The following is a 57,671-nucleotide window of genomic DNA, read 5'->3' as shown; positions in this document are numbered from 1 at the left end:
CTGAGCGTGCTCGAGGAGCTCGACCGGCTCGACGTCGACCACCCCGACGCCGTCATGGTGCGCCGGGCGACCTCGCACATCTACCGTACGGTCAAGCAGCGCCGCCGCCAGGAGCGCCGCGCCGCCAAGACCGCCCACGACCGCGCGGTCACCGAGGCCACCGCCACCGGCTCCGCCGAGCGCATCGACGACGAGACCGAGGGCGTCCTGCCCTCCTCGAAGGTCGAGGAGGGCCGCATCGCCGGGATACTCCAGCGCCCGCGCTCCTGCTACACCTGCAAGCAGCGGTACGTCGAGGTCGACTACTTCTACCACCAGCTCTGCCCGGACTGCGCCGCCGAGAACCGCGCCCGGCGCGACGCCCGCACCGACCTCACCGGCAAGCGTGCCCTGCTCACCGGTGGCCGCGCCAAGATCGGCATGTACATCGCGCTCCGGCTGCTGCGCGACGGCGCCCACACGACCATCACGACCCGCTTCCCGAAGGACGCCATCCGCCGGTTCAAGGCGATGGAGGACTCGGCGGACTGGCTGCACCGGCTGGAGGTCGTCGGGATCGACCTGCGCGACCCTGCGCAGGCCGTGGCCCTGGCCGAGCAGGTCACCGAGGCGGGTCCGCTCGACATCCTGATCAACAACGCGACGCAGACCGTGCGCCGTCTGCCCTCCGCCTACGCGGCCCTGGTCGAGGGCGAGAGCGCGCCGCTGCCCGCCGGTGAACTCCCCGCCCACCACGTCATCGGCGCCTTCAACTCCGGCGCCGTCGACGGCATCGCCGCGCTGCCCCTCGGCACCAGCGGCCTGGACGCGCAGAAGGTCGCCGACCTCGCCCTCGTCGCGGGCAACGCCAGCATCGCCCGGCACCTCGACGGCACCGCCATCGACGCCGGCGGGCTCGTCCCGGACGTCGTCGACACCAACACCTGGGTGCAGACCATCGACCAGATCTCGCCGGTCGAGCTGCTCGAGACCCAGCTGTGCAACTACACGTCGCCGTTCATCCTGATCAGCGCGCTGCGCCCGGCCATGGCCGACGCCGCGAGGAAGGCGGCCGGCGGCCGCGCGTACGTCGTCAACGTCTCCGCGATGGAGGGCGTCTTCAACCGCGGCTACAAGGGCGCCGGGCACCCGAACACCAACGCCGCGAAGGCCGCCATGAACATGGTGACACGGACCAGCGCCCACGAGATGTTCGAGACGGACCGCATCCTCATGACCTCCGTGGACACCGGCTGGATCACCGACGAGCGGCCGCACTACGACAAGCTGCGCCTCGCCGAGGCCGGCTTCCACGCCCCCCTCGACCTGGTCGACGGCGCGGCCCGCGTGTACGACCCGATCGTGCGCGGCGAGGCGGGCGAGGACCTGTACGGCGTCTTCCTGAAGGACTACGCGCCGGGCAAGTGGTGACCGCGGGGCTCGGCTCCTGGCGATCCGTCAGGCAGGAGAGACGCTACCCAAGAGACTCGAAAACCCGTTCGGCCCGCTAGGCCGAGCGGGTGATTCGTTCGGCACGTGAGTGATGCGCTTTGCGGCAATCGGCCCCATATTGGGCGTTATTGAAGCGCGGCTGACCTCCGATAGTTACATCTTGTTTGCACTCCCTATCGAGCGGGTGTCCGCTCATTTGGTTAATCTGAGGGGGACGGACAGCAGTACGGGGTCCCACCCACACCCACCATCCGTCCCGGGCGGGCCGGTCCACATCGGCCTGCTCCGGCACGAAGCACCGGCGCCACCGCGTCCGAACTGGTTTTCCATCCAGACCCGAGCGGGTGACGAGTGCCGGACCGCAGGCTGTCCGGCAGGCCCGAGGGTGACCCGACACATAAGGAGTGCGCGGTGACACCGGAGAAGACGAAACGCGAACAGTGCCCCACGGAACGCACCGAGGGTGCGGGCCGCCGGCCCGGAGAACTCGGCAGCCTCGACGTGTGGGCGCGCTCCGCGCCGATCCGCCTGGCGGGTTACGAGGACGACCTCGCCGAGCCGCACATCCTGCCCAGCGTCGACTGACCGCTACCCGGCCGCCTCCTCGGCCAGGGGCGCGGTACGGCGCCACGGGCGCAGCCCCTCCAGTTCCTCCGCCAGCGCCAGCAGGTCCGCCTCCGTGCCCGGGCGCCCCACGAGCTGCACGGCGCAGGGGGCGCCGGACGGCAGGGTGCCGAAGGGGACGGCCATCGCGGGCCACCCGGCCAGGTTCCACGGCGGGGTGAAGGGCGAGTAGGCGGTGTTGGCCAGGACGTTGCGCAGCCAGCCGCGCTCGTGCCACGCGTCGGCCCTGGGGGAACGGCGCGCGAGGGCCGGCGTGAGCAGGACGTCGTGCTCGGTGAAGAACGGCGTCAGCCGGGCGCGCAGGCGCTCGCGCCGGTCGCCGGTGCGCACGGAGCGCACGAAGCGGCGGCCCACGGCCGCGTGCACCCGGGTCCGGCGGGCCAGCAGGGCCGGGTCGAGGCCCTCCGCGTCCACCGCCGTACCGGCCGTCCAGTGCTGCAGCGAGGTCACGCCCAGGGAGAGCGGGTAGGGCGGTTCGGCCCGCCGGACCCGGTGGCCGGCCCCGGCCAGCAGCCCGGCCGCGTCCCGGACCGCGCTCGCGTACGGCGCGCTCACGCGCACCCCGGCGAGCGGGCTGCGCAGGGCGACGGCGATCCGCCGCGGCGCCCGCTCCTCCCGCCGCGCGAACTCCGTGTCCGCCAGGACCGAGAGCATCAGCCGCAGGTCCTCCACCGTGGTGGCCAGCGGGCCGTTCTCCGCCATGCCGAACCAGTCGCCGTTGCCGATCCCCGCCGGAACCACCCCGTTACCCGGCTTCAGCGTGACCAGCCCGCAGTTGGCCGCCGGGATGCGCAGCGAGCCCATGCCGTCGTTGCCGAGCGCCAGCGGCACCAGGCCCGCGGCCACCGCCGCCGCGCTCCCGCCGGAGGAGCCGCCGGCCGATCGGGAGGTGTCCCACGGGTTGCGGGCGGTGCCGTACACGCCCTCCGTGGTGCCGAAGACGCACAGTTCGGGCACGTTCGTCAGACCGACCACCACCGCGCCGGCCGCCCGCAGCCGTGCCACGGTGGCGTGGTCCTCGGCGGCCGGCGTGTCCGGCGTGGCGGCCGAGCCGTCCCGATGCGCCTCGCCGCGCACCGCCAGGTTGTCCTTCACCGCCACCGGCACACCCGCGAGCTGCAGTCGGCCGAGGTCCGGACGCGCGCCCAGCTCCTCCGCCTCGGCGCGTGCGGCCTCGGCCCGCACCGCGCGGAAGGCACCCACCCGGCCGGCGAGCCGCTCGATCCGGGCGAGGTGCTCCGCCACCACCTCCCGGGGCGTGACCTCCTTCGCTCGGACGGCGGCGGCGATGTCGGCGGCGGTCCGGCCGGCCCAGCTGCTCACGGGCACTCCTCGGCTACTCGTCGGTACGGGGCGCGTAGGGAGAACTGTGCACGGTCGGACGGCGCACGTCGAGAGCCCGGCGCCCGCCCGCCGGCCGGTCCGCGCGGCGCACGCCGGGCGACCCGGCTCCGGTGAGCCGGCCACCGCCGCCGAACTGCTCCTGCGTGTCCGGCGGTTGCATGATTCGGACCGCGGGCCGTGGGGGAGCTGCACAACGCCCCGACTTCCCTCACCCTCACCCGCCCCTGGCCATCACCCGCGACCCCGCAGGGAGCAGCCCCGCATGCATGACGACCGCGACCTGGTCGAAGCCCGCCTCAGGCGCGTCCTCGACGAACGCATCCGCCCCGCCGTGTACCCCGAGTCCGTGCCGCTGCGGGTCGCCGTCTGGCACGCGCCGGGCGAACCGGTGCCGGTCGCGCAGGGGCTGGCGGCCGAGCCCGCGCCGATCGAGGTGGGCGCCCGCTGGGGCGCCCCCTGGGGCACCAGCTGGTTCCGGGTGACCGGAACCGTGCCCGAGCGGTGGGCGGGCCGTACCGTCGAGGCGCTGCTCGACCTGGGCTTCGACGAGAACCTGCCCGGCTTCCAGTGCGAGGGACTGGTCTACCGGCCCGACGGCACCCCCGTGAAGGGCCTCCACCCCCTGCACCAGTGGGTCCGCGTCGGCGCGCCCGTCCAGGGCGGCGAGGAGGTCCGCCTGCACGTCGAGGCCGCCTCCAACCCGGTCGTCCTCGAGCACCACCCCTTCCGGTTCCGGCCCACGCCGCTCGGCGACAAGGACACCGCCGGGAGCGAGCCGCAGTACACCCTCACCCGCATGGACCTCGCCGTCTTCGACGAGACCGTGTGGCAGCTCGTGCTGGACCTGGAGGTGCTCGGTGAGCTGATGGCCGAGCTGCCGGTGGACTCCGCGCGCCGCTGGGAGATCCTGCGCGCGGTGGAGCGGGCGCTCGACGCCGTCGACTTGCAGGACGTGAAGGCAAGGAGCACCGGCCCGAGGTGTGGGCGCGGGTGAGGAAGGCCGTGGCCGAGGGGCGGTTCGTGCCGACGGGTGGCATGTGGGTGGAGTCCGACACCACCATGCCGGGCTCGGAGGCGATGGCCCGTCAGTTCGTGCACGGAAAGCGGTTCTTCCTCGACGACGGCGTCCTCCGTGTGGAGATCGACTCCCGCGGCCTCGTCGTCTCCGCGTACGACGTCGGGGCCGACCGCGAGACGATCGCGCCCGGTGGCGCCGCGAACCTCCTGCAGCTGCACCCCGACCTGCCGAACAGGTGGGACGCCTGGGACGTGGACCGGTTCTACCGGAACACGGTCACCGACCTCACGGACGCCGACGCGGTGACACCGGGCGAGGACGGCGCCTCGGTGCGGATCGTGCGGTCCTTCGGCGCCTCCCGGGTCACCCAGGTGCTGTCCCTGCCGCCGGGGGAGCGCCGGCTGGTCATCGACACCGAGGTCGACTGGCACGAGACGGAGAAGTTCCTGAAACTGGCGTTCCCGCTCGACCTGCACGCGGAACGGTACGCGTCCGAGACCCAGTTCGGGCACGTCTTCCGGCCCACGCACACCAACACCTCCTGGGAGGCGGCCCGGTTCGAGGCGTGCAACCACCGCTTCGTCCACCTGGAGGAGCCCGGCTGGGGCGTGGCGGTCGTCAACGACTCGACGTACGGCCACGACGTGACCCGCACGGTCCGCACCCGCGGCACGACCACCACCGTGCGCGTCTCCCTGCTGCGCGCCCCCGCTTCCCCGACCCCGAGACCGACCAGGGCGTCCACCGCTTCCGGCACGCCCTGATCCCGGGCGCCGGCATCGCCGACGCGGTCCGCGAGGGGTGGCGGATCAACCTGCCGGAGCGGCGTACGACCGGAGCAGGTGACGTCCCGCCGCTGGTCGCCGTGGACGGCGACGCGGTCGTCGTGACCGTCGTGAAACTGGCCGACGACGGCAGCGGCGACGTGGTGGTCCGCTTCCACGAGGCCCACGGCGGCCGGGCCCGGGCGGCCCTGACGGCCGGGTTCCGCGTCGCGGACGTCACCGTCACGGACCTGCTGGAACGGCCGCTGGACGGGCGCGAGCCGCCGGTGCGGGACGGTGACCGTCTCACCGTGCGGCTGCGCCCGTTCGAGCTGACGACCCTGCGGCTGCGCAGGTGCTGAGCTAACCGGTCTCGGTGGAGCCCTCCGGCCTGACCACGCACAGGGCCCAGATGATGAAGCCGGACAGCGCGATCATCACGACCGACCACACCGGGTAGTACGGCAGGGACAGGAAGTTGGCGATGATGACGAGCCCGGCGATGGCCACCCCGGCGACGCGCGCCCACGTCGACGGGGCGAACAGGCCGAAGCTGACGGCGATGGCGACGATGCCGAGGGCCAGGTGGATCCAGCCCCAGCCGGTGAGGTCGAACTTGAAGACGTAGTTCGGTGTCGTGACGAAGACGTCGTCCTGGGCGATGCCCATGATGCCGCGGAACAGGCTGAGCAGTCCGGCGATCAGGAGCATCACGCCGGCGAACCCGGTCAGGCCGGCGGCCCACTGCTGCTTGGCGGAGCGCGGATAGACGTGTGTCGGGTGCGGGTGCGACGCGGTCATACGGGTGCCTCGATTCGGTGTCGTAGGCGGGGTTCGGCGTTCGGGCGGTTCAGCGTTCGGGCGTGGTCGGCATGGAGCCGGTCTGCCGTGCGGACGGCCGCGTGGCACCGGTCCCGCTCAGGACGAGGTCCTTCGCCCGGCGGAACTCGTCGTCGTCGATGTCGCCGCGGGCCCGCATCGCGGACAGCTTGGCGAGTTCGTCGGCGCTGCTGGCCGGGGCACCGGCCTTCGCGGTCTCCCGGACGTAGGAGTCGAAGGCCTCCTGCTGGGCGCGTGCCTGGGCGACCTCCCGTTCCCCCATGCCCTTGCCGCGGGCGATCAGGTAGACGAGGACGCCGAGGAAGGGCAGCACGATCACGAAGAGCGTCCAGCCGGCCTTGGCCCATCCGTTCATCCCGTCGTCGCGGAAGATGTCGACGACGACCTTGAACAGCAGGACGAACCACATGATCCACAGGAAGAACACCAGCATGGTCCAGAAGGCGCTCAGCAGGGGGTAGTCGTAGGCGAGGTAGGTCTGCGCGCTCATGTCTCTCCTCCGTCCGGGAGCGCCGGCCGGTCGGACCGGTCGCTGCGGTTCTCAGCGTGCACACGGCGAGGCGGGGCCGGCCTCACCCGGCGCGGGTGAGCGTGGTGCTCAGTACGCCGGGCCGGTGGTGCTCGCCTGCCGGTCCGCCCTGCGCGTCGCGGCCCGCCACGCGAACGCGACCCCCAGTTCGACCAGGCCCAGCAGCACCAGCCACAGGCCCAGCAGCCGGGTCAGGGCCCGCGCCGACTCGGTGGGCAGCGCCAGCACCAGGATCCCGGCGACGATGCCGAGCAGCGCGGCCCCGAGGACCAGGCCCCGGTGGGGCAGGTTCTCGGCCGCCAGCGCCGTGTACAGGGTGAGGATCCCGGACACCAGCCAGACCAGCCCCACGATGATCGACAGGGCGGTGACGGTCTGCAGCGGGTTGCGCAGGCAGAGCACACCGGCCACGACGAACACCACGGCGAGCAGCAGTCCGACGACCCGCTCCCCGGCGCCGCCCCGGGCGAAGGCCGTGACGAACCGCAGAGCCCCGGTCAGCAGCAGGTACAGGCCGATCGCGACGGCCAGGACGTGCAGCGTCTCGTCCGGCCAGACGAGGATGAGCACGCCCGGCACGAGGGTGACGAGCGCCGACAGCAGGAACCAGATCCACGAGCCGGCGATCGCCGCCATGGGATCCGCGGGGCCGGCGGCCGCCCCGCCGGGCATGTGTCTCGGACCGGCACCGGGTGCCGGACCGCGCGACTCGGTCATGGGTCCTCCCAGGGGAGTCACTCGGGCAGCTGCCGCATCTCGACGACCCGCAGCCCGAGCGACTGGCAGCGGTTCAGCAGCCCGTAGAGGTGCGCCTCGTCGACGACCTGGCCGAACAGGACCGTCTGCCCGGACATCACCACGTGGTCCAGCTCGGGGAACGCCTTGGTCAGCGTCTCCGACATGTGTCCTTCGACGCGGATCTCGTAGCGCATGTGCCGTCTCCCGCCGCGGGTCTGCTGCGGTCTCGGCTGCGATCCTGCCGGGCCCGGCGGCGCGCCGCCTCACCCGGCGCAGGTGAACCGGCCGATCCGGCGGACGACCGATGGCGCGTCACCCGGCCGCAGGTCACAGCAGTCCGCGCGCACGGGCCTGCCGCACCGCCTCGCCGCGCCGGCTCACGCCGAGTTTCCGGTAGGCGCTCTTGAGATGGGTCTTCACCGTGTTGACCGAGACGTACAGGTCCGCGGCGATCTCCTCCGTGGTCATCAGCTGCCCCAGGCACCGCACCACCTCGCGTTCGCGTCCGCTCAGCTCCTCGACGACCAGAGGGCCGGGCTCGGCGGCGCCACCGTCACGCGGGCGGGGACCGCCCGGGGTGAGCCAGCCCGCGGCCAGGCTCTGCAACGGCGGGGTGTCCACCAGGCGGCGGATGCCCGGGCCGGCGTCGAGGAAGGGGCGCCGCAGCCGCTCCCGGCGGCCCTCCAGCAGGGCCCGGGCGAGCAGCTTGCGGGCGGTGGCGACGTCCCCGGCCTCCTCGGCGACGCGGGCCCGCACGAGCGCGGCGCGCACGCTCACCCCCGTCCCGGTGAGGCCCGGCGGCCCCAGGCGGTCGACCAGGCCGATCGCCGCGTCGCGGTCGCCGGCGGCGAGCCGCGCCCAGGCGAGGCCGGCCGTGCACTCCGGCTCGCCGCCGTGGGGCACGTGCTCCAGGACCTTCAGCGCGGTGTCGGGCCGGCCCTCGGCCAGATGGGCGGCGGAGGCGACCAGCGCGGAGCCGAGCTCGGCCCAGGGCGAGGCGACGTGCACCGTGACGGCGGGCGCGGCGGCCTCCAGGGCGGCCTGCGGGTCGCCCCGCGCCAGCAGCAGCCGCGCCGTCGCGAGGGACCGGCCGGCCGCCGTCACCGGGTCGGGCGCGGCCGGGCCGCACGCGGCGGCCTCCGCGAGGAGGGCCTCGGCCTGGTCGAGTTCGTCGCGCTCGACGGCCACGGCGGCCAGCACCAGCCGCCCGAGCGCCGCCCCGGCGGGCCGGCCGAGACCAAAGCGTTCCGTCTCGGCCTTCGCCGCCAGCGCCTCGCGCTCCGCGCTCTCGAGCCGGCCCTCCAGGTAGTCGATCAGCGCGAGGTGAGCGAGGCAGTCCTGGCGGGGCAGCGCCGTCGCCGGGCCGCCGGGGTGCCCGACGACCTCGGACAGGGCGGCGCGCGCCGCGTCGAAGCTGCCCGCCCACACCCGTGCCGAGCCCAGGTGGGTGAGCAGCAGCGCGAGGAGCTCGGGATGCTCCTCCAGCAGCCGGGCCGGCACCTCGTGGCGCAGTTCCGAGGCCGCGGCCACGGCCCGCTCGGCGCGGCAGGGCGAACCGGTCAGCCGGGCCGCCAGGGTCTCCAGCAGCACACAGCTCAGCCTCTCCGCGGCGCCGGGCGCCCGCTGCGCGGCCAGCCGGCCCTCCGCCCGGCGCAGATGGCTCAGCCCGCGCTCGACGTCGTTCCGGGACAGCTCGTGGGCGGCCCGCACCAGTTCCGCCGCCGTACCCGCGGCCTCGGGCGCCATCCGGCCGAAGAGCCCGGCGAGGTCGTCGGCGCGCAGGCCGGTGAAGAGCTGCCCGATCGCCAGGTCGCCGACGAGGGCCCCGGCGGCGAACTCCCAGTCCTGCGCGGCGGCGCTGTGCGCCAGTGCCCGCGGCAGCGCGCCGGAGTCGCGCAGCCACCGCGCGGCACGCCGGTGCAGCTCGGGCTCCAGGTGCGGTGCGCGCTCCCGCAGATGGGCCCGCAGGATCTCCGCGAACAGCGGGTGCAGCCGGTACCAGGAGTGCCCGAGGTCCTCGACGAACGCGTTCTGCCGGTGCAGCCCCGCCGGCACCGGCTCGAGACCGTCGCGGCCCGTCAGCGCCCGCACCAGCCCCGGGCAGAAGCGGTCCACGACACTGACGCGCAGCAGCAGGTCCTGGGTCCCGGCGGGCTGCCGTTTCAGCACCTCGGCGAGCAGGAAGTCGGCGATCGTGCTCCGGCCGGCCTCGAACTCCCGCAGGTACGCCTCCGGGTCGCCGCTCTCCCGGGCGGCCAGGGCGCACAGGCGCAGCCCGGCCGCCCAGCCCCGGGTGCGCTCCACCAGGGCGCGTACCGCGTCGTCCGGCAGCCGCAGCTCGTGCCGGTCCAGCAGGGCGGCCGCCTCGCCGGGGGTGAAGGCCAGCTCGGCGTCCCGGATCTCGGTGATGGCGCCCGCCGCCCGGTAGCGGTGCAGGGGCAGCAACGGTTCCGTACGGGTGACGAGGACCAGCCGCAGGCCCGGCGCCGCGTGGTGCAGGACGAACTCCAGGTCCTCCGCGACCTGCCGGGCGGGCTGGCGGTCGAACTCGTCGAGCACGAGCAGTACGGGCCGTTCCAGTTCGCTCAGTTCGGCGGCGAGGCGGGCCAGCAGCCCGTGGTCGACGCGGCCGGCGTCCGCCGGGCAGCCGACCCGCGCGGACAGCGGTACCCCGGCGAGCCGCAGGGCGTGCAGGACGTACGCCCAGAAGGTGCCCGCGCCCTGGTCCCCGGCCTCGTCGGTGAACCAGGCGACCGGCTGCCCGAGCCGCGCGGCCCAGTCCGCGACCAGCAGGGTCTTTCCCGCCCCGGCCGAGCCGTTGACCATCGTCAGGGGCGTGTCCAGAGCCTGGTCGAGGTGCGCGGCGAGCCGAGGGCGGCGCAGGAAGGTGGCCGGCCTGGCGGGCGGGACGAACCGTGTGTGCAGAAACGGCTCGCCCAGCGGATCGACGTACGGGGAGGTCGGTCCTCGCGGGTTCTCGGCGCCTGCGCTGGTGGAGGGCTCACCCGGCGCTCCGGCAGGCTGCGAAAGACGCTCCACTCGATCAGCATCGCAGCCTTCGCGCCACCCCGCAGTTCCGGTGGTGCGCCGCCCGGTCAGCTCTGACCGGGCGGCGCGTCAGGCGGCTTGCGCGCCGTTTTCAGCTGGACGCGGCCGCCGGCCGCCAGCAGGGCGAGCACCGCCAGGACGGCGAGCAGCACGAGGACCAGCAGCAGGACGGTGAGCACCGTCGGATGGTTCCAGAGCGCGAAGACGAGCGCGATGACGAGCAGCACGGCGATGGTGACCGCCCGGCGGTAGGCCAGCGCCCACGCGCCCGCCCGCCCGGCGCTGACGTGGTGCCCTGCCGCCCAGCGCGCAGCCGAGTCCGCCGTACGGTCGGACGCGCCGCGCAGGGCCACGGGCAGCCGGCCCGGCCCGATCAGGTAGACGCCCAGCGCGATGACCACGCCCAGCACGATGGCCGTCCGCAGGCTGACCCGCAGGAAGCGGACCAGGGCGTCGAAGACGGCGGCGGCGGCGGACTTGGACTGCACCTGGGCGGGCAGGTGGTCGAGGTAGTAGCCGCGGGCCACGATCAGCGCGACGGCCACCACGAGGCAGGCGAAGGCCGCCCCCAGGGCGGTGCGGGCCAGCGCCCGGCGCCGCCGGTGGGCCAGGAGGACCCCGGCGGTGCCGAGCACGGCGACCAGCACCGGCAGCCAGTTCCCGACGATGTCGAGCAGGTGGGCGGCCTTGCGGTACTTGGCGAGCTGGTCGGAGTGGAACAGCACGAACTGCTTGTTCACCTGCGGGATGTTGGCCGCGGGTTTCAGGCCGGCGTCGACCAGTTCCTTCTTGACCCGCTCGACGGCCGTGCCGATGTCCAGGGTGACCGTGCCGTCGGTGACCTGGACCGCCCCGCGTCCCTGGCCGGTCAGGGCGTGCACGACGGCGTTGTGGGCGGCGCGGTTGGCGTCCCGCCACACGGTCGTGAAGGCGTCGCTGGTCACGACGCGGGTGGCGACCTTGGTCACCGCCTGGTCCACGGCCGCGTCGATCTGCGGTCCCAGGCGTCTGACCGCGTCGGCGGCCAGGGGCGGCAGGCCCTGGGACTGCAGCCAGGAGGCCATCTCGTCGGCGGCCTTGGGGCCGTCCACGCGGGCGCCCACGGCCTCGGTGATCCGGTGCACCGCCGCGTCCTGCACGGCGGGGTCGCCGGACAGGGGCGCCACGGTGGCGACGTACCGGTCGGTGTCGAGCACGATGTCGTGCACCCAGGTGGCGAGCAGGGCGACCGGTACGAGGACGCAGGTCAGCACGATGAGCACCGCGGAGGCGGTGTTGCGTGCGATGCGGCTGCCGGTCGCGGCACCACCGGCCCTGCCGCCGGAAGCCGTGCCACCCCCGTCCGGGGCCGCCGGGGATCGGGGCTCCGGGTCAGGGGGGCGCGGGTCCGGTCCGCCGGAGTCGGGGTCCGGCGGGCGCTGGTCGGGCGGCTCGGTCACGGGGGCTCCGGCACGGTCGGTCGCTTCCTGGACATCCCCATTCCGCCGCCTCTCCCGGCCCTCCGCCCGCCGGGGTGGGCCGGACGGACCACACCGGGTACTCCTCGCCGGGCGTCACGGGGTCCGCTCGCAACCGTGCCGCACCTTGCGGCCGGGCGCTGCGGCGTGGTGCGGCCGCGGACGCGGCCACGACTGCTCGCCTCCTCGGCTGCTCGTCTGCTCGCCTGCTCGTCACAGGGTCCGCCTGGCCCGGTGCCGCGGCTCGGGCGGTCCCCTGGGGCACTGCGAGGCGGCGGGGAACGAACCTGTGTGGCGGCCCCCCGTCGCGGGGTTCGCCGGTCCTGGCGGTCGAGCCGCTGCCCGAGGCCGCCGCCCGCGGGGTGCCGGTCGTCGTCGACGAACTGCGCGGCGTATGCGTGGGCCTCGGCGGTCCGGCGGGCACCGGCCAGGACGCCTCGCCACGGCCGGGTGCGCGGCGCGGCAGGCGGGGGCGGGGACGCTCAAGGGCCTGCGGGACTGGCCGGACGGCCGCCGCCTTCGGGCGCGGCCCGCCCCTCCGGCAGCTCCGTCGGCGCGCGCAGTACGGGCGCCGGGCGGACGGCACCGCGCGGTGCCCGAGGGCCGGCGCCGTGCGACGGCCGACGCGAGCAGGCACCGTACGGCCCTGCCGGTGCGTCGCCTCCGGCGCCGCATCGGCAGGCGGGACCGAGCCGAAGGCGCCGCCCAGGTGACCGGTCTGCCCCCTCCCGCCGACGCCGGCCGCGGCTCGGCTACGACCTCTGCGCCACGCCCGCCAGCCGCGTCGGCGGCAGGTACTCCCGGACGTACGTCCGCTCCCAGCAGGCTCCCGTCTCCCGCAGCCGCCGCCAGGTGGTGTAGCGGTAGCGGAAGAGCCGGGCGCGGACGTACCGGGGCGGGGTGTCCGGCGGGAAGGGCGAGCGGCGCAGCAGGCGCAGGGTGTCGCGGTCGTTCTCCAGCAGCCGCTCCACCAGGGCCCCGAACCAGTCGCCGGCATAGCCGGGGGACAGCGCGGCGAACCACATCAGCCAGTCCAGGCGCAGGTGGTAGGGGGCGAACTGGCGCGGCCAGCGCCGGGGGTCGCCGGGTTTGCCCCGGAACTCGTACTCCCGCCAGTCGGAGTCCTCCCGCGGTACGCCGTCCAGCGTGCCCTCGACGACCACCTCGTAGCGGAGCCGGCTGACGCTGCCGAACGCGCCGTAGGTGTTCACCAGGTGCAGCGGGTCGAAGGAGCGGTTCATGACCTGGCGGCGGGAGACCATGTTCAGCACGGGGTGGTAGCTGAGGAGGACCAGCAGCGCGGCGACCGCGAGCACCAGGACCTCGTACCACAGCGGTGCCGGGGGCACGGACGGCGCCGTGCCCGGCAGCCCCAGCGCGGACAGGGCGAGCACGATGGTGATCCAGTTCAGCCACGAGAAGTTCCCCGACAGCACCAGCCACAGCTGGGTGACGATCATCAGCGCTGCCGCCGCCGAGGCGATCGGCTGAGGGGCGAACAGCAACACCGGCACGACCAGTTGCGTGACGTGGTTGGCGGCCACCTCCACCCGGTGCAGGGGCCGGGGCAGATGGTGGAAGAACCAGCTCAGCGGGCCCGGCATCGGCTGGGTCTCGTGGTGGTAGTCCAGGCAGGTGAGCTTGCGCCAGCACGCGTCCCCGCGCATCTTGATCAGCCCGGCGCCGAACTCCACCCGGAACAGGATCCAGCGCAGCAGGAACAGCACGACGACCGGCGGCGCCACCTCGCCGTTGCCGAGGAAGGCGGCGAGGAAACCGGTCTCCAGCAGCAGCGACTCCCACCCGAACGCGTACCAGGTCTGGCCCACGTTGACGATGGACAGGTACAGCGCCCACGGCACCAGCCACAGCAGGATGCCCGCCCACAGCGGCAGCAGCGAGTCCGCGCCGGCGAGCAGGGCCGCCGAGACCGCGCAGCCCGCCCAGGCGCATCCGGCGAAGAAGCGGTCCGAGTAGTGCAGGTGGAACAGGCTCGGGGCGCGCCGGAACGGCATCCGCGCCGTGAAGCGGGGGACCGGCAGCATCCCGCGCTCGCCCAGCAGAGCCCGGAACTGCAGGGCGGCCCCGAGGAACGCGACCAGGTACACACCGGCCAGCGCCCGCTGCAGGACCAGCCGGCTCAGCCAGTAGCCGGGTGCGGTGAACCAGTCCACGGCCGTCGCTCCTGACTTCCGTTAGGGCCGCCGTGGCACGCGTGCCCCCGGCGGCCGGGAAAGGGGCCCGTCACTGCGTGTACCGCGTCCTTCCGCGCCCGTAACCCGGCCGGGCCGCACCGTGTGCCGTCGGGACGGGTGTGCACTCGAAGAATCGGGCAAATCCTGGCAAGGTGGGCGCATGGCTGATCGGCCAGCGAGCGCCCTGTCCCTCCCGGAGGAGTGGCCGGCCCACCCGGAACCGATCCTGGCCCTCAACCGCATGGGCAGCTTCGACTGGGACCTGGACGCCGGTCTGTTCCACATGGACGCCCAGGCCCACGAGGTGTTCGACCTGCTCCCCGAGGAGTACGACGGGCACCCGGAGGCCCTGTCCGTGCGGGTGCCGCCCCCGGAGGCCGCCCGGCTGGACGCGGTGGTCGCCCGGGCCATCAAGGACGGCAGCGAGAACTACGGCACGTACTTCCGCATCCGCTGCCGCGACGGCACCACCCGCTGGACCCACACCCAGGGCTACATCCGGCGGGACCGGACCGGCCGGCCCCGCCGGGTCGTCGGCATCGTCCGCGACGCCACCCAGGAACTCGCCGACAGCGAGGCCCGCAGTCTGCGGGCCGCCCAGGACGAGGCCTTCCGGCAGCAGACCAACGTCGTCCAGGTCATCTCCGCCGCCCTCGCCCACGCCCGCAGCGTCCGGGACGTCATCGACGCCCTCCAGCACACCCACGGCATCCGCCACCTCGGCGCGGCGAGCCTCGTCATGGGGCTGGTGGAGGCCGGCCGGATCCGCCTCGTCGCCGAGGGCCCCGCGGGGGCGTCGATCCCCGGCACCCGGATCACCCGGATCGACGAGCCCTACCCGATGAGCGAGGTCGTGCGCACGCTCACCCCGCGGTTCATCGAGTCCCCGGAGGAGTTCGCCGGGAACTACCCCATCCTCTGGCCCGGCCTGACCGGCCTGCACATCACCTCCGCCGCCTACCTGCCGCTGATCGCCCAGGCCCGCCCGATCGGCGCCATGGGCCTGCTCTACAGCGACCGGCGCGGCTTCTCCGAGGAGGAGCGGGCCGTCCTCGTCGCCCTCGGCAGCAGCATCGCGCAGAGCCTGCAGCGGGCCATGCTCTACGAACAGGAGAAGGACCTCGCCCAGGGCCTGCAGCAGGCCATGCTGCCGCGCACCATCCCCAGCGTCCGCGGCGCCGACGTCGCCGTCCGCTACCGCGCGGCCACCACCGGGGGCGGCCTCGGCCGGGACATCGGCGGCGACTGGTACGACCTGATCCCGCTGCCCGGCGGCCGGGTGGGCGCGGTCATCGGCGACGTCCAGGGCCACGACACGCACGCGGCGGCCGTGATGGGCCAGCTCCGCATCGTCCTGCGCGCCTATGCCGCCGAGGGCCACCCCCCGGCCACCGTGATGGCGCGGGCCTCCGTCTTCCTGCACGAACTCGACACCGACCGCTTCGCCACCTGCCTGTACGCCGAGGCCGACCTGTCCACCGGAGTGGTCCAGGTGGTCCGCGCCGGGCACATCGACCCGCTGATCCGGGACGCCGACGGCACGTGCCGCCGGATCACCGTCGAGGGCGGGCTGCCGCTCGGCCTGTCCGCCGAGTTCGGCCGGCTGGAGTATCCCGTCTCCACCCTCGAACTCGACGCCGGCCACACCCTGCTGCTGTGCACCGACGGGCTCGTCGAGCAGCCCGGAGCCGACCTGGACGACGGGATGCGCACCCTGGCGAACCTCATCGCCAGGGCGCCGGACGAGGTGCGCGACCTCGCCGACCGGCTGATCCGGATGGCCGAGGAGCGCGGCGGCGACGACGACGTGGCCCTGCTCCTGCTGCGCCGGCGGGTCCCGGAGACGCCGCGGCCCGGCGGCCGGCTCCAGCAGCACGTCGCGCCCGGCGACCCGGAGGCCCTCACCGAGGCCCGGCACATGATCCGCGCCGCGGTGCGCGCCTGGGGCGCCCGGGACCGGGCCGACGAGGTCGAACTGGTCGCCGACGAACTGATCACCAACGCCCTGATGCACACCGAGGGCTCCGCCGTCGTCACCCTCAGGGTGCTCGACGGCGGCAGCGGCCGCCGGCTGCGCGTCGAGGTCGAGGACTCCTCCAGCGCCCTGCCGCGCCGCCGGGAAGCCGGGGAGGACGGCGTCTCCGGCCGCGGGCTGCTCCTCGTCGACCTGCTCGCCGACGCCTGGGGCGTGGAGGCGCGCGGCGGCGGCAAGGCCGTGTGGTGCGAGTTCCCGGTGCGGTCCGCCGCCTGCGGCTGAGCGCCGCTGCCGGGCGTCGCCCGTGCGGGGTGGCAGTCTGGACGTATGCCCGAACTGCCCGAGGTGGAAGCGCTGAAGGACTTCCTCGCCGAGCACCTGGCCGGCCGCCGGGTCGCGCGGGTGCTGCCGGTCGCCGTCAGCGTCCTGAAGACCTACGACCCGCCGGTCACCGCCGTCGAGGGCAGCGAGATCACCGCCGTGCGCCGGTACGGCAAGTTCCTCGCCCTGGAGACGAGCGGCGGCCTGCACCTGGTGACCCACCTGGCCCGGGCCGGCTGGCTGCAGTGGCGGGACCGGCTGCCCGACGGGCCGCCCCGCCCCGGCAAGGGCCCGCTGGCGCTGCGCGTGGCCCTGGACACCGGCGAGGGCTTCGACCTCACCGAGGCCGGCACCCAGAAACGCCTCGCCGTGTATCTCGTCCGCGATCCGCTGGAGGTTCCGGGCGTCGCCCGGCTCGGCCCCGACCCGCTCGCCGCGGACTTCGGCGAGGAGCGCCTCGCGGCCCTGCTGGAGGGGGAGAGGCGGCAGCTCAAGGGCGCCCTGCGGGACCAGTCCCTGATCGCGGGGGTGGGCAACGCCTACAGCGACGAGATCCTGCACGCCGCGAGGATGTCCCCGTTCAAGCTCGCAGCCTCCCTCACACCGGAGGAGGTCCGGCGGCTCCACGAGGCGCTGCGCACCACCCTCACCGAGGCGGTCGAGCGGTCCCGGGGCCTTGCCGCGGGGCGGCTGAAGGCGGAGAAGAAGAGCGGGCTGCGGGTCCACGGCCGCACCGGTGAGCCCTGCCCGGTCTGCGGCGACACCGTCCGAGAGGTGTCCTTCGCCGACTCCTCGCTCCAGTACTGCCCCACGTGCCAGACGGGCGGCAAACCCCTCGCCGACCGCAGGCTGTCACGGCTGCTGAAGTGAGCCCGCGCCCCCTTCGGGAAGCCACTGGTGCCGCTCAGCGGGGGCTGAGCGACACCAGTGGCTTCCCGTCCGCGGTGCGTACGTCGTAGCGGGCGATCTGGTCGGGATGCATGGTCGAGGCGGCCGCCGTCATGGTCGTCGCGGCGTCGTGGCCGCTCACGGTCCAGCCGCTGACGACCTGCTCCGACCCGTCACGGCCCACGATCACGAACCGGCAGGAGTGGGGACCGGAGGCGTCCTTGACCTCCAGGCGCATCCGGCTGCCCGAGTCGCCGTCCTCGGTGGTCACCCGCGCCCACACCCCGGTGCCGGGGTCGGTCGCCGCGGTGACCCGCCCGGCCGGCGCCGGCCCCGCGGCGTGGAGCACCAGTCCGGGTCCGGCCACGGCCAGCACCACCGAGGCGGCCAGGCCGTACAGCACCCGGCGGCGCCGCGCCCGGTGCCGCAGGGTGATCTCGCCGAGCAGCCGGTCCAGCAGCCGGGGACCGGGCTTGGCCATGGGGTGCACGAAGCGCGGCGTGGCCCGGCGGTACAGCATCAGCTGCCGCGCGGTGGGACCGAACTCGGTCACCTGTGCCGCGCACCGGGGGCACTCCATGAGGTGGTCCTCGAAGCGGAAGGCCTCCGCCTCGTCCAGCACGCCGAGCGCGTACGCGCCGACGTCGCGATGCCTTTCCAGGGACCTCATGCCGAATCCTCGTGCCGATGGGTGCGGGTGGGGTTACTCCTTGCTCCCACCCGTACGCAGCCGACCACCGAATCACTCAAGGCGCACACCGAATCGTGACCTAGGGATTCGGAGCGGTCCGGCCCGCGGATTGGTCCGATTTCCAGAAAATCTCAGAGCGGCTGAACACGCCGCACGAGCGGCGCGTTAAAGGACCTCAGAACAGGTGGATGGCCAGGTGCCCCAAGGGCAGCCCGAGCCGCCACGCGGGCGTCCACACCTTCGGCCCGTCGTCCTCGCCGAGCACCGCCCCGCCGCCCGGCACCGCGTCCAGGTCGGGCGCGAGCAGCTCGGTCTCCTCCAGCCACCGCCAGGCCTCGGCGGCCAGCGCCAGGTCCGGCGAGGGCGCCGCGGCGGCGGCCTCCTCGGCGGCCAGCTCCGCCATCCGCTCGCCCACCCAGTCCTGCCACGGCTGGTCGTACGCCGTCAGCGACAGCCAGTGCTCCAGCTGCGAGACCACCCGGATGCCGGACAGCTCCCCGTCGGTGTCCGACAGGAAGACGGTCAGCGCCAGGGCGTCCCGGCCGGCCCGGAACTCGAAGGAGGTCGGCGGCATCAGGTCGCCGGTGCGCAGCAGCTCGTCGGCGATGTACTCGGCGTAGAACCAGGCCATGGGAACGGCCCGTTCGCCGCCGCCGATGCCCTCCGTGCCCTCGTGCCCTCTGTACTGCATCCCTTCCTGCCTTCCTCCGGTGCGTGCGCGTCGCCCGAACCCCCGGGACCCGGTCCCGTCCGGAACGCGGATGAGGACAGCTGATTGCCCCGACGGGGGTCACAGCAAGGCGCTTTGCGAAGGCTTTGCCCGGTCGTGGGTTTCACCGCAGGTCGGCCGCGTATCCGGGGAGGACCCGGCGCAGGGCACGCAGCGCGTAGTACGCGCGGGACTTCACGGTACCGGGCGGGATCCCGAGGGCTTCCGCGGCCTCCGCCACACTGGCCCCGCGGAAGTACACCAGCACCAGGACGTCACGGTGCTCCGGCGTGAGCCTCTTCACAGCCTCCCGTACGTCGAGCACGGCGGCGGCCCGCTCGGCGTGGTCGGCGGTCACCCGCGCGTTCTCGGGCACCTCGGCGCCGATCTCCGGCGGACGCGCCTGCCGGGCCCGCCGGGCGTCGATCGCGAGTCGCCGGCCGACGGTCAGCAGCCAGGGCCGTACGGAGTCGAAGTCGTCCGCGTGCAGGGCCTCCGGGTGCTGCCAGGCGCGCACCAGGGTCTCCTGCACCAGATCCTCGGCGCGCTGCCGGTCCCCGTCGCTCAGCCGGAGCAGCAGCGCGAAGAGGGGACCGCCGTGCTCGCGCTGGAGGGCGGCCAGCTCGTGCTCGGCGGTCGTCGTCGTCCCGGGGGGAAATGAGGTTCCGGCCGTCATGGCCGTATGGCAGCGCAGGCCGCGGCCCGGGGACAGGGCACGCGCACGGCTCTGCGGCGGACGGTCCGATCGGGGCGGCGAACGGTCGCACGACCCGGCCGCGGCCGCCCGCCGACGGCGCCGGACGGGCTAATTCGGGTGCCCGGGCCGTTTGCGCGGGGGGCAGGTTTCATACCCATATGCCCATCGAGGTTCTGTCGGTAAATACGACGTCCGTACGTACGACGATCCTGGGGTGAGCAGATGATCGCACGCAGACACCAGGTGGCGCTGGCCCTGACGGCGATCCTGGCGGCCGCGGCCGCCTGCCACAACCAGGAGCGCCAGGAGGCCGCCGGCCCGGGCCGCCCGGCGCCGCCCGTCGTCCGCGACTTCACCCTCGTCGCCACCGGCGACGTCGTGCCGAACGGCTCCGTCGCCGACCGGGCGGCCTTCGACGCCCGCGGCGGCGGCCACGACTTCCGCCCGATGCTCTCCGGCGTCGCGGGGACCGTCCGCCGCGCCGACGTGGCGCTGTGCCACATGGAGAGCGTCTACGCCGGCCCCGGAGCGCCCGCCGGCCGCAGCGGCGCCCTGTCCCCGCCGCAGATCGCCGACGGCCTCGCCGCGGCCGGTTACGACAGCTGCTCCACCGCCTCCGAACACGCCCTGGACGACGGCCCCGCCGGCGTCCGGCGCACCCTCGACGCCATGGACCGGGCCGGCCTGCGGCACGCCGGAACCGCCCGCACCGAGGCCGAGGCCCACGCGGTCACGCTCCTCCAGGCGGGCCCGGCCAGGGTCGCGCACCTGTCGTACGCCTTCGGCACCGGCGGCCACCCGCTGCCCACGGGACAGCCCTGGGCCGTCAACCTGCTGGACGCCGGCCGGATCGTCTCCGACGCCCGCGCCGCCCGGCTCGCCGGAGCCGACGTGGTCGTGGTCTCGGTGCACTGGGGGACCGCGTGGCAGGACGCCCCCGACCAGCTGCAGACCACCCTCGCCCGGCGCCTGACCGCCTCGCGGACCAACGGCCGCCCCGACATCGACCTGATCCTGGGCTCCCACGCCCACGTTCCGCAGCCCTACGAGAAGGTCAACGGCACCTGGGTGGTCTACGGACTCGGCGACCAGATCGCCGGCGAGATGTACGACGACCGGGGCGTGCAGGACCCGCGCGGCAACGAGTCCACCATCGCCCGCTTCACGTTCACCCGGCCCACCCGCCCCGGCGGCCGCTGGGAGGTACGCCGGGCCGAGTTCGTCCCGCAGATGTACGACCTCGACGCCGGCCGCGTCCTCGACCTGAACCGGGCGATCGCCCAGGGCGCGGACCTGCAGGGGGTGCGCGACCGCATCGGCGGCGTCGTCCTCGGCCGGGGCGCCGCGACGGACGGGCTGGTCATGGGGGACTGACCCGCCCGCCGCCGCTCACTCCACGGGCCGCCGCTCCGCCAGGGCGGAGTGCCGGTAGGAGTACCCGGCGTAGATCACGCTGCCGATCACGAACCACACCGCGAACCGCACCCAGGTCTGCCACTGCAGGAAGGTGATCAGCCAGACCGAGAAGACCACCCCCAGCGCGGGCACGAACGGCATCCACGGGGTGCGGAAGGTGCGCGGCAGGTCCGGTTGCCGGTAGCGCAGCACGATCACCGCCGTGCACACCACCACGAACGCCAGCAGGATGCCGATGTTGGTCAGCTCCGCCGCCTCCGCGATCGGGATGAACCCGGCGATGACGGCCGAGGTCGCGCCGACGATCCAGGTCACCCGGGTCGGCACGTGCCGGGTCGGGTGCGTGCGGGCGAACCAGGACGGCAGCAGCCCGTCCCGGGACATCGAGAACCACACCCGGGTCACCCCCAGCATGAACGTGAACATCACCGTGAGGATGCCGATGATCGCGCCCACCGCGATCACGTCCGCCAGCCCGCTCAGGCCCACCGACTTGAACGCCGTCGAGAAGCCGCTCTCGGGGTCGATGTGCCGGTAGTTCTGCATGCCGGTCAGCACCAGGCAGGCCGCCACGTACAGCACCATCGAGATGGCCAGCGAGTAGATGATCGCCTTCGGCATGTGCCGCTGGGCGTCCTTCGACTCCTCGGCCGCCGTGGACATGGCGTCGTAGCCGAACACCGCGAAGAACACCGTGGCCGCGCCCGTGAACGCCCCGCTGATGCCGAACGGGAAGAACGGGTGGTAGTTGCCGGTGTCGATGTGGAGCACCCCCACGCCGATCACCAGCAGCACCACCAGCACCTTCAGCGCGACCACGAACGTCTCGAAGCGGGCCGCGCTGCGGATGCCGAGGTTGAGCAGCCAGGCGATCAGCAGGCACAGGACCACGGCGAACAGGTCGACCCGGTGCCCGGGCCCGGTGCCGGGCGCGCCCAGCATCCAGGCGGGCAGCTTGGCGCCCATCTCCTCCACCAGGAAGCCGAAGTAGCCCGAGATGCCGATGGCCACCACGGCGACGATCGCCGTGTACTCCAGCAGCAGGTCCCAGCCGATGAACCAGCCCGCGAACTCGCCCAGCACCGCGTAGCCGTACGTGTAGGCCGACCCCGCCTTCGGGATCAGCCCGGCGAACTCGGCGTACGACAGCGCGGCGCAGGCGCTCGCGAGACCGGCGATCAGGAAGGACACCAGCACCGCGGGCCCGGCCGTGCCGTTGGCCACCGTGCCGGCCAGGGTGAAGATGCCCGCGCCGATGATCCCGCCCACGCCGATCGCGGTGAGCTGCCACATGCCGAGCGACCGCTCGAGCCGAGCGCCTCCGCCCCCGCCGACCTCCGTCTCCTCGATGTGCTCGATGGGTTTGCGGCGGAGAATCCCTTCACCCGCGCGGAGCTTGGCCATGTGCCTCACCTCTTCGCCTACGGCAAACGGCTGATGGCGGATCATGATGTCCCAGGCCCACCACGGACGGAAGACGCCACGCACGGCTCGGGGCGGTGTCCGGGCAGGGGCGGGGGCCGGGTGCGCCGGGTGCGCGGTGGCCGCCTCACGGACCGTGCGGAGGGGGACGGACGGAGCGGGGCCGGTCAGCGGGATCCGCCGCAGGCCGTCCCCGGCGGAGCCGGCGGCCGGCCTCCGGAACGGCCGCGCATCCGCCACCGCGGCGAAGGTGCGCAGGTCCCTTCGGATCCACGCCGCCATCGTAGTCCGCCCGCTCGCAACCCTTGGTTGCGGCTCATCCGCCTCCGGCCTCGGCGCACCGGTGATCCCGGGCCCACCGGCCGGCCGAGCCCTAGGGCACGACCGTCACCGGCCACCGTCCCGCCTTCACCAGCCGTACCGCCACCGAGCCGATGATGCGGTGCCCGGCCTGCTCCGAGGCGCCCACGACCACCGCGTCCGCCTTCAGTTCGTCGGCCGCCTTCACCAGGCCGTTGTAGGGGTCGCCGCGGAAGGTGTGGAACTCCCAGCGGACCTCGAATATCCCCTTGAGCCGCTCGGCGGACTCCCGGATGTACGTGATCAGGTCCTCCGCGATCTCGTCGGTCGTCTCCGCCACCGGCGCCCCCAGCGCCGCCCCGGCCGCCAGCACCGGCTGCACGTACACCACGGCCAGCAGGGCGCGCTGCCGGCGCGCCAGTCCGGCCGCGTACGCGGCGGCCCGCAGCGAGGAGTCGGACCCGTCGACCCCGACCACGACGACCTTCGGCCCGTCCGTGCCCCGCTCGAACCGGTGTGCGTGCTGCTCGTGCTGTTCCGTCACGTCCCGAGGCTATCGGAACGGCCAACTCCGGCCGGGGTGCGGGTGAGGGCCCACGGGACGGTGCCCGGCCGGCCGCTCGACGGGCGGGCCGCCCCCGCGCTTCCTAGAGTCGGAACCATGACTGCCACCGCCGAGGCCGCCCGCGGGGACGCCGCGGGCGGGATACGCCCGGGCGCCGGTGGACGCCTCGGCTGGGTGCCCGAGGCCTTCGCGACCCTGTTCGCCGCGCTCGGCCTGCTGTGCGCCCTGCTCGACCTCGTCGCCCCGCTGCGCGTCCTGCTCCGCCCGGTGGTCCGCGCCGTCGACCTGCTGCTGGTCCCCGTCAGCGCCAACCTCGCCTACGCCGTCTTCCTGTTCCTGCTGGCCGGCGCCACCGCCGCCCGCAAGAGGATCGCCTGGTGGCTGGTCGTCGTCTACCTCTCCCTGGTCGTGCTGGACGACGTCCTCGGCGTCCTGCTCGGCCTGTACGCGCAGTCGCTGCCCTCGATGGTGCTGTGCGCGCTGCTGCTGGCCCTGCTGGTCGTCGCCCGGGGCGAGTTCTACGCCGCCTCCCGCCGCGGCGCGGTGTGGCGGGCGCTGGCCGTGCTGGTCGCCGGGCTCGTCGTGGCCGTCCTGCTCGGCTGGGGCCTGGTCATGATGTTCCCGGGCACCCTGCCCGAGGGGCAGCACCTGGCCTGGGCCGCCGACCGGGTGTGCGGAGGACTCGTCTCCAACAGTTCCTTCGACGGCCGCCCGCCCCGCCCGGTCACCTTCCTGCTCGGCCTCTTCGGCGCGCTCGCCCTGCTGAACGCCGCCGCCGCGCTGTTCCGTTCACAGCGCCTGGAGGCCGCCCTGCACGACGACGAGGAGGCCCACGTCCGCGCCCTGCTGCGCGGGTACGGCGACCGGGACTCGCTCGGCTACTTCGCCACCCGCCGCGACAAGGCCGTCGTCTTCTCCCCGAGCGGCAAGGCCGCCGTCGCCTACCGCGTCGAGGCCGGCGTCTGCCTGGCCGGCGGCGACCCCGTCGGCGACCCCGAGGCCTGGCCGCACGCCATCGCCGCATGGCTGGACGCGGCCCGCCGCCACGCCTGGGCGCCCGCGGTGATGGGCGCCTCCGAGGACGGCGCCCGCGCCTACGCCCGCGCCGGACTCGGCGCCCTCCAGCTCGGCGACGAGGCGATCCTGCACGTCCCCGGCTTCGACCTGGACGGCCGGGACATGCGCGTCACCCGCCAGGCCGTGCACCGCGTCCGCCGCACCGGCGCCACCTGCCGCATCCGCCGCCACGCCACGCTCTCCGAGCACGAGATGGAGGAGATCGTCCGCAAGGCCGACGCCTGGCGCGACACCGAGACCGAGCGCGGCTTCTCCATGGCCCTGGACCGGCTCGGCGACCCCGCCGACGGCGACTGCCTGCTCGTGGAGGCGCTCGGCGACGGCGGCCGGCTCCTCGCGCTGCTCTCCTTCGTGCCCTGGGGAGGCGACGGCATCTCCCTGGACCTGATGCGCCGTGACCGCACCGCCCCCAACGGGGTCATGGAGTTCATGGTCGCCGAACTGTGCGCGGCCGCGCCCAAACTGGGCGTGCACCGGATCTCGCTGAACTTCGCCGTCTTCCGCTCGGCCTTCGAGGAGGGCGCCCGCATCGGCGCCGGCCCCGTGCTCCGGCTCTGGCGCCGCCTGCTGCTGTTCCTCTCCCGCTGGTGGCAGCTGGAGGCCCTGTACCGCTCCAACGCCAAGTACCACCCGGAGTGGTACCCGCGCTTCCTTTGCTACGCCGACGCCGCCTCCCTGGCTCGCATCGGCCTCGCCTCCGGCATCGCCGAGGGATTCGTCGCCGTACCTTCCCTGCGCAAACTCCGCGGAAAGGGGCACCCGAGAACCGGGCAGCGGCCTGTCACCACGCAGGGTCTGCCGGCCCCGGCGGCGCTCGGCCTCGACGGAGGGGACCAGACCGGGCCCGCCGCCCCGGACGCGGACCTGCCGGACCAGGTCCGCGTCCGGCACCGCACCCTCGGCCGGCTGCGCGCCACCGGCACCGACCCCTACCCGGTCGGCGTCCCCGCCCCCACCCACGCCCTCGCCGCCGTCCCCCGGGGACAGGACGTCACCGTGGCCGGCCGCGTCATGCTGGTCCGCGACTTCGGCGGCCTCGTCTTCGCCGTGCTGCGCGACTGGTCCGGCGACCACCAGCTCGCCCTCACCCGTGACACCTGCCCGGCCGCGCTCGCCCGCTTCCGCGCCGACACCGACATCGGCGACCAGATCACGGCCACCGGCCGCGCCGGCCTCAGCGACCGGGGCGAGCCCACCGTGTTCGTCACCTCCTGGCAGCTGACCGGCAAGTGCCTGCGCCCGCTGCCCGACAAGCGCCGCGGCCTCACCGACCCCGAGGCCCGGGTCCGCCACCGCCACCTCGACCTGGTCACCAGGCCCGACGCCCGCCAGGTCGTACGCGCCCGGTCGGCCGCCGTGCAGGCTCTGCGCCAGGGCCTGCTGGACCGCGGGTACCTGGAGGTCGAGACCCCGGTGCTCCAGCAGATCCACGGCGGCGCCAACGCCCGCCCCTTCACCACCCACAGCAACGCCTACGACCTCGACCTGCACCTGCGCATCGCCCCCGAGCTGTACCTCAAACGGCTCTGCGTCGGCGGCCTGGAGAAGGTCTTCGAGCTGGGCCGCACCTTCCGCAACGAGGGCGTCTCCTACAAGCACAACCCCGAGTTCACCATGCTGGAGGCCTACCAGGCCTACGCCGACTACGAGGTGATGCTCGACCTCGCCCGCGAGCTGATCCAGGCCGCCGCGACCGCCGCGTTCGGCGCCCCCGTCGCCCGCAAGGACGGCCGGGAGTACGACATCTCCGGGACCTGGCCGGTCAAGACGGTCCACGGCGCGCTCTCCGAGGTGCTGGAGGAGGAGATCGGCCCCGGCACCGAACTGCTGCGGCTCCACCGGCTGTGCGACCGCACGGGCGTGCCGTACACCGCCGACGACGGCCCCGGGGACGTCGTCCTGGAGATGTACGAGCGGCTGGTGGAGGTGCGCACCGGGGTACCCACCTTCTACAAGGACTTCCCGACCGGCGTCTCGCCGCTCACCCGGCAGCACCGCGCCGACCCCCGGCTCGCCGAACGCTGGGACCTCGTCGCCTTCGGCACCGAGCTCGGCACCGCCTACTCCGAGCTGACCGACCCCGTCGAACAGCGCCGCCGCCTCACCGCGCAGTCCCTGCTGGCCGCGGGCGGCGACCCGGAGGCCATGGAACTCGACGAGGACTTCCTCGACGCCCTCGAGTACGCGATGCCCCCGACCGGCGGCCTGGGCCTCGGCGTCGACCGCCTCGTCATGTTCCTCACCGGCCTGACCATCCGCGAGACCCTGCCGTTCCCCCTGGTTCGCCGGCGCTAGAGTCCGCGTGCCCCTGGGCGTTACGCCGATCGGGTGTATTCCCGCCGCCGCACCGGTGCCGTTGTGGTGCGCCGGAGGTCTGCCGGGCGACTGATGAGTCATGCAGAAGGATCAGTTGTTCACACGGCGCCGGATGCTGCTGGCCGGTGCCGCCCTGGGGGCCGCGGGGACCGCGGGAGCCGTACTGGCGGTCGGCGGTGACGAGCCGGCCCGCACCGCCGCCCCGGTCGCCGGACCGCAGGCCCGGCAGGCGCTGAAGTCCTCGGCCTTCCGGCTCCAGCCACTCACCGGTTACGGCCCCCCGCGGGCCGCGCCCCGCAAGCTGAAGACCCGTCACGAACCCATCATGAGCATCTCCGGGCGCGGCCGGCACATGATGCTGACGTTCGACGACGGCCCGAACCCGGAGTACACCCCGCACATCCTGGACACCCTGGCCCGGTACGACGTGCGCGCGATGTTCTTCGTGTGCGGCGAGTGCGTCGTCGAGAACCGGGAGCTGCTGGCCCGGATGGCCGACGACGGCCATGTCGTCGGCAACCACACCTGGACGCATCCGCTGCTGACGACTCTCGACCGCAAGGAGATCCGCTCGGAGATGGAGCGGACCAGCGACGCCATCGAGGACTCCTACGGGGAGCGCCCGCAGTGGTTCCGCGCCCCCTACGGCGCCTGGAACCGGGCCGCGTTCCAGCTCGGCGCCGAGATGGGCATGGAGCCGATGGCCTGGACCGTCGACAGCCGCGACTGGACCACCCCGGGCGAGGGCGTCATCGTCGACCGCATCGAGAACGGCGCCGCCCCCGGCGTCGTGGTGCTCTCCCACGACGCCGGGGGCGACCGTTCGCAGACCGTCCGCGCGATCCGCGAATGGCTGCCCCACCTGCTCGACTCCGGCTACCACTTCACCGTGCCGCGCCGCCGTCCGTCCTGACGGATTCCGCGGCACCCTGTTCATCGGCTTCGGGTCCGCCCGGTGACGGCGTCTCAGGCCACCGTCGCCAGGCGGGCGAAGACGACCACGTTCCCGTCGTAGCCGTTCTGCTTCGAGAAGCCCCCGCCGCAGGTGATCACGCGCAGCTCCGGGGTGCCCTTCGAGCGGTAGACCCGGTCGCCGGGGAAGTCGGCCTTCGCGAAGAGCTCGACGCCGTAGATCTCGAACACCGCGGTCCGCCCGTCCTTGCGCAGGACCTCGACGCGGTTTCCCTTCTTCAGCGCCCCGAGCCCGTAGAACACGGCCGGCCCCTGCTTGTTGTCGACGTGCCCGACGACGACCGCGGTGCCCTTCTCGCCGGGCGAGACCGCGCCGGTGAACCAGCCCGCCAGATTGGCGTCGTCCGGCGGCGGGGCACCGACCCAGCCGTTCGTGTCCAGCCCCACGGGGACGACGGGCGCGTCCACCTGGATCGCGGGAATCCGGACCCGGTCCGGCTGGGAGAACGGCAGCGGGGCGGCCGCGGTCGGGCCGGTGGTGGCGCGGCTGTCCGGCGCGGCGGCCGACGCCGGCCGCGGCGGACCGACGTCGAACTCCCCCGAGCCGTTGCGCAGGAGAGCGAGACCGGTCAGCAGGAGCAGCGCTATCACCCCCCACGGCGCGCGCTTCCTCCGCAGCTCCTCCTCTTCGGCCCACTCGGCCGACTCGAACGCGTACATTCGCCTTCCCCTCTCGACGCCGCCTCACCTCGTCCCTCGCCCTGGGAAAACGCTAAGTCCCGCGCGGGTGGCGGGCGACGCAGGCGGCGGGCGAACGGGTGGCCCGGCGGCCCTCGGGTGCGCCATCCGAGTTGCAGCATGAAGGGAATTTCTGACGGTCCGTGACCTGCAGCAATATCTGATTGTGTGCTTTTCTCGCGGCGTGTCCGCTCACCAGGACGGACCATTCTCGACATGCGGGCGTGTTCCGCGCGCCGGAGTGTCGTGTCAGGAGGTGCTTCCTCGCCGATCGACCCGGGTACGGGACCCGGGGTGCCTCCCGCGGAGGATCACATGCGAAACCAACGTGCCCTGGCGGTCGCGTGCACCGCGTTCGCGGTGCTCGGGCTCGCCGCCGTCCCCGTGGCCGTCGCCGACGGCCTGGGTGCCGGGGGCGGCCCGTCGGACACCACCGGCAACGGGGGAGTGGCGGCCGTGCCCGGCACCGGCGCCGTCAACGGCGGCCTTCCGGGGATCGGGGCCCTGCCCGGAGGCGGCAACTTCCCCGGCAACGGGAACTTCTTCGGGAACGGTCCCGGGAACGGCAACTTCCCCGGCAACTGGAACTTCCCGGGGAACGGGAACGCCCGCTTCAACGGCAACATGAACGGCAATTTCAACGGTTTCTTCAACGGCCACATCCAGGGAAACATCGGCGGCGGCCGGGGCGACTTCGACAACGGTCCGTTCAACAACGGCCCCGGGAACAACGGGCTCGGCAACGGGCGAGGCAACCTCGGAAACGGAAACGGAAACGGAAACGGAAACGGACACGGAAACGGAGACGGAAACAACGGCCTCGGCAACGAGCACGGCAACATCGGCCGCAACAGCGGCGGAGGGGACCACGGCAACGCCCGGCAGTGGCCCTCCGGCGGCGTCCAGGGAGGCCTCGGCGGCAGCATCACCGACGGGGCCTCGCCCACCGACATGGCCATCGGCGGCACACTCGTGGCCGCCGCGATCGGCAGCGGTGTGTTCTGGCTGCGCCGGCGCAACGAGAAGCGGATCTGACCGGGTTGGCCCCCCTGCCGCCCGGCGGGCGCCGAACGCGTGGCAGGCCGTCGCCCCCGCCCCTCCAGGGCACGGGGGCGACGGCCCGTGAGCACGGCGGGGTCCGGCGCTACCCCTTGACCCCCGGGAACAGGGCGAGGAACGGCTCGGCGCTCGCCGCGATGCCCCGGCTGTAGGGGGCGTCGAAGTCCCAGATCAGGAAGAGCATGAAGGCGATGGTCGCGGAGAACAGCCCGGCCAGGACCAGTTCCCGCCGGGTGCGCCGGATCTGCAGCGCGAAGACCATGCCGATGGTGATCAGCGCCCCGAAGAGCAGTCCGAACCACACCACGGCCGGCATGGTCGCGCCCGTGGAGTCGGCGCGCGCGGTGCGCGCCTGGTCGGCGGCGGCGACCTGGTCGAGCAGCGGCTGGTAGGCCTGCGCCTCGAAGTCGTTCGCCGGCTGGTAGTCCGTGATGTCGTGGCGGACCCGCGCCAGCATGTCGCCGCCCCGCTCGGTCACCCGCCCGTGGCGGGTCATCGCCTGCCACTCGGTGGTCACGACCTGGCCGACATAGGCGTCGACGTCCTCCCGGATGCGGTCCCGGACGGCCGGGGGATAGACCCGGACCCGCTCGGAGATCTCGTGCAGCGCCTGGGCCTCGGCCTGCACATGGTCCTGGGCGGCGCTGCGCGCCTCCCACACGCCCGCGATGGCCAGGCCCAGGACGATGGCGTACACGACGCCGATCCACATGGTCATGTACTCGATGACGTCCGGGGTCTCGCTGGGGTCCTCGTCCTCGGGGGCCCGCTTGTGCCGGACGAGGGTGATGACCACCACCACGGCACAGGCCCCCAGCATCGCGAGGACGAGAACAAGCCAATCCGACAACAGGTGCCTCCTGAGGTGAGCGGCGGGTGCGTCAGCGCGGGCGCAGTGCCGCGACGGCGACGATCGCGGGAACGGTGATGAGCAGGACGTAGGTGACCGGTGTGGTGGGGGCGGACGGGGCGTGGCGGACCGCCCGCGGGTGGTACGCGGGGTAGCTCACCGGGGTCGCGGAGGGCCGCGGGGCGGGCTCGGTCGGCCTCGGCTTCGGCTCGGGCTTCGGGACCGGCCGGGGCGGTGGAGGAGCGGGCGGCGGAACCGGGGCGGGCCGGGCCGCCGGTGCCGGTCGCGGCGGGGCCTTCGGGACCGGCGCCGGACGAGGCGTGGGCTTCGGCTTCGGCTTCGGTGGAGGCGGAGGCGGAGGCGGAGGCGGTGGTGGTGGCGGCGTCGGTGCAGGCGGGGGAGTGGGCGGCGGGGTGGGCTCCGAGCAGGGCGGGAAGGGCGGCCAGGCCGCGGAGTCCCCCGCCACGGCCACCGCCACCACGCCGTCCGGGCCCGTCGAGGCGTAGGCGCAGGCGTCGGCCGACGCGGTCCCGACCGGGCAGCCCGCCAGGGTCCAGGTCAGCGCCAGCACGGCCAGCACCCGTGCGGCGGGCGCGCGTCGAGTCACTTCGGGTCCATGCACGACGGAGATCATGTGGTCCGCGGAACGGTCCTACGCCGGAGTGTCCCGGGATTGGCCCGAAGGGGGGACATGGCGCCATCCGGGGTTTGGCGGGCGGAAGTGACCCGAAATGGCCGAAAGGTGCCGCCGCAGGTTTCCCCCCCGCGGGCGACGCGTCACAGGGTCCGGAAAGAAATTCGCCCCCGGATTGAACACCCCCACCCCCGGCTTGCGTACCCATGGCCGTGCGGCGGCGCAGCGAGGCGCTGCAGGCGCTGCAATATTCAGGCGAATTTGGGGAGTTGACGATGAAGACCTCCTGGCGGACCGCCTCACTGGTGGCCACAGCCGCTTCGGTGCTGGCGCTGACGACGGCGTGCGGTCAGGACAACACCACCCCTCCGGCCTCGGCGGCCCAGAACGTCGGCGCCACGGCCGCGGCGGTCCCGGGCACGGGCACCGGGACCAGCACCGGCACCGGTGCGGGCAACGGCTACGGTGCCGACGGCAACCAGAACTCCAGCTCCCCGAGCCCCGCCGCCCCGGCGGGCAAGCTGACCGTGGCCAGCAACCCGGACCTGGGCAAGGTGGTGACGGACGGCTCCGGCCTGACCCTGTACCGGTTCGACAAGGACACCGCCAACCCGCCCAAGTCGAACTGTGCCGGTGACTGCGCCACCACCTGGCCCCCGGTCCCGGCCGACGACGCCGCCGCCGGCGCCGGCATCGACAAGGCGCTGCTCGGCGAGGTCACCCGGGCCGACGGCAGCAAGCAGCTGACCATCGCCGGCTGGCCCGCGTACCGCTACGCCAAGGACGTCAACTCCGGTGACGTCAACGGCCAGGGCGTGGGCGGCAAGTGGTTCGCGCTCGCCCCCGACGGCAAGAAGGCCTCCCTGACCTCCCTGCCCGGCCTGTCCGTCCGCAAGGACGCCAAGCTCGGCGACATCGTCGTGGACCGCAACGGCATGACGGTCTACCGCTTCCTGAAGGACAAGGCATGGCCGAAGTCCGTCTCCAACTGCACCGGTGCCTGCCTGGAGAAGTGGCCCGCGGTCGCCCCCGTGCCGGCCGCCGACACCAAGGGCGTGCAGAAGAAGGGCCTGATGGGCTTCACCCGGCCCGACGGCACCAAGCAGATGACCGTCGACTGCTGGCCGATCTACACCTTCTCCGGCGACAAGGCCGCCGGTGACACCAACGGTCAGGGCGTGGGCGGCACCTGGTACGCCGTGCGCCCCGACGGCAAGCCGGTCGGCGTGCCGGGCAAGTAAGGATCACCTCCCCAGGGTCGATCGCCCCGCCCCCGGCGCCTGACCGAAGGTCCGCCCCCTCCGACCGCACGGAGGGGGCGGACCGCTGTGCGCGGGGCGGTCACCGAACGGGACAGGACGGGCACTTGCCGCAGGCAGTGACCGGGAACGGATGGTCAATTTCCGTTTCAGGTCGCTCCATTGGCGGGCGATCAGTAGCCTCAGCTCGAACACCGGATCGCCTGCTGTCGTCGTCCACCCCTTGGAGAGATACATGGAGCGTCCCGCCTGGGCACCCCGGAGCATCGACATCTCGGTGCCGAGCGTTTCGCGTATCTACGACTTCTACCTGGGCGGTTCGCACAACTTCGAGGTCGACCGGGAAGCGGCCCGCAAGGCCATGGAGTTCATGCCGGGCCTGCCGAAGATCATGCAGGCCAACCGGGCGTTCATGCGCCGGGCCGTGCGCTTCGCCGCCGCCGAGGGCATCACCCAGTTCCTCGACATCGGCTCGGGCATCCCGACGTACGGCAACGTCCACGAGGTGGCCCAGGCGGCCGCACCGGGAGCCCGCGTCGTCTACGTCGACCACGACCCGGTGGCGGTGGCGCACAGCCAGGCGGTGCTGGCGGGCAACGAGAGCGCCGACGTGATCGCGGCCGACCTGCGCAAGCCCCAGGAGATCCTCGCGAGCGCCCCGCTGCGGCGGCTCATCGACCTGAATCGGCCAGTCGCCCTGCTCCTCGTTGCCATACTGCACTTCGTGGAAGACGCGGACGACCCTTACGCTGCGGTGGCCGAACTGCGCGCGGCACTCGCGCCCGGCAGCCTGCTGATCCTGACCCACGCCTCGTACGAGGGGATCCCGGTCCCGGCGGAGCGGGCCGAGGGCACGGTCGACGTGTACAAGGACATCCGCAATCCGCTGATCATGCGTTCGCGCGACGACATCGCGCGGTTCTTCGAGGGGTACGACATGGTGGAACCCGGACTGGTGCCGATGCCGCTCTGGCGGGCGGAGTCGGCGCCGGAGGAGGAGGATCCGTACGCCTTCTCCGGATTCGCCGGCGTGGGGCGTACGGCGTGACCGCGGAGCCGGACGGACCGGAGGACAGACTCCGCCGGTTCGCGACGATATGGAGCCGGGCGGTCTTCCCCGTCGCCTCCACGTCGCTGACCCGCGCCGAGTTCGAGGCGGAACTCCTGCCGCTCGCCCGCCGGTTGAGCGAGCTGCTGCGGGCCCGCGGCTTCGCCGCCGAGGACGCCCGGGCGGTCGGCGCCGCGCTGGTCGGCGCGCACTGCACCGACCCCGAGGCACTCGCCCGCACCCTGGACTGCGTCGACGCCTACCTCGTCCTGTACTGCGGCGGGGACGGCCCCCAGGACGAACTGCGCATGCGCTCCTCGCGGTTGCAGCACGCGATGGCCGCCGGCTACGCGCAGTCCCTGCGGACCCGCACCCTGGCCGAGCAGGAGGCCATCGCGCAGGCCGCGTTGCAGGCGCAGGGCGTGGTGGCCCAGGCGCTGCACATCAGCGAGGCACGCTTCCGCGCCGTCTTCGAGGGCGCTGCCATAGGGATCGGCATCGCCGACCTCGACGGCAACGTCCTGCAGGTCAACAAGGCGCTGCTGCGCATGTTCGGCCTCTCCGAGCAGTCGCTGCGCGGCCGCCGGGTGCTGGACTGGGTGCACCCCGAGGACGCGCCGCAGACCTGGAAGCTCTACGAGGAGCTCGTCCGCGGCGACCGCGAGCACTACCACGTCGAGAAGGCGTTCAACCGCCCCGACGGCACGGCGCTGTGGACCAACCTGACGGTCTCCCTGCTGCGCGACGCCGACGGCGCACCGCAGTACCAGCTCGCCCTCATGGAGGACACCACCGAGCGCCGCCTGCTCAACCTCCGGCTGCGCTACGAGGCCACGCACGACGCCCTCACGGGCCTGCCCAACCGCACGCTGTTCTTCGAGCGCCTGGAGAAGGCCCTGGCCGCCGGCGACGGCCAGCGCTTCGGGCTCTGCTACCTCGACCTGGACGGCTTCAAGACCATCAACGACAGCCTCGGCCACGCCGCCGGCGACCGGCTGCTGGTGGAGGTCGCCGACCGGCTGCAGTCCTGCGCGACCGCGCCCGGCGAGATGGTCGCGCGGCTCGGCGGCGACGAGTTCGTGGCCCTGACCACCGGTACGGACACCGAGCGCGAGGTCGACGAACTGGCCGAGCGCATCATGAACGCGCTGGTCACCCCGATCAGCATCGACGGCCGCGACCTGATGGTCCGCGGCAGCCTCGGCATCGTCGAGGGCCCGGCGGGCGAGCGCACCGCGGCGGAGGTGCTGCGCAGCGCGGACATCACCATGTACCGGGCCAAGTCGGCGGGCGGCAACCGCTCGGAGCTGGCCGACCCCGAGGCCGACGCCCGGGCCATCACCCGCCACGGCCTGACCACCGCCCTGCCGACGGCCCTGGAGCGCGGCGAGTTCTTCATCGAGTACCAGCCGCTGGTCCACCTCGGCGACGGCAGCGTCCGCGGCGCCGAGGCCCTGGTCCGCTGGCTGCACCCGCAGCACGGCGTCCTCGGGCCCGACCGCTTCATCCCGCTCGCCGAGCACACGGGCCTGATCGTGCCGCTCGGCCGCTGGGTGCTGGAGGAGTCCATCCGCCAGGCCCGCGCCTGGCGGGAACGGTTCGGCGACGGTACGGCGGCGGGCCCGCTCCGCATCAACGTCAACCTCTCGCCCTGCCAGCTGACCCACCCCGGGCTGGTCCAGGACACGATCGACATCCTCGAACGCGCCGGGGTCACGCCGGACGCCCTGTGCCTGGAGGTCACCGAGTCCGCGCTGATCGGCGCCGACGACGACCGTCTCAAACCGCTGCGCCGGCTGGCCGAGATGGGCGTCGACATCGCCCTGGACGACTTCGGCACCGGCTACTCGAACCTGGCGAACCTGCGCCGCCTGCCGGTGAGCGTCCTCAAACTGGACCGCTCCTTCACCCAGGGCATGCAGCAGTTCCCCGCCGACCCCGTCGACCTCAAGATCGTCGAGGGGATCGTGTCCCTGGCCCACAGCCTCGACCTGGCGGTCACCGTGGAGGGCGTGGAGACGGGCGCCCAGGCCGAGCAGCTCCGCATACTGGGCTGCGACACGGCCCAGGGCTGGTACTACGCCCGCCCGGGCCCGCCGGAGAGGCTGCACGACCTGGCCCTGGCGGACGCCTCGGGGTGAGGGGCCCGGCTGCCCAGGGCCTCTCGTTCGGATCATGCCGGGCTCGCGGGGTCCGGCCTGATCCGAACGAAAGACCCTAGCCCGCCCGCGCGGCCCCGGCCTCCTCGGCCACGGCCGTGGCGGTGCGGACCAGGGCGGCCGTGGCCGTCGACCGCGACTGCTGCGGCCAGGCGATGGCGAGGGTGACGGGCGGGGCGTCGCGGACCGGCCGGTAGACGACGCCGGGACGCGGATACCGGTCGGCCACGGAGGCGGGCAGCAGGGGGACGGCGTCGCCCAGGCCGACGAGCGTGAGCAACTGGGCGAGGTCCTTGCCCCCGGCGGCCGATCCCGGCCAGGTGGCGCTCCAGGTCGTCGGGGCGCAGCCCGAGGTCGGCCAGGAGCAGGTGGCCGCGGCCGGCGAGCGGGTGGGCGGCGGACAGGGCCGCGACCCGGTCCTCGCTGACCAGGGGCTCGTGGTCCAGTCCGGTGCGGTCGAACGGTTCGTGGACGAGGGCCGCGTCGGCCTCGCCCTGGCGCAGCAGCCGGGGCTGCTCGCGCCAGCCGCACAACCGGACCGTGACCGGGACGGCTGCCGGCTCGGCCGCGTATCGCCGCAGGACGGGCTCCAGCAGTCCGGCGTCGCCGTCGGCCTTGACGGCGAGCACCAGCGTCCGCTCGGGCCGCGCGGCGCGCTGGGCCCGGCGCCCGGCCGCCTGGAGGGCGTCCAGGGCGATCCGGGCCTCCGCGAGCAGCACCTCGCCGGCCGGGGTGAGGGTCACGCTGTGGGTGGTCCGCTCGAACAGGACGACGCCCAGGTCGGACTCCAGCCGGCGGATCGCACGGGACAGGGGCGGCGGCGAGATGCCCAGCCGCCCCGCCGCGCGGGCGAAGTTCAGCTCTTCGGCGACGGCCACGAAATAGCGCAGCGGACGGGACTCCACGACTTCCCCGGGGTTCTGCGATCGGTATTGCCTCGAGGGTAACAACCGGGAGCGGATCGGTCCTTCAGTCGCGGGGGCTCCGGACGGACGATCGACCAGCGGAACGACCGCTCCCGCCTCTTAACGCACACTGGAGTCTTCCTGTGATCGTCCTGACCACGCCCACCGGGCAGATCGGCCGGCGCCTGCTCGACCGCCTCCTCGACACCCCGGCCGACGTCACCGGCCCGCTGCGGGTGATCGTCCGCGATCCCGCCCGCCTGGCCCCGCGGGCCCGGGAGCACGCGGAGGTCTTCCAGGGCTCGCACGCCGACCCCCGCGTCCTCGCCGCGGCCTGCGCGGGCGCCGACCAGGTGTTCTGGCTGGTGCCCCCGACCCCCGGCGCCCCGAGCGTCGAAGACCACTTCCGCGCCTTCACCGAGCCGTTGTGTGAGGTGATCCGGGACCAGGGCGTGCGCAGGGTGGTCACCGTGTCCACGCTGGGCCGGGCGGTGGCGAAGAACGCCGGGCCGATCTCGGCGTCGCTCACCATGGACGAACGGATCCGCGCGACCGGGGCGCACCACCGCGCGCTGTGCCCGCCCTTCCTGATGGAGAACCTGCTCGGCCAGGCCCAGGCCATCCGGGACCAGGGCGAGTTCCGGCTGACCATGACCGAGGACCGCGTCCTGCGCACCTGCGCCACCCGCGACATCGCCGCCACCGCGGCCCGGCTCCTGCTGGACGGCTCCTGGACCGGGCAGGAGGACGTGCCCCTGGTCGGCCCCGACGCGCTCACCACCGAGGGCATGGCCCGGGTCGTCTCCGAGGTGCTGGGGCGGCCCGTGCGGGTACGCCTGACCGGCGTGGCGCAGTACCGGGCGGCGCTCCTGGAGCGCGGCGCCTCCGAGGCGTGGGCGCAGGGTCTGGCCGACATGGCGCAGGCCCTGGAGGAGCAGGGCTTCTACGGCGCCGAGGCGCCCGCCACCCCCGGTACCGCGCCCACCGGCTTCCGCACCTGGTGCGAGGAGGAACTCAGGCCCGCCGTCCTGGCCTGAGCCCCCGGCGCCGCCCGGCTCACCGCTCCAGCAGCATCCGCTGCAGTTCCCGGGCGGCGCGGGGCGGAGCCACGTCGCTGCGGTGGGCCAGGGCGATCGTACGGTGCAGGCCCGGGCGCGCCAGCGGGGTGACCCGCAGGCCGCGGCCCGAACGGGTGGCGACCATGCGCGGTACGACGGCCACCCCGAGGCCCGCCCGCACGAAGCCCAGCACGGCGTCCATCTCGCCACCCTCGACCGCGAGATCCGGTTCGAAGCCCTCGGCGCGGCATGCGGCGACCGTCAGCTCGCGCAGGTCGTAACCGTGGCGGAACATCACGAGACGCTCGCCCTCCAGGTCCGCGATGCGCACGTGGCGCCCTCCCGGGCCACCGGGCGCGGGCGCCTCCGGTGAGGACACCACCACCAGGTCCTCCCGCAGCAGCTCCACCGTGGTCAGCGCGGGCGAGGGCGTGGGCAGCGGAAGCACGACCAGGGCGAGGTCGAGGGCGCCCCGGGCCAGTTCCCGCACCAGGTCGTGCGAACCGCCCTCCTCGATCAGCAGCCGGATGCCCGGATACCGGTCGTGGAAGGCGCGCAGCACGTCGGGCAGCAGGCCCGTGCACAGGCTCGGGGTCGCGCCCAGCCTGACCCGGCCCCGGCGCAGCTGCACCAGCTCCTGCACCTCGTGCCGCGCGGTGTCGGCGTCGGCGAGGATCCGGCGGGCCAGCGGCAGCAGCGCCTCGCCGGCGTCGGTGAGCGTGATGTTGCCGCGGGCCCGCAGGAACAGGTCCGCGCCCAGCTCCCGCTCCAGCGCCTTGATCTGCTGCGACAGCGAGGGCTGCGCGACGTGCACGAGATCGGCGGCCCGGGTGAAGTGCCGGGTCTCCGCGACCGCCACGAAGTACTGGAGCTGCTGGAACTGCACGCAGCCAGCATAGTCCTTCCCTATCGAAACCAGCCGCACCATGTCTTGGACCGATGGGGACCTTCGGCCCTAGCGTCTGTTTCCATGGCACTGGCAACGCGGACGGACCGACGGCCGTCCATGGCACGCACCGTGTGGGACTCCACCGTCGGCAAGAAGGCCGTGATGGCGGTCAGCGGGCTGATCATGCTCCTGTACCTGGTCGCGCACATGATCGGGAACCTGAAGATCTACTTCGGGGCGGGCGAGTTCAACCACTACGCCCACTGGCTGCGCACCGTCGGCGAGCCCTTCATGCACTACGAGTGGACGCTCTGGCTGATCCGGATCGTCCTGGTCGCCGCCGTGGTCGCCCACGCCACCTCCGCCTACCAGCTCAGCCGCCGGGACATCCGGGCGCGGCCCGGCAAGTACGTGCACTCCCGGCCCCGGGCGAGCTACGCCACCCGCACCATGCGCTGGGGCGGGATCATCCTCGGCCTGTTCATCGTCTGGCACATCCTGGACCTGACCACCGGAACGGTGCACTCCGGCGGCTTCCAGCCGGGCCACCCGTACCAGAACGTGGTGGACACCTTCTCCACCTGGTACGGCAACGTCGTCTACATCGTCGCGATGCTCGCGCTCGGCCTGCACATCCGGCACGGCTTCTGGAGCGCCGCCCAGACACTCGGCGTCGGCAGCCGGGCCCGCGACCGCGCCCTGAAGACCGTCGCCGACGTCCTCGCGCTGCTGCTCACGGCCGGCTTCGTCGCCGTACCCGTGGGCGTCATGACCGGAGTGGTGAGCTGACATGACAACCTACGCCGACTACCGCACGGGCGAGCCCGTCGCCGACACCAAGGCGCCGTCCGGCCCCGTCCACGAGCGCTGGGACAAGCGCCGCTTCGAGGCCAAGCTGGTCAACCCCGCCAACCGGCGCAAGCACACGGTCATCGTCGTCGGCACCGGCCTCGCGGGCGGCTCCGCGGGCGCCACGCTCGCCGAACAGGGCTACCACGTCGTCCAGTTCTGCTACCAGGACTCCCCGCGCCGCGCCCACTCCATCGCCGCGCAGGGCGGCATCAACGCGGCGAAGAACTACCGCAACGACGGCGACTCCGTCCACCGCCTGTTCTACGACACCGTCAAGGGCGGCGACTTCCGCGCCCGCGAGTCCAACGTGCACCGCCTCGCCCAGATCTCGGTGGAGATCATCGACCAGTGCGTGGCCCAGGGCGTGCCCTTCGCCCGCGAGTACGGCGGCCTGCTCGACACCCGCTCCTTCGGCGGCGTCCAGGTCTCCCGCACCTTCTACGCCCGCGGCCAGACGGGCCAGCAGCTGCTGCTCGGCGCCTACCAGGCACTGTCGCGGCAGATCGCCGCCGGAAACGTCGAGATGCACCCGCGCACCGAGATGCTCGACCTGATCGTGATCGACGGCCGCGCCCGCGGCATCGTCGCCCGCGACCTGGTCACCGGGAAGATCGACACCTACTTCGCGGACGCCGTGGTCCTCGCCTCCGGCGGCTACGGCAACGTCTTCTACCTGTCGACCAACGCCATGAACTCCAACGCGACCGCCGTCTGGCGGGCGCACCGGCGCGGCGCGTACTTCGCCAACCCCTGCTTCACGCAGATCCACCCGACCTGCATCCCGCGCACCGGCGACCACCAGTCCAAGCTCACCCTGATGAGCGAGTCGCTGCGCAACGACGGCCGCATCTGGGTGCCCAGGGCGAAGGGCGACGACCGCCCGCCGAACGAGATCCCCGAGGACGAGCGCGACTACTACCTGGAGCGCATCTACCCCTCCTTCGGCAACCTCGTGCCCCGCGACATCGCCTCCCGCGCCGCCAAGAACGTCTGCGACGAGGGCCGCGGCGTCGGCCCCGGCGGGCAGGGCGTCTACCTCGACTTCGCCGACGCGATCCGGCGCATGGGACGGGCGGCCGTCGAGGCCAAGTACGGCAACCTGTTCGACATGTACCAGCGGATCACCGACGAGGACCCGTACCAGGTGCCGATGCGGATCTACCCGGCGGTGCACTACACGATGGGCGGCCTGTGGGTCGACTACGACCTGCAGACCACCGTCCCGGGCCTGTTCGCCATCGGCGAGGCGAACTTCTCCGACCACGGCGCCAACCGCCTCGGCGCCTCCGCGCTGATGCAGGGCCTCGCCGACGGCTACTTCGTGCTGCCGGCCACCATCAACGACTACCTGGCCCGCAACCCGCACCAGGAGCCCGTCACCGACGGGCACCCTGCGGTGCGCGAGGTGCTGGCCGAGACCGAGGACCGGCTCAACCTGCTGCTGGCCGTCGACGGCGACCGCACCCCGGACTCCTTCCACCGCGAACTCGGCGAGCTGATGTGGGAGTTCTGCGGCATGGCCCGCACCGACACGGGGCTGCGCAAGGCCCTGGAACGCATCCCGCAGATCCGCGAGGAGTTCTGGCGCCGCATCAAGGTCCCCGGCACCGGCGAGGAGTTCAACCAGTCGCTGGAGAAGGCCAACCGCATCGTCGACTACCTGGAGCTCGCCGAGCTGATGTGCCTCGACGCGCTGCACCGCGCCGAGTCCTGCGGCGGCCACTTCCGCGAGGAGTCCCAGACCCCGGACGGCGAAGCCGCCCGCCGGGACGACGAGTTCGGCTACGCCGCCGCCTGGGAGTTCACGGGTACGGGCGCCGCCCCCACCCTGCACAAGGAAGACCTGGTCTTCGAGTACGTCCACCCCACCCAGCGGAGCTACGCATGAAGCTCACCCTGCGCGTCTGGCGGCAGAAGAACGCCGACGCCGACGGAGCGATGTCCACGTACGAGGTGGACGGCATCTCGTCCGACATGTCCTTCCTGGAGATGCTGGACGTCCTCAACGAACAGCTCATCCTCTCCGGCGAGGAGCCGGTCGCCTTCGACCACGACTGCCGCGAGGGCATCTGCGGCGCCTGCTCGCTCGTCATCAACGGCGAGGCCCACGGCCCCGAGCGCACCACCACCTGCCAGCTGCACATGCGGTCCTTCCAGGACGGCGACACGATCGACATCGAGCCGTGGCGGGCGTCCGCCTTCCCGGTGATCAAGGACCTGGTCGTGGACCGGTCGGCGTTCGACCGGATCATCCAGGCCGGCGGTTACATCACCGCCCCGACCGGGTCCGCGCCGGAGGCGCACGCGACTCCGGTGCCGAAGCCGGACGCCGACTTCGCCTTCGAGCACGCGGAGTGCATCGGGTGCGGGGCGTGCGTGGCAGCCTGCCCCAACGGCGCGGCGATGCTCTTCACCTCCGCCAAGGTCAACCACCTGAACGTGCTGCCGCAGGGCGCTCCCGAGCGGGAGACGCGCGTGCTGGACATGGTGACCCAGATGGACGCCGAGGGCTTCGGCGGCTGCACGCTGGCCGGGGAATGCGCGACCGCCTGCCCCAAGGGCATCCCGCTGGTGTCCATCACCCGCATGAACAAGGAGTGGCTGAGGGCCACCCGCAAGGCGGGCAAGCGCTGACGCCCCAGCAGACGTTCGCCTCGACACGGCAGGCGAGCGGGCGGGGCCGGGGAGGTGCTCACCCGGCCCCGTCTGGTTCTGCCGGCCCCGACCCCGGCGTTCAGCAATCCCACATCCGCTCTCCCGGCACAGGTCACGCGCACGCCAACCGGCATCGGAAGAACAGGAGCGGCGGGTCGTACGCATCCGGCCCGCCGCACCTTCGCCGCCGAACCGGCCCGTGACCAGGAGAGAGCCATGACCGGCGTGTCCACCCTCGACCGTCCCCCGCAGCCCTCGGCACCCGCCCGCTACACCGTCTCCCTCGCCCGTGACGAGGCCGACGTCCGTGCCGCGCAGCGGCTGCGGCACGACGTCTTCACCGGCGAGATGGGCGCCCTGCTGGCCACCCCGCAGCCCGGCTACGACATCGACCCGTTCGACGCGTACTGCGACCACCTGCTCGTGCGCGACACCCTCACCGGCGAGGTCGTCGGCACCTACCGGCTGCTGCCGCCGGAGCGGGCCGCGGTCGCCGGCCGGCTTTACGCGGAGGGGGAGTTCGATCTCGGCGGGCTGGGCGCCGTCCGGCCCGGGCTGGTCGAGGTCGGCCGCTCCTGCGTGCACCCCGACCACCGCGACGGTGCGGTCATCGGGCTGATCTGGGCCGGCATAGCCCGGTACATGACCGCCGGCGGCCACGAGTGGCTGGCGGGCTGCTGCTCCGTGCCGCTCGGCGACGGCGGCGTCCTCGCCACCGCCACCTGGGAGCGGGTGCGGGCGAAGCACCTCGCGCCGGAGGAGTTCCGGGTACGGCCCCTGCTGCCGTGGATCCCGCGCGCCGAGGCGCCCGCCGGCCGCACCGAACTCCCCGCCCTGCTGCGCGGCTACCTGCGCCTGGGCGCCTGGGTCTGCGGGGAACCCGCGCACGACCCGGACTTCGGGGTCGCCGACCTGTACGTCCTGCTGTCGATGCGCCGGGTCGACCCGCGCTACCTGCGGCACTTCCTCTCCCTCGTACCGGCCTGATGAGCGCCTGGCTGCCCGCCGCGCCCTGCACCCCGGACGCGTGCCTGGCGCCCGCCGGGTCCGTGTCCGTGCCCCGGGCCGTGCTGCGGCTGACGGCGGTCGCGGCCCTGGTGCTGGCCGGGATCGCCCTGTCACCCCTCGGCGGGAGACTTCCCGCCGGGTGGGTCCGGCGGTGGTGCCGGTGGATCGTGCGGGCCGCCGGGGTGCGGGTCCGCCGCACCGGCGCCGCCGCGCCGGCCGGCGGGCTGCTGCTCGTCGCCCACCACGTCTCCTGGCTGGACGTCCCGCTGCTGGCCGCCGTACGCCCCGCCCGGATGCTCGCCAAGCACGAGGTCCGGCAGTGGCCCGTGGCGGGCGCGCTGGCCGCGCGGGGCGGGGTGCTGTTCATCGAGCGCGACCGGCTGCGCGCGCTGCCGGACACGGTGGCCCGGATCGCCCGGGCCCTGCGGGGCGGCGCCGCGGTGGCCGCGTTCCCCGAGGGCAGCACCTGGTGCGGCGCGGAGCACGGCCGGTTCCACCGCGCGGTCTTCCAGGCCGCGCTGGACGCGGGCGTCCCCGTCCTCCCGGTACGGCTGCGCTACCGCCAGGACGGCGGAGCACCGGGGACCGCGGCCGCCTTCGTCGGCGACGACACCCTCGTCGCCTCGTTGTGGCGGGTCGCCCGCGCCCGCGGCCTGCTGGCCGAGGTGGACGTACGACCGCCGATACCCCCCGGCACCCATACCGACCGCCGAGCCCTGGCCGCGGCGTCCGAGCCGTCCGCCCCGGACCCCGACCGCCCTCACCGCGCCCTCCACGCGCGGAGCGTGCCCGCGGCGCGCCCGGCCTGACGGCGTGCCTGGCCGCTTTCCGGACCGGGGGCCCGTCCGGCTCCGTGTCCCGGAACGCACCTGGGCGCGCCGGGCCCGCCGGCCGTTCCGAGTGCGGGGTGCGTCCCGGACGCCGCCCTGCCCGGCGAGACCGGCCGGGTGGGGCGCGCGGTGCAGCCGGCCGTCGCCGCGACGGTGACCGCGTTCGTCATTCCGCACCGGGAGCGCACCGGGAGCGCACCGGGGCCGCGGCCGGGCGCACGGCGTTCCCGGAGGCACCGGGCGGCCTGCACGGCGCCCGGCCGGGAACGCGGGTCCGCCCGGGGCCGCGGCCGGCCGCACGGCGTTCCCGGAGGCACCGGGCGGCCTGCACGGCGCCCGGCCGGGAACGCGGGTCCGGCGGGCCTCGGACTCGGGTGTGAGCCGAGCCGGTGCGGGAGGCGTCGGGGCCGGGGTCGCCCGGCTCTTCCCGTCCCTGCGGCCGGGTCCGGCCGTCAGCCGGCCCCGGGCAGGGACGGAACAGGCGGGCCCGGGACGTGCAGTGGCCCGTGCCCACCCGCCGCCGGTTCTCGGGCGGCTCCCGTGCTCACGGCATCACCCGGGCCAGATAGGGCGCCGTGACGCTGCCCTCCGCGCCGGCCACCCGGTCGGGTGGGCCGGTCGCCACGATGCGGCCGCCGCGGTCGCCGCCGCCCGGGCCGAGGTCGATCACCCAGTCGGCCTCCGCGACGACGGCCATGTCGTGCTCGACCACGACGACCGTGTGCCCGGCGTCGACGAGCCCCTGGAGCCGGTCCATCAGGACCTCCACGTCGGCCGGGTGCAGCCCGGTCGTCGGCTCGTCCAGCAGGTAGAGGGTGTGGCCGCGCCGCCCCCGTTGCAGCTCGCTCGCCAGCTTGATCCGCTGGGCCTCCCCGCCCGACAGCTCGGTCGCGGGCTGCCCGAGCCGCAGGTAGCCCAGGCCGACGTCCAGCAGGGCGACCAGGCTGCGGGCCGCCGCCGGGGTGTCCGCGAAGAACTCCGCCGCCGCCTCCACCGTCAGGTCCAGCACCTCGGCGATACTGCGGCCCCGGTAGCGCACCCGCAGCGTCTCGGGGTCGTAGCGGGCGCCGCCGCAGTCCGGGCAGGGCGCGTACGTGCTCGGCAGGAACAGCAGCTCGACGCTGACGAACCCCTCGCCCTGGCAGGTCGCGCAGCGCCCCTCCGCCACGTTGAACGAGAACCGGCCGACGCCGTACCCGAGATCCCGGGCCTCCTCCGTACCGGCGAACACCTTGCGCACGACGTCGAACAGACCGGTGTAGGTGGCCAGGTTGGAGCGCGGGGTACGCCCGATCGGCTTCTGGTCCACCCGCACCAGCCGCGTGATCCCGGGCAGGTCCTCCGTCAGCTCGCCGACGAGCGTGGACTTGCCCGAGCCGGAGACACCGGTCACGGCGGTGAACACGCCGAGCGGGAACGCGGCCGTCACCGCGCGCAGGTTGTGCCGGGTCACCGGCCCGGCCCGCAGCCAGCCGCGCGGCTCGCGGACCCGGCGGGCCGGCCCCGGCGCCTCGTCGAAGAGGTGGCGGGCGGTGGCCGACTCCGCCACCGAGGCCAGCTCCGCCACCGGACCGCTGTACAGCACCCGCCCGCCGTGCTCGCCCGCGCCCGGACCGACGTCCACCACCCAGTCGGCGCCGCGCACCACCTCCAGATGGTGCTCCACCACGAACACCGAGTTGCCCGCCGCCTTCAGCCGGTCCAGCACCGCGAGCAGGGCCTCGGTGTCCGCCGGGTGCAACCCCGCCGACGGCTCGTCCAGGACGTACACCACGCCGAACAGCCCGGAGCGCAACTGGGTGGCCAGCCGCAGCCGTTGCAGCTCGCCCGCGGAGAGGGTGGGAGTGGCCCGGTCCAGGCTGAGGTAGCCGAGGCCCAGCTCCACGACCGGCGCGATCCGCGACCGCACGTCCTCCGTCAGCACCCGCGCCGTCTCGCTCGTGCCGTGCAGCAGGCCGGCCAGGTCGATCAGCGGCAGCGCGGCCAGTTCGGCGATGGTCCGGCCGCCGAACGTGACCGCCAGCGCCTCGGGCCGCAGCCTGCTGCCCCCGCACGCCGGGCAGGGCGCACTGGTCAGGAAGCGCTCCGCCTTCGCCCGCAGCGTCGCCGACCTGGTGTCGGAGAACGTCTTCAGCACGTACCGCCGGGCGCTCGTGTACGTGCCCTGGTACGGCCGCTGGATCCGGTCGGCGTCCCGGACCGGGTGGACCGTGACCACCGGCTGCTCGTCGGTGAACAGGATCCACTCCCGCTGCTCGGCGGGCAGCTCGCGCCAGGGCCGGTCCACGTCGTACCCGAGCGTGTCGAGGATGTCGCGCAGGTTCTTGCCCTGCCACGCGCCCGGCCACGCGGCGATCGCGCCCTCGCGGACGGACAGCGCGGGGTCCGGGACCAGCAGCTCCTCGGTGGTGGTGTGCACCCGCCCGAGGCCGTGGCAGGAGGGGCAGGCGCCGGCCGCCGTGTTCGGGGAGAACGCGTCCGAATCGAGCCGCTCGGCCCCCGGCGGGTAGTCGCCGGCCCGGGAGAACAGCATGCGCAGGGAGTTGGACAGGTTGGTGACCGTGCCCACAGAGGAGCGCGCGGTGGGGGCCGCGCGGCGCTGCTGCAGCGAGACCGCGGGCGGCAGCCCGGTGATCTCGCCGACCTTGGGCGCCCCGACCTGGTGGATCAGCCGGCGCGCGTACGGCGCGACCGACTCGAAGTAGCGCCGCTGCGCCTCGGCGTAGACGGTGCCGAACGCCAGCGACGACTTCCCCGAGCCGGACACGCCGGTGAACACGGCGAGGACGTCCCGTGGGACGTCCACGTCGACACCCTTGAGATTGTGCTCGCGGGCACCGCGGACGCGGACGAAGGGATCATGGGGGCTGTGCACCGGGGCGATGGTAGTCCGCCCCGCACCTCAGGTCTGCGGGGGCCGGTCCTGCGGGGTGCCGAACTCGTCCCTCATCTTGTCCTGGGCGGTGTCGACCTGCGACTGGTATTTGTTCCCGGTCCGCTTGTCGACGTAGTCGCCTCCCTTGTCGATGCCCTTGGAGGCCTGGTCCTCGTGGCCCTTGAGCATGCCCTTGATCTTGTCCATGAAGGACATGGCGGCCCTCCTTAGTCGCTTGAGGCTTCACCCCCAGCGTCACCGGACCGGCCGGGGGGCGCATCTCGGGGCGCCCTCGTGCAGACGCGTGTCATATGTGCGACTTTGAGGACATATGTCTGACATGCGGCCGTTGTCGTCGATCCGCCGGCGTCGATCGCTGTTGCAGAAAGGGCCGCCCATGAGCACCCCCGGTTTCGGTTTCGGACGCAGCCCGTTCGAGGAGTTCGACGAGCTGATGTCCCGGTTCTTCGGCGCGGGCGGCCCGGCCGCCTCCGTGCGGCGGCCGCAGCGGATCGACATCGGCAGCCTGCTCTCCGAGCGCGCCCGGGACCTGGTGGCCGAGGCCCGCGACATCGCCGCCGCCGAGGGCAGCGAGGAACTCGACGCCCGCCACCTGCTGGCCGCCGCCACCGGGAACGAGAACACCCGGCGCCTGCTCACCGAGGCCGGCGCCGACCCCGACCGCATCCGCGAGCGGCTCGGCCTCGCCCACGGCGGCGCCGAACGGACCGAACCCACCACGCTGACCCCGGCCGCCAAGCGCGCCCTGTTCGACGCCTACCAGATCTCGCGGGCCGAGGGCGCCTCCTACATCGGCCCCGGCCACCTGCTGCGCGCCCTCGCGGCGAACCCCGAGTCGGCGGCCGGGCAGGCGCTCGGCGACGGCGGCTGGGAGCCCACCCGGCTGCCCACCGAGGGTCCGGCCGAGCGGACGCGCCCGAGCAGCACACCGACCGTCGACGAGTACGGCCGCGACCTCACCGAGGAGGCCCGGGCCGGCCGGCTGGACCCGGTGATCGGCCGGGACGAGGAGGTCGAGCAGACCATCGAGGTCCTCTCCCGGCGCAGCAAGAACAACCCCGTCCTGATCGGCGACCCCGGCGTCGGCAAGACGGCCGTGGTCGAGGGCATCGCCCAGCGGATCGCCGCCGGGGACGTCCCCGGCACCCTCGCCGGCAAGCGGCTGGTCTCCCTGGACCTGGCCGGCATGGTGGCCGGCACCAAGTACCGGGGCGAGTTCGAGGAGCGACTGAAGAACCTGCTGGCCGAGGTCCGCGAGCACAGCGACGAACTCGTGCTGTTCCTCGACGAGATGCACACCGTGGTCGGTGCCGGAGCGGGCGGCGAGGGCGCCATGGACGCCGGCAACATGCTCAAGCCGGCCCTGGCCCGCGGCGAGCTGCACCTCATCGGCGCGACGACCGTGGACGAGTACCGCAGGCACATCGAGAAGGACGCCGCCCTCGAGCGCCGCTTCGCTCCCATCCTGGTCGGCGAGCCGAGCGTGGACGACACCATCGAGATCCTGCGCGGACTGCGCGACCGCTACGAGGCCCACCACCAGGTCCGCATCACCGACGAGGCGGTGGTCGCCGCGGCCGAGCTGTCCGACCGGTACATCACCTCCCGCTTCCTGCCCGACAAGGCCATCGACCTGATGGACCAGGCCGCCGCCCGGGTCCGGCTGCGCGCCCGGACACCGCTGGCCGACGCCCGCGAGGTCGAGGACCGCATCGCCGCCCTGAACCGGGAGAAGGACCAGGCGGTCGCCGACGAGGAGTACGAGCGCGCGAAGGACCTGCGCGACCGGATCAGGGACGCGGAGGCAGAACTCGCGCAGGCCGGCCGGCCCGGCGAACAGGCCCCCAAGGTCACCGCCGAGGACATCGCCCAGGTCGTCTCCCGCACCACCGGCATCCCGGTGTCCCAGCTCACCGAGGAGGAGCGGGAGCGGCTGCTGAAGCTGGAGGAGCACCTGCACGAGCGGGTCGTCGGCCAGGACGAGGCGATCACCGCCGTGGCCCGCGCGGTGCGCCGCGCCCGCGCCGGCATGAGCGACCCGAACCGCCCGGTCGGCAGCTTCCTCTTCCTCGGCCCGACCGGCGTCGGCAAGACCGAACTGGCCCGGGCGCTGGCCGCCGCCCTGTTCGGCGACGAGAGCCGCATGATCCGCCTCGACATGAGCGAGTTCCAGGAGCGGCACACCGTCTCCCGGCTGGTCGGCGCGCCCCCCGGGTACGTCGGGCACGAGGAGGCCGGCCAGCTCACCGAGGCGGTCCGCAGGCAGCCGTACGCGGTGCTGCTGCTGGACGAGGTGGAGAAGGCGCATCCCGACGTCTTCAACACCCTGCTGCAGCTCCTGGACGACGGCCGGCTCACCGACGGCCAGGGCCGCACCGTCGACTTCAAGAACACCGTGGTCATCATGACGTCGAACATCGGCGCCGACCGCATCCTGGCCGCCGGCACCGAGGACTACACCAAGGTCCGCGAGTCGGTCATGCCGGTGCTCCACGACCACTTCCGGCCGGAGTTCCTCAACCGCATCGACGAGATCATCGTCTTCCGCGGCCTGGACCGGGCCCAGCTGCGCCGGATCGTGGACCTGCTGCTGGAGCACACCCGGCGCCGGCTGCGCGCGCAGGAGATCTCGCTCGAGGTCACCGACGCCGCCGCCGACCTGCTCGCGGACATCGGGCACCAGCCGGACTTCGGCGCCCGCCCGCTGCGCCGCACCATCCAGCGCGAGGTGGACGACCGCCTCGCCGACCTGCTGCTCGCCGGCCGGCTCGAGCCCGGCGACCGGGCGGTGGCGGACGCGGCGGACGGCGCGGTCGTCATCCGCGCCGAGAATCCGGCCGGCGCCGAGAGCCGATGACCACGACACGGCACCTGGGAGGCACCATGCACCACCGGACGGTCGAGGAACTCATGACCCGGGGCGTCGTCCGGGCCCGGCGCGACACGCCGTTCAAGGAACTCGTCCGGCTGCTGGCGGAGAACGACGTCACCGCCCTGCCCGTGGTGGACGAGCTCGACCGCCCCATGGGCGTGGTGTCCGAGGGCGACCTGCTACGCAAGAGCGCCGACCAGGCCGACCCGTCGGGCACGGTCCCCGTCCCGAACCTGGAGGCGTGGGAGCGGGCCAAGGCCGAGGGCTCCCGGGCCGAGGAGCTGATGTCGGCCCCCGCGGTGTGCGCGCGTCCGGAGTGGAACGTGGTCGAGGCGGCCCGCCTCATGGAGACGCAGGGCGTCAAGCGGCTGCCCGTGGTGGACGAGGCCGACCGGCTCCTGGGCATCGTCAGCCGCGGTGACCTGCTGCGGGTCTTCCTGCGCCGGGACGAGGCCATCCGTGAGGAGATCACCCGGGACGTGCTGCGGCGCACGCTGGGGCTCGAACCGTCGGACGTGACCGTGGAGGTCCGCGACGGCCGGGTCGCCCTCAGCGGCACCGTGGGGCACCGGAGCCTGATCCCCGTCGTGGAGCAGCTGTGCCGCGGCGTCGACGGCGTGGTCTCGGTCACCGAGCACCTCGCGCCCCGGACGGACGACGCCGGGCACTAGGACTGGGGCCCCTCGTTCGGATCATGCCGGGCTCGCGGGCCCTGGCACCGCGCCTCGCCGCGTCGCACGGCACCGGACACCGCTCCCTGATCCGGCCTGATCCGAACGAAAGACCCCAGCGCCGCTACGCGGGCGACTTCGACCGGCCGACCAGGAACCGCGTGGCGTCCGCCAGCGTGGTCAGCTCCGGATAGTCCTCCTCGTCGATGCGCACCCCGGTGCGCTCGGACAGCAGCTCCACCAGGCTGAGGAAATCGAGCGAGTCGAGTTCGAGCACGTCGCGGAACCTCTCGTCCGGCCCGACCACGGAGAAGTCGGCGTCGGGGACGATCCGCGCGATCGACTCCTTGACCACGGACAGGGCCTCGGCCTCGGTCAGCGACTTCATACGGCTCACCACTCCTCCGGTCTCTGCAGCAGCCGGCCGACCGCCGTGAGGTAGCGCGCTCCCACGGCGCCGTCGGTGGCCCGGTGGTCGGCGGCCAGGGTCGCGGTCACCACCGGGCGCACCCCGAGCATGCCTCCCGCCGCCCACGGCCGCTCGACGACCGCGCCGAAGCCGACCAGCGCGACCTGCGGCGGATGGATGACGCCGTACACGCTCTCGACGCCCTGGTCGCCCAGGTTGGTGACGGTCAGCGTGGCGCCGGTCGTCTCGCTGCCGCGCAGCCGGCCCCGGCGGGCCCGCTGGACCAGGTCCCTGAGGCGCCCCATCAGGGCATCGGGCGACAGCGAGTCGGCGTCGTGGATCACCGGCGCGAGCAGTCCGCCCTGCCGCAGCGACACCGCGACACCGAGGTGGACCCCGGAGGCGGGGACGAACCCGCCGTCACGCCAGTGGCCGTTGAGGTCCGGCACCTCGCGTGCCGCCGCGGCGGCGGCCTTCAGCAGCAGGGCCGCGGGCACGAGCCGGTCGGCGGGCGGCCGGCCGCGGTTGTACCGGCGCAGCCAGTCCACGGCCGCCGCGAGGTCGACCGTGGTGGAGAGGTAGTAGTGCGGGATCTCCCGCTTGGAGCGGCTCATGAGCTCGGCGATGACCCGGCGCATGGCGTCTGTGCGCTGGTCGGTGACCGCGCGCGGTCCGCCGTCCGGCGGCCGCTCGGCCGGCGCCCGCGGACCCGGCCGTTCGACCTGGTCCTGGCGGGCGCGTACGGCCGCGTGCACGTCCGCCGCCCGTACGGCGCCGCCGTCCCCGCTGCCCGCCACCCCCGTCAGGTCGACCCCGAGCTCGCGGGCCAGCCGCCGTGCGTACGGGGTGGCCCGCACCCGGGGCCCGAGCGGCGGCCGGGCGTGCTCGACGTCGGCCCGGGTGACGCGGCCCCCGCGCCCGGTGCCGTGCAGCGCCGCCAGGTCCACGCCCCGCGACACCGCGAGGTGCCGCACCAGCGGCCCGGCCCCGAGGGCCGGCGGTGCCTCGGCGGCCACGGGCTGCTCGGCCGGCGCCTCCCCGTGTGCGGGGCGCGGACCCGGCTCCGGCTCCCGGGCCGCCTTGTGCGGCCGCTCCGGCGCGGGTGCGGCGTGTTCGGCCCGTGTCTCCCCGGACTCCTCCCCTGCGGGGCGCCGGGCGGGCGCGGGCTCCTGACCGGCCTTGGGGGGTTCCGGGCGCGGGGCGCCCGGCGCCGCGGTGGCTGTCGCTGCCCCGGCTTGCGTCCCCGCGGGGGTCGGCCCGGCTCCGCCGGGGGCTGGTGGTGGTGACGGGGGTGCGGGGTGCTCGGCCGGTGGCCTCCGGGACTTCTCGCCTGCGGGGCGCCGGGCGGGCTCGGGCTCCCGGCCGGCCGTCGCCGCCCCGCCTCCCGCACGCGCGCGCTTCGGCCCGGCCTCGCCGAGAGCCGCCGGGACGGGCGGCATCGGTGACGGGTGTGCTGGGGCAACCCGTGCGGGTGCCGGGTGTTCGGCCGGTGTCTCCCCGGACTCCGCGTGCACCGGGCCCCGGCCCGGCTCCGCCTCCCGGCGCGCCTTCCGCCGGTGCTTCGGGGGTTCCTGCTGCGGAGGCGCCTGCACCGCGCCGGCCCTCACCGGCTCGCCCGGAGTGCCCGCGCCGCCGACACCCGCGCCCCCGGGCCCGATCACCGCGAGTGGGGCGCCCACCGGTACCCGGGTGCCCGGCGGGACGAGCAGTCGTTCGATCGTGCCGGACTCGAAGCACTCCACCTCGATGGCCGCCTTCTCGGTCTCCACGACGGCCACGACGTCGCCCTTGCGCACCCGGTCCCCGGGGGCCACCAGCCACTCCCGCAGCACCCCTTCGTCCATGTCCGCGCCGAGCGAGGGCATCGTGAACTCGGTCATCCCGGTTCTTCCCCCACCTCGCCGAGCGTGCGCCGCGCGGCCGCGGTGATGGCGTCGGCCTGCGGCAGCGCGGCCTGCTCCAGCCTGCGCGCGTACGGCATGGGAACCTCCGCGCTGCACACCCGCTCGACCGGCGCGTCCAGGTCGTAGAAGTGCTGCTCGGTGAGGCGCGCGGAGATCTCGGCGGCGAGGCTGCCGGTGCGCCAGCCCTCGTCGACGACGACCGCGCGGTGGGTGCGCGCGACCGAACCGCCGACCGTGGCGTCGTCCAGGGGCCGCAGGGTGCGCAGGTCGACGACCTCCGCGCCGATGCCGTCGGCCGCGAGGTCGTCGGCGGCGGCCAGCGCCTTGGGCAGCGAGCCGCCGTAGGTGATCAGCGATACGTCGGTGCCCGGCCGGCGCACGGCCGCGTGGTCGAGGTCCACCGGACCCGGGTCGGCCGGCAGGTCGCCGGAGACGTTGTACAGGCTGCCGTGCTCGAAGATCAGCACCGGGTCGGGGTCGGCGAGCGCGGGCGCCAGCACGCACCGGGCGTCGGTGAGCGTCGCCGGGGCGAGCACGCGCAGGCCGGGGATGTGCGCGTACCAGTTCTCCAGGCTGTGCGAGTGCTGGGCCGCGAGCTGGCGTCCCGCACCGGTGGTCATCCGGATCACGAGCGGCACCGGCAGCTGACCGCCCGACATGTGCAGCAGCGTCGCCGCGTTGTTGAGGATCTGGTCCAGGGCCAGCAGGCTGAAGTTGACGGTCATGATCTCGACGATCGGCCGGAGGCCCGCGAGCGCGGCGCCGATGCCGGTGCCGACGAACGCGGACTCCGACAGCGGGGCGTCGCGGACGCGTTCGGGCCCGAACTCCTCCAGCAGGCCGAGGCTGACGCCGAAGCAGCCGCCGTAGCGGCCCACGTCCTCGCCCATGAGGAACACGCGCTCGTCCGCGCGCATCGCCTCCCGCATCGCCTCGCGCATCGCCTCCCGGTAGGTGGTCTTCCGGGCGGCGGGCGCGGCGGGTGCGGTGGGCTCGCTGGACCCGGCGGGCCCGGCCGTACGGCTGTGGGTCGTGGTCATGGCCGGCTCGCCTTCACCGGGCTGGTGACGTACTTCAGCAGGTCCTCGATGGGCTCCTCGGGCGCCTGGTCGGCCGCCCGGACCGCGGCGTCGATCTCGGCGGCCAGGCGGTCCTCCAGGGCGGTGCGGGCCTCGTCGGACAGCTCCCCGGCCTCCCGCAGCCGCCGGGCGAGCCCCTCGACCGGGTCGCGCTCCTTCCACTGCTCGATCTCCGTCTTGTCGCGGTAGCGGTCGGAGTCGTACATGGAGTGGGCGCGGAAGCGGTAGGTGCGCATCTCCAGGAAGTGCGGCCCGCCCCCGGCGCGCACCCCCTCGGCCGCCCGCCGTGCGGCCTCCTCGACGGCGAGGACGTCCATGCCGTCGACCGCCCAGGCGACCATGCCGTACCCGGCGGCGCGCAGCGCCAGGTCGGTTTGGGCCTGGTGCCGGGCCAGCGCCGTGCCCATCGCGTACAGGTTGTTCTCGCACACCAGCAGCAGCGGCAGGCCCCAGAGCGCCGCCAGGTTGGCGGTCTCGTGGAACTCGCCCTCGGCGAAGGCGCCGTCCCCGAAGAAGCAGCAGGTCACACGATCGCGGTCGGTCATGCGGTCGGCGAGGGCGAGCCCGGCCGCGAGGGGCAGCCCGCCGCCGACGATCGCGTTGCCGCCGTAGAAGCGGCGGCTCACGTCGAACAGGTGCATGGAGCCGCCGCGGCCCCGGCTGCAGCCGGTGACCTTGCCGAACATCTCCGCCATGATCGCCTCGGCCGGCACCCCGCGGGCGAGCGCGTGCCCGTGCTCCCGGTACGTCGACACGACCGCGTCCTCGTCCGTCAGCGCCTCGTTGACGCCGGCGGCCACGGCCTCCTCACCGATGTACAGGTGCATGAAACCCCGGATGCGCGCCGCGCTGTACAGCTCCACGCAGCGTTCCTCGAACCGGCGCACGCGCAGCATCGACTCCAGCAGGGCCAGCCGGTGCGCGGCCGCCCGGCCCGGCCGGGAGGTGGGGCGCCCGGTGCGCGGGGTGCGGGTGGCGCTCATGACGACGGCTCCGTGCTCTCCAGGGTGGACGTGTCGCCCTCGGGCAGCCCGAGTTCCCGGGCCCGCAGCAGGCGGCGCATCACCTTGCCGCTGCGGGTGTGCGGCAGGTGCTCGTCGAAGGCGATCTCGCGGGGTGCCACCGCCGGGCCCAGCCGGCGCCGGGCGAAGGCCAGCAGGTCCCGCCGGGTCGCGGCGCCCGCGTCGAAGCCCGGCCGCAGTGTGACGAACGCCTTGACGACGTTCCCGGCGACCGGGTCGGGCCGGCCGATCACCCCGGCCTCGGCGACCGCCGGATGCTCCATCAGGGCGCTCTCGACCTCGAACGGCCCTATCAGGTGGCCGGCCGACTTGATGACGTCGTCGGCGCGCCCGACGAACCAGTACCAGCCGTCCGCGTCGCGCCGTACCAGGTCGCCGGTGAGGTACCAGCCGCCCGCGAAGGCCGCCGCGGTCCGCGCCTCGTCGTGCAGGTAGCCGCGGAACATGGACGGCCAGCCCGGCCGCAGCGCCAGCTCGCCCTCCGCGCCGGGCTCCGTCAGGACGATGACCCGCCCGTCGGCGACCTCGGCCCGGCCGTCCTCGCCGCGCCGCAGCACCGCCGCCTCCACGCCGGGCAGCGGTCGTCCCATGGAGCCGGGGCGGATCTCGCAGCCGGCGAAGTTGGCGATCATGATGGCGCCGGTCTCCGTCTGCCACCAGTTGTCGTGCACCGGCAGCCCGAGCACGTCCCGTCCCCACACCACGGCCTCCGGGTTGAGCGGTTCGCCGACCGACGCGACGAACCGCAGCGCGCTCAGGTCGAAGGAGCGGGGCAGGTCGTACGGCCCGGTGCGCGGCGTCGTCCGCATCAGCATGCGCAGCGCGGTCGGCGCCGTGTACCAGACGCTCACCCGCTGCCCGGCGAGGATCCGGTACCAGCGGCGGGCGTCGTAGTCGCCCTCGTCGACCACGACCGTCACGCCGTGCATGAGCGGGGCGACGATCCCGTAGGACATGCCGGTGACCCAGCCCGGGTCGGCGGTGCACCAGAAGACGTCGTCCCGGTGCAGGTCGAGGGCGTAGCCCGCGGTGGCGTAGTGGGCCACCGCGGCCTCGTGCACGTGGACCGCCCCCTTCGGGGTGCCCGTGGTGCCGCTCGTGAAGTGCAGCAGGGCCATGTCGTCCGGGGAGGTGGGCGGGACGGTGAACCGGTCGTCCGCGCGGGCCATGAGCGCGTCCAGGGACAGCGTGCCCTCCCGCTCGTCCGCGCCCTCGCCGACGATCAGCACATGGCGCAGGCCGGGCAGGCGGTCGCGCTTCCCGGCGATCTTCCTGCGGTACAGGTCGGCCGTGGTGACCAGCACCCGGGCGTCGCCGAGCCGCAGCCGCTGCGCCACCGGGTCCGGGCCGAACGCGGAGAACAGCGGGCACAGCACACTGGTGTTCTTCAGGGTGCCGAGGACCACGGTGTACAGCTCCGGGCACCGCCCGAGCAGGGTCGTCACCCGGTCGCCGCGCCCGATGCCGAGGCCGCGCAGCACGTTGGCGAACCGCGCCGTGGACCGGGCCAGCTGCGCGTACGTCACGCAGGTGACGGAGTCGTCCCGGCCGACGCAGCGCAGCGCGACCGCGTCGGCGCGGCCCGAGGCCGCGTGCCGGTCCACCGCCTCGTGCGCGATGTTCAGCCCCTGACCGCCGGGCAGCCCCTCCAGCTCCGCCCGCGCCTGCGACCAGGAGAAGCCGGCGCACTCCTTCTCGTAGTCGCCCAGGTTCGGGGCGACGCGAGGCGGACCGTCCTCGCGGATCGTCTCCCACCGCATACGGGCCCTCCTTCCACCAGGCCACCTTCGATCATCCGTCCGGACCGGCCCGCCCGCACGGGGTCGAACGGCCCCCACCGCCGCCGGCCCCGGGACCAGTGGGCCCTCGCGCGGGCCCGCTCGGCTCTGCCCGGCGCGCCGCACCACCCTCGATGCTGTGACGATGGGTGGGACGGCGAGGGATCCGCCCGCCGCCCGCGGTGCCGAAGGAGAGCGGTATGAGCACCGACACCGGGACGAACTCCTCCCCGCCGGCCGGCTCCGGCGGGCTCGTGATGGGCAAGGACGGCATGTCCGCGCTCGTGGACGTGCTGATCGCACGCGGGTTCACCGTGGTCGGGCCCACCGTCCGCGACGGCGCGATCGTACTGGCGGAGCTGCGGTCGGCCGACGAGCTGCCCTACGGCTGGGGCGTGGAGCTGGAGGCCGGGCACTACCGGCTGCGGGAGCGGCCGGACGGCGCCGCGTTCGCGAACGCGGCGGGCCCCCAGTCCTGGAAGCGGTTCCTGCACCCGCCGCGGGTGCGCCAGTGGAGCGCCGACCGGGTGGAGGGCGAGCTGGTCCTCACCGCCGGCGAGGCTCCGCCGCCCCGGTACGCCTTCCTCGGGGTGCGCCCCTGCGACCTGCGGGCCATCGCCGTCCAGGACCGGGTCCTGACCGGCGGGGCGTACCGCGACGGCGGCTATGCGGAACGGCGCTCCGGGGCCCTGCTGATCGTCGTCGAGTGCACGGAGCCCGGTGCCACGTGCTTCTGCGTCTCCATGGGCACCGGGCCCGCCGCCGGCCCCGGCTACGACCTGGCGATGACCGAGGTGGCCGACGAGGCCGGGCACCGCTTCTGGGTCCGCGGCGGCAGCCCGGAGGGCGCCGAGATCCTCGCCGAACTGCCCGCCCGCCCCGCCGACCCGGGGACCCGGGAGACGGCCCGCGCGGGCGTCACCGCCGCCGCGGACCGCATGGGCCGCACCATGCCCGAAGCCGACCTGCGGGAGCTGATGGCCGGGACGCTCGACGCGCCCCGCTGGGACGACGTCGCCGGGCGCTGCCTGACCTGCGGCAACTGCACCATGGTGTGCCCCACCTGCTTCTGCACCACCACCGAGGACACCACCGACCTCACCGGCGACCACGCCGAGCGGTGGCGGCTCTGGGACTCCTGCTTCGACCTGGACTTCTCCCTCCTGCACGGCGGCCCGGTCCGCGCCACCACGCGCAGCCGCTACCGGCAGTGGATGACCCACAAACTAGGCACCTGGTACGACCAGTTCGGCTCGTCCGGCTGTGTGGGCTGCGGCCGCTGCATCGTCTGGTGCCCGGTCGGCATCGACATCACCGAGGAGGCCGCCGCCCTGGACGACTGGACCCGGTCCGGGAAACCGGCACCGGCGCCGCGGGAGGGGAGCGGGCCGCCGTGACCACCGTGCCGCCCCCACTGCCGTACCGCGTCGCCGGCACCTGGGCCGAGACCGCCGACACCCGGTCGGTCGAACTCGTGCCCGCCGGGCGGGAACTGGCCCCGTTCGCACCGGGCCAGTTCGCGATGGTCTACGCGTTCGGCGTCGGCGAGGTGCCCGTCTCGGCCAGCGCGCTGCGCGGCCGCCACGGGGGACTCGTGCACACCGTGCGCGCGGTGGGCGCGGTCTCCACCGCCCTGTACCGGCTCGGCGTGGGCGACACCGTCGGGCTCAGCGGGCCGTACGGCGTCGGCTGGGACCTGGCGGCGGCGGCCGGACACGACGTGCTGGTGATCGCCGGCGGCATCGGACTGGCCCCGCTGCGGCCGGTCGTGCACGCCGTCCTGGACCGGCCGGGCGCCTACGGCCGGCTCGCGGTCCTC

General features: G+C 74.1%; 45 protein-coding genes and 2 pseudogenes (2 of these 47 only partly in view). 22 read left to right on the top strand and 25 right to left on the bottom strand.

Features of this window, described 5'->3' with window-relative positions; translation table 11 throughout:
• On the top strand, positions 1-1,410 hold the 3' portion of the coding sequence (locus AQJ66_RS22325; protein ID WP_061925135.1) for an SDR family NAD(P)-dependent oxidoreductase. 99 nt of this gene lie to the left of the window's left edge; the window shows 1,410 of its 1,509 coding nt (coding positions 100-1,509); the start codon falls outside the window, past its left edge; its stop codon occupies positions 1,408-1,410.
• Between the two features lie 432 nt (positions 1,411-1,842).
• The gene (locus AQJ66_RS38370) at positions 1,843-2,016 is read left to right on the top strand and encodes a hypothetical protein (RefSeq protein ID WP_107119006.1); all 174 of its coding nucleotides are present in this window, start codon (positions 1,843-1,845) and stop codon (positions 2,014-2,016) included.
• 3 nt (positions 2,017-2,019) lie between these two features.
• On the opposite strand, the gene AQJ66_RS22320 is transcribed toward AQJ66_RS38370, so the two are convergent.
• Positions 2,020-3,378 (bottom strand): amidase, encoded by a 1,359-nt coding sequence (locus tag AQJ66_RS22320; RefSeq protein WP_061925132.1) that lies wholly within the window; start codon positions 3,376-3,378, stop codon positions 2,020-2,022.
• Between AQJ66_RS22320 and AQJ66_RS22315 the strand changes: the two are divergent.
• Positions 3,344-5,543 (top strand): annotated as a pseudogene (locus AQJ66_RS22315) (glycoside hydrolase family 38 C-terminal domain-containing protein). The gene AQJ66_RS22320 and the pseudogene AQJ66_RS22315 overlap by 35 nt on opposite strands.
• Before the next feature lies 1 nt (position 5,544).
• Here AQJ66_RS22315 and AQJ66_RS22310 read toward each other — a convergent pair.
• The 7 genes from AQJ66_RS22310 to AQJ66_RS22280 all read right to left on the bottom strand — a co-directional run bounded on the left by AQJ66_RS22310 (position 5,545) and on the right by AQJ66_RS22280 (position 13,967).
• Positions 5,545-5,982 carry a DUF7144 family membrane protein gene (locus AQJ66_RS22310; RefSeq protein WP_061925129.1) on the bottom strand — a complete coding sequence of 146 codons (438 nt, stop codon included), beginning with the start codon at positions 5,980-5,982 and terminating at the stop codon, positions 5,545-5,547.
• Between the two features lie 49 nt (positions 5,983-6,031).
• Positions 6,032-6,511, bottom strand: coding sequence for an SHOCT domain-containing protein (locus AQJ66_RS22305; protein ID WP_061925126.1), 480 nt, complete (start codon positions 6,509-6,511; stop codon positions 6,032-6,034).
• A 108-nt stretch (positions 6,512-6,619) separates the two neighbouring features.
• Entirely contained in the window at positions 6,620-7,267 is a 648-nt protein-coding gene (locus AQJ66_RS22300) for an HdeD family acid-resistance protein (protein WP_061925123.1), read from the bottom strand.
• Between the two features lie 17 nt (positions 7,268-7,284).
• Positions 7,285-7,482, bottom strand: a complete 198-nt coding sequence (locus tag AQJ66_RS22295; RefSeq protein WP_061925120.1) for a hypothetical protein — start codon at positions 7,480-7,482, stop codon at positions 7,285-7,287.
• A gap of 133 nt (positions 7,483-7,615) precedes the next feature.
• Positions 7,616-10,327, bottom strand: coding sequence for a winged helix-turn-helix domain-containing protein (locus tag AQJ66_RS22290; RefSeq protein WP_079060347.1), 2,712 nt, complete (start codon positions 10,325-10,327; stop codon positions 7,616-7,618).
• A gap of 56 nt (positions 10,328-10,383) precedes the next feature.
• Positions 10,384-11,775, bottom strand: a complete 1,392-nt coding sequence (locus tag AQJ66_RS22285) for a hypothetical protein (protein ID WP_244162889.1) — start codon at positions 11,773-11,775, stop codon at positions 10,384-10,386.
• A 770-nt stretch (positions 11,776-12,545) separates the two neighbouring features.
• Positions 12,546-13,967, bottom strand: coding sequence for a lipase maturation factor family protein (locus AQJ66_RS22280; protein WP_061925118.1), 1,422 nt, complete (start codon positions 13,965-13,967; stop codon positions 12,546-12,548).
• 181 nt (positions 13,968-14,148) lie between these two features.
• Between AQJ66_RS22280 and AQJ66_RS22275 the strand changes: the two genes are divergently transcribed.
• Together AQJ66_RS22275 and AQJ66_RS22270 are read left to right on the top strand one after the other, a co-directional pair.
• Positions 14,149-16,245 (top strand): SpoIIE family protein phosphatase, encoded by a 2,097-nt coding sequence (locus AQJ66_RS22275; protein WP_061925114.1) that lies wholly within the window; start codon positions 14,149-14,151, stop codon positions 16,243-16,245.
• Between the two features lie 45 nt (positions 16,246-16,290).
• The gene (locus AQJ66_RS22270; protein WP_061925111.1) at positions 16,291-17,154 is read left to right on the top strand and encodes an Fpg/Nei family DNA glycosylase; all 864 of its coding nucleotides are present in this window, start codon (positions 16,291-16,293) and stop codon (positions 17,152-17,154) included.
• A 34-nt stretch (positions 17,155-17,188) separates the two neighbouring features.
• On the opposite strand, the gene AQJ66_RS22265 is transcribed toward AQJ66_RS22270, so the two are convergent.
• The 3 genes from AQJ66_RS22265 to AQJ66_RS22255 all read right to left on the bottom strand — a co-directional run bounded on the left by AQJ66_RS22265 (position 17,189) and on the right by AQJ66_RS22255 (position 19,248).
• Positions 17,189-17,842, bottom strand: a complete 654-nt coding sequence (locus AQJ66_RS22265) for a zf-HC2 domain-containing protein (RefSeq protein WP_061925100.1) — start codon at positions 17,840-17,842, stop codon at positions 17,189-17,191.
• Positions 17,843-18,038: 196 nt separating this feature from the next.
• Positions 18,039-18,554, bottom strand: coding sequence for a hypothetical protein (locus AQJ66_RS22260; protein WP_061925097.1), 516 nt, complete (start codon positions 18,552-18,554; stop codon positions 18,039-18,041).
• A gap of 142 nt (positions 18,555-18,696) precedes the next feature.
• Positions 18,697-19,248, bottom strand: a complete 552-nt coding sequence (locus AQJ66_RS22255; protein WP_061925095.1) for a sigma-70 family RNA polymerase sigma factor — start codon at positions 19,246-19,248, stop codon at positions 18,697-18,699.
• Positions 19,249-19,491: 243 nt separating this feature from the next.
• Between AQJ66_RS22255 and AQJ66_RS22250 the strand changes: the two genes are divergently transcribed.
• On the top strand, positions 19,492-20,643 hold the full coding sequence (locus AQJ66_RS22250; protein ID WP_061925092.1) for a CapA family protein: 1,152 nt from the start codon (positions 19,492-19,494) through the stop codon (positions 20,641-20,643).
• Between the two features lie 15 nt (positions 20,644-20,658).
• Here the strand turns inward: AQJ66_RS22250 and AQJ66_RS22245 are convergent, their stop codons facing one another.
• Positions 20,659-22,089 (bottom strand): amino acid permease, encoded by a 1,431-nt coding sequence (locus tag AQJ66_RS22245; RefSeq protein WP_061925341.1) that lies wholly within the window; start codon positions 22,087-22,089, stop codon positions 20,659-20,661.
• Positions 22,090-22,480: 391 nt separating this feature from the next.
• Positions 22,481-22,951, bottom strand: a complete 471-nt coding sequence (locus tag AQJ66_RS22240) for a universal stress protein (protein WP_061925089.1) — start codon at positions 22,949-22,951, stop codon at positions 22,481-22,483.
• 117 nt (positions 22,952-23,068) lie between these two features.
• On the opposite strand from AQJ66_RS22240, the gene lysX reads away from it, so the two are divergent.
• Together lysX and AQJ66_RS22230 are read left to right on the top strand one after the other, a co-directional pair.
• Entirely contained in the window at positions 23,069-26,344 is a 3,276-nt protein-coding gene (gene lysX, locus AQJ66_RS22235) for a bifunctional lysylphosphatidylglycerol synthetase/lysine--tRNA ligase LysX (protein WP_061925086.1), read from the top strand.
• Between the two features lie 100 nt (positions 26,345-26,444).
• Entirely contained in the window at positions 26,445-27,278 is an 834-nt protein-coding gene (locus AQJ66_RS22230; RefSeq protein WP_061925082.1) for a polysaccharide deacetylase family protein, read from the top strand.
• Positions 27,279-27,331: 53 nt separating this feature from the next.
• On the opposite strand, the gene AQJ66_RS22225 is transcribed toward AQJ66_RS22230, so the two are convergent.
• Complete coding sequence (locus AQJ66_RS22225; protein ID WP_061925079.1) at positions 27,332-27,997, bottom strand: class F sortase; 666 nt, start codon at positions 27,995-27,997, stop codon at positions 27,332-27,334.
• Positions 27,998-28,330: 333 nt separating this feature from the next.
• Between AQJ66_RS22225 and AQJ66_RS22220 the strand changes: the two genes are divergently transcribed.
• On the top strand, positions 28,331-29,050 hold the full coding sequence (locus AQJ66_RS22220; RefSeq protein ID WP_061925076.1) for a hypothetical protein: 720 nt from the start codon (positions 28,331-28,333) through the stop codon (positions 29,048-29,050).
• Between the two features lie 109 nt (positions 29,051-29,159).
• Here AQJ66_RS22220 and AQJ66_RS22215 read toward each other — a convergent pair whose 3' ends face one another.
• Entirely contained in the window at positions 29,160-29,924 is a 765-nt protein-coding gene (locus AQJ66_RS22215) for a bestrophin-like domain (RefSeq protein ID WP_079060346.1), read from the bottom strand.
• A gap of 31 nt (positions 29,925-29,955) precedes the next feature.
• The gene (locus AQJ66_RS40660; RefSeq protein WP_279617332.1) at positions 29,956-30,084 is read right to left on the bottom strand and encodes a hypothetical protein; all 129 of its coding nucleotides are present in this window, start codon (positions 30,082-30,084) and stop codon (positions 29,956-29,958) included.
• Between the two features lie 749 nt (positions 30,085-30,833).
• Between AQJ66_RS40660 and AQJ66_RS22210 the strand changes: the two genes are divergently transcribed.
• The 3 genes from AQJ66_RS22210 to AQJ66_RS22200 all read left to right on the top strand — a co-directional run bounded on the left by AQJ66_RS22210 (position 30,834) and on the right by AQJ66_RS22200 (position 35,006).
• Complete coding sequence (locus AQJ66_RS22210) at positions 30,834-31,799, top strand: SCO0930 family lipoprotein (RefSeq protein ID WP_061925070.1); 966 nt, start codon at positions 30,834-30,836, stop codon at positions 31,797-31,799.
• A gap of 253 nt (positions 31,800-32,052) precedes the next feature.
• Entirely contained in the window at positions 32,053-32,865 is an 813-nt protein-coding gene (locus AQJ66_RS22205) for an SAM-dependent methyltransferase (protein ID WP_061925067.1), read from the top strand.
• The gene (locus AQJ66_RS22200) at positions 32,862-35,006 is read left to right on the top strand and encodes a putative bifunctional diguanylate cyclase/phosphodiesterase (RefSeq protein ID WP_061925064.1); all 2,145 of its coding nucleotides are present in this window, start codon (positions 32,862-32,864) and stop codon (positions 35,004-35,006) included. The genes AQJ66_RS22205 and AQJ66_RS22200 overlap by 4 nt, the downstream gene beginning before the upstream one ends.
• Positions 35,007-35,082: 76 nt before the next feature.
• On the opposite strand, the pseudogene AQJ66_RS22195 reads toward AQJ66_RS22200, so the two are convergent.
• Positions 35,083-35,929: pseudogene (locus AQJ66_RS22195) on the bottom strand (LysR family transcriptional regulator).
• A 143-nt stretch (positions 35,930-36,072) separates the two neighbouring features.
• On the opposite strand from AQJ66_RS22195, the gene AQJ66_RS22190 reads away from it, so the two are divergent.
• On the top strand, positions 36,073-36,966 hold the full coding sequence (locus AQJ66_RS22190) for an NAD(P)H-binding protein (protein WP_061925061.1): 894 nt from the start codon (positions 36,073-36,075) through the stop codon (positions 36,964-36,966).
• 19 nt (positions 36,967-36,985) lie between these two features.
• Here AQJ66_RS22190 and AQJ66_RS22185 read toward each other — a convergent pair whose 3' ends face one another.
• Positions 36,986-37,873 (bottom strand): LysR family transcriptional regulator, encoded by an 888-nt coding sequence (locus AQJ66_RS22185; RefSeq protein ID WP_061925058.1) that lies wholly within the window; start codon positions 37,871-37,873, stop codon positions 36,986-36,988.
• 120 nt (positions 37,874-37,993) lie between these two features.
• Between AQJ66_RS22185 and AQJ66_RS22180 the strand changes: the two genes are divergently transcribed.
• The 5 genes from AQJ66_RS22180 (at position 37,994) to AQJ66_RS22160 (ending at position 43,200) form a co-directional block, all read left to right on the top strand.
• Positions 37,994-38,665: a succinate dehydrogenase gene (locus AQJ66_RS22180; protein ID WP_061925055.1), complete on the top strand. Its 672-nt coding sequence runs from the start codon at positions 37,994-37,996 to the stop codon at positions 38,663-38,665.
• A 1-nt stretch (position 38,666) separates the two neighbouring features.
• A complete protein-coding gene (locus AQJ66_RS22175; protein ID WP_061925051.1) occupies positions 38,667-40,616 on the top strand; it encodes a fumarate reductase/succinate dehydrogenase flavoprotein subunit in 1,950 nt (649 codons plus the stop codon).
• Entirely contained in the window at positions 40,613-41,362 is a 750-nt protein-coding gene (locus tag AQJ66_RS22170) for a succinate dehydrogenase/fumarate reductase iron-sulfur subunit (RefSeq protein ID WP_061925047.1), read from the top strand. The genes AQJ66_RS22175 and AQJ66_RS22170 overlap by 4 nt, the downstream gene beginning before the upstream one ends.
• A gap of 237 nt (positions 41,363-41,599) precedes the next feature.
• On the top strand, positions 41,600-42,370 hold the full coding sequence (locus tag AQJ66_RS22165) for a GNAT family N-acetyltransferase (protein ID WP_061925043.1): 771 nt from the start codon (positions 41,600-41,602) through the stop codon (positions 42,368-42,370).
• Positions 42,370-43,200, top strand: a complete 831-nt coding sequence (locus AQJ66_RS22160; RefSeq protein WP_061925040.1) for a lysophospholipid acyltransferase family protein — start codon at positions 42,370-42,372, stop codon at positions 43,198-43,200. The genes AQJ66_RS22165 and AQJ66_RS22160 overlap by 1 nt, the downstream gene beginning before the upstream one ends.
• Before the next feature lie 565 nt (positions 43,201-43,765).
• Here AQJ66_RS22160 and AQJ66_RS22155 read toward each other — a convergent pair.
• Together AQJ66_RS22155 and AQJ66_RS22150 are read right to left on the bottom strand one after the other, a co-directional pair.
• On the bottom strand, positions 43,766-46,096 hold the full coding sequence (locus AQJ66_RS22155; RefSeq protein ID WP_061925037.1) for an ATP-binding cassette domain-containing protein: 2,331 nt from the start codon (positions 46,094-46,096) through the stop codon (positions 43,766-43,768).
• Between the two features lie 27 nt (positions 46,097-46,123).
• Positions 46,124-46,312 carry an antitoxin gene (locus AQJ66_RS22150; RefSeq protein WP_061925034.1) on the bottom strand — a complete coding sequence of 63 codons (189 nt, stop codon included), beginning with the start codon at positions 46,310-46,312 and terminating at the stop codon, positions 46,124-46,126.
• Positions 46,313-46,493: 181 nt separating this feature from the next.
• Here AQJ66_RS22150 and AQJ66_RS22145 point away from each other — a divergent pair, with 181 nt between their 5' ends.
• On the top strand, positions 46,494-48,974 hold the full coding sequence (locus tag AQJ66_RS22145) for an ATP-dependent Clp protease ATP-binding subunit (protein WP_061925029.1): 2,481 nt from the start codon (positions 46,494-46,496) through the stop codon (positions 48,972-48,974).
• Between the two features lie 26 nt (positions 48,975-49,000).
• Complete coding sequence (locus AQJ66_RS22140; protein WP_061925338.1) at positions 49,001-49,660, top strand: CBS domain-containing protein; 660 nt, start codon at positions 49,001-49,003, stop codon at positions 49,658-49,660.
• Between the two features lie 124 nt (positions 49,661-49,784).
• Here AQJ66_RS22140 and AQJ66_RS22135 read toward each other — a convergent pair whose 3' ends face one another.
• From AQJ66_RS22135 to acsA, 5 genes are read right to left on the bottom strand one after another with little or no spacing between them, the layout of a single operon-like run.
• The gene (locus tag AQJ66_RS22135) at positions 49,785-50,048 is read right to left on the bottom strand and encodes an acyl carrier protein (RefSeq protein WP_061925026.1); all 264 of its coding nucleotides are present in this window, start codon (positions 50,046-50,048) and stop codon (positions 49,785-49,787) included.
• A gap of 5 nt (positions 50,049-50,053) precedes the next feature.
• A complete protein-coding gene (locus tag AQJ66_RS22130) occupies positions 50,054-51,949 on the bottom strand; it encodes a 2-oxo acid dehydrogenase subunit E2 (protein ID WP_244162888.1) in 1,896 nt (631 codons plus the stop codon).
• Entirely contained in the window at positions 51,946-53,013 is a 1,068-nt protein-coding gene (locus AQJ66_RS22125) for an alpha-ketoacid dehydrogenase subunit beta (RefSeq protein WP_061925023.1), read from the bottom strand. Before AQJ66_RS22125 ends, AQJ66_RS22130 begins: the two co-directional genes overlap by 4 nt.
• A complete protein-coding gene (pdhA, locus tag AQJ66_RS22120) occupies positions 53,010-54,035 on the bottom strand; it encodes a pyruvate dehydrogenase (acetyl-transferring) E1 component subunit alpha (RefSeq protein WP_244162887.1) in 1,026 nt (341 codons plus the stop codon). Before pdhA ends, AQJ66_RS22125 begins: the two co-directional genes overlap by 4 nt.
• Positions 54,032-55,834: an acetate--CoA ligase gene (gene acsA, locus AQJ66_RS22115; protein WP_061925020.1), complete on the bottom strand. Its 1,803-nt coding sequence runs from the start codon at positions 55,832-55,834 to the stop codon at positions 54,032-54,034. Before acsA ends, pdhA begins: the two co-directional genes overlap by 4 nt.
• Positions 55,835-56,052: 218 nt before the next feature.
• On the opposite strand from acsA, the gene AQJ66_RS22110 reads away from it, so the two are divergent.
• The gene (locus AQJ66_RS22110; protein WP_061925018.1) at positions 56,053-57,249 is read left to right on the top strand and encodes a 4Fe-4S dicluster domain-containing protein; all 1,197 of its coding nucleotides are present in this window, start codon (positions 56,053-56,055) and stop codon (positions 57,247-57,249) included.
• Positions 57,246-57,671 carry the 5' portion of an FAD/NAD(P)-binding protein gene (locus AQJ66_RS22105; protein WP_061925016.1) on the top strand. Its footprint extends 393 nt past the window's final position, so 426 of the gene's 819 nt are visible here — the first part of the coding sequence; its start codon is at positions 57,246-57,248; its stop codon lies beyond the right edge, outside the window. The genes AQJ66_RS22110 and AQJ66_RS22105 overlap by 4 nt, the downstream gene beginning before the upstream one ends.

It is taken from the genome of Streptomyces bungoensis, from assembly GCF_001514215.1.
GTDB classification, from domain to species: domain Bacteria; phylum Actinomycetota; class Actinomycetes; order Streptomycetales; family Streptomycetaceae; genus Streptomyces; species Streptomyces bungoensis.
The sequence above is the reverse complement of the archived record's forward strand: the minus strand, read 5'-3'. Positions and strand labels throughout refer to the sequence as shown.

Excerpts from the sequence above, each read along its gene's own strand:
- acsA (WP_061925020.1), bottom strand. The coding sequence starts at position 55,834 with ATGCGGTGGGAGACGATCCGCGAGGACGGTCCGCCTCGCGTCGCCCCG.
- AQJ66_RS22265 (WP_061925100.1), bottom strand. The coding sequence starts at position 17,842 with ATGAGGTCCCTGGAAAGGCATCGCGACGTCGGCGCGTACGCGCTCGGC.
- AQJ66_RS22205 (WP_061925067.1), top strand. The coding sequence starts at position 32,053 with ATGGAGCGTCCCGCCTGGGCACCCCGGAGCATCGACATCTCGGTGCCG.
- AQJ66_RS22135 (WP_061925026.1), bottom strand. The coding sequence starts at position 50,048 with ATGAAGTCGCTGACCGAGGCCGAGGCCCTGTCCGTGGTCAAGGAGTCG.
- AQJ66_RS22225 (WP_061925079.1), bottom strand. The coding sequence starts at position 27,997 with ATGTACGCGTTCGAGTCGGCCGAGTGGGCCGAAGAGGAGGAGCTGCGG.
- AQJ66_RS22305 (WP_061925126.1), bottom strand. The coding sequence starts at position 6,511 with ATGAGCGCGCAGACCTACCTCGCCTACGACTACCCCCTGCTGAGCGCC.
- AQJ66_RS22145 (WP_061925029.1), top strand. The coding sequence starts at position 46,494 with ATGAGCACCCCCGGTTTCGGTTTCGGACGCAGCCCGTTCGAGGAGTTC.
- AQJ66_RS22150 (WP_061925034.1), bottom strand. The coding sequence starts at position 46,312 with ATGTCCTTCATGGACAAGATCAAGGGCATGCTCAAGGGCCACGAGGAC.
- AQJ66_RS22245 (WP_061925341.1), bottom strand. The coding sequence starts at position 22,089 with ATGGCCAAGCTCCGCGCGGGTGAAGGGATTCTCCGCCGCAAACCCATC.
- AQJ66_RS22165 (WP_061925043.1), top strand. The coding sequence starts at position 41,600 with ATGACCGGCGTGTCCACCCTCGACCGTCCCCCGCAGCCCTCGGCACCC.
- AQJ66_RS22230 (WP_061925082.1), top strand. The coding sequence starts at position 26,445 with ATGCAGAAGGATCAGTTGTTCACACGGCGCCGGATGCTGCTGGCCGGT.
- pdhA (WP_244162887.1), bottom strand. The coding sequence starts at position 54,035 with ATGAGCGCCACCCGCACCCCGCGCACCGGGCGCCCCACCTCCCGGCCG.
- AQJ66_RS22300 (WP_061925123.1), bottom strand. The coding sequence starts at position 7,267 with ATGACCGAGTCGCGCGGTCCGGCACCCGGTGCCGGTCCGAGACACATG.
- AQJ66_RS22310 (WP_061925129.1), bottom strand. The coding sequence starts at position 5,982 with ATGACCGCGTCGCACCCGCACCCGACACACGTCTATCCGCGCTCCGCC.
- AQJ66_RS22140 (WP_061925338.1), top strand. The coding sequence starts at position 49,001 with ATGCACCACCGGACGGTCGAGGAACTCATGACCCGGGGCGTCGTCCGG.
- AQJ66_RS22110 (WP_061925018.1), top strand. The coding sequence starts at position 56,053 with ATGAGCACCGACACCGGGACGAACTCCTCCCCGCCGGCCGGCTCCGGC.
- lysX (WP_061925086.1), top strand. The coding sequence starts at position 23,069 with ATGACTGCCACCGCCGAGGCCGCCCGCGGGGACGCCGCGGGCGGGATA.
- AQJ66_RS22160 (WP_061925040.1), top strand. The coding sequence starts at position 42,370 with ATGAGCGCCTGGCTGCCCGCCGCGCCCTGCACCCCGGACGCGTGCCTG.
- AQJ66_RS22125 (WP_061925023.1), bottom strand. The coding sequence starts at position 53,013 with ATGACCACGACCCACAGCCGTACGGCCGGGCCCGCCGGGTCCAGCGAG.
- AQJ66_RS22250 (WP_061925092.1), top strand. The coding sequence starts at position 19,492 with ATGATCGCACGCAGACACCAGGTGGCGCTGGCCCTGACGGCGATCCTG.
- AQJ66_RS22130 (WP_244162888.1), bottom strand. The coding sequence starts at position 51,949 with ATGACCGAGTTCACGATGCCCTCGCTCGGCGCGGACATGGACGAAGGG.
- AQJ66_RS22255 (WP_061925095.1), bottom strand. The coding sequence starts at position 19,248 with ATGACGGCCGGAACCTCATTTCCCCCCGGGACGACGACGACCGCCGAG.
- AQJ66_RS22210 (WP_061925070.1), top strand. The coding sequence starts at position 30,834 with ATGAAGACCTCCTGGCGGACCGCCTCACTGGTGGCCACAGCCGCTTCG.
- AQJ66_RS22170 (WP_061925047.1), top strand. The coding sequence starts at position 40,613 with ATGAAGCTCACCCTGCGCGTCTGGCGGCAGAAGAACGCCGACGCCGAC.
- AQJ66_RS22295 (WP_061925120.1), bottom strand. The coding sequence starts at position 7,482 with ATGCGCTACGAGATCCGCGTCGAAGGACACATGTCGGAGACGCTGACC.
- AQJ66_RS22260 (WP_061925097.1), bottom strand. The coding sequence starts at position 18,554 with ATGCAGTACAGAGGGCACGAGGGCACGGAGGGCATCGGCGGCGGCGAA.
- AQJ66_RS22175 (WP_061925051.1), top strand. The coding sequence starts at position 38,667 with ATGACAACCTACGCCGACTACCGCACGGGCGAGCCCGTCGCCGACACC.
- AQJ66_RS22220 (WP_061925076.1), top strand. The coding sequence starts at position 28,331 with ATGCGAAACCAACGTGCCCTGGCGGTCGCGTGCACCGCGTTCGCGGTG.
- AQJ66_RS22270 (WP_061925111.1), top strand. The coding sequence starts at position 16,291 with ATGCCCGAACTGCCCGAGGTGGAAGCGCTGAAGGACTTCCTCGCCGAG.
- AQJ66_RS22180 (WP_061925055.1), top strand. The coding sequence starts at position 37,994 with ATGGCACGCACCGTGTGGGACTCCACCGTCGGCAAGAAGGCCGTGATG.
- AQJ66_RS22275 (WP_061925114.1), top strand. The coding sequence starts at position 14,149 with ATGGCTGATCGGCCAGCGAGCGCCCTGTCCCTCCCGGAGGAGTGGCCG.